The sequence below is a fragment of the Enterobacter genomosp. O genome (assembly GCF_001022965.1).
In the GTDB taxonomy this organism is placed as follows: Bacteria; Pseudomonadota; Gammaproteobacteria; order Enterobacterales; family Enterobacteriaceae; genus Enterobacter; species Enterobacter cloacae_L.
On sequence record NZ_LECZ01000026.1, the window covers coordinates 226,368 to 283,845 of the forward strand.

Sequence of the window (57,478 nt, forward strand, 5' to 3'; positions counted from 1 at the left end):
GCTGAAGCCACGTTGGGCCATCCAGCACGTCTGTGGACTGCAGTTTGTCGGACGGAAATATTTTCTTCGACGGCCTTCCGTCATCGTAGATATACGTGCCGTTACAGGTTGCCACATCGAGATCGTTCTTTTTGGCCATTTCAAGCAGGCGCGGATACATGCCTGGATAAATAACGTCATCGATATCCGGGAAGGCAACGTACTCGCCGGTTGCTTGCGCGAGACCCGTATTACGGGCTGCTGATACGCCCTGATTAGCCTGGTCAATAACCTTGTAGAATGGGAATTCACCGGCGTACTGCGCAATGATGGCGGAGGAGTTGTCGCTTGACCCGTCGTTCACAACGACCAGTTCCAGACTGTCCAGATGTTGAGCTTTGATGCTGTCGAAAAATGCACTGAGGAATTTTTCACCGTTATAGACGGCGACTACAAGGCTCAATAAAGGTTTGTCGGACATGCTTTCTCCGTTGTGTTCAGGGCAGGCCACCCAATATGGTGATACCATTCGTGCTGTATTATATCTGGTGGATACTAAAAACATATGCCTGGCGGGACAAAGATCCTTTCAGGCGGAAAATTAGCGTCACACGGGCGAAATTCTTAACGGGAAATGTATGCATATTGTTCACACTGAAGCAGACGGCGGCAAAGGCGGACAGCCTCTGCGCATTATCAACGAATCGCTAGGGATGATTCAGCGTGGCCATCAGGTAACTATTCTTTGCCCGGAAACGGCGCCGCTGCACGCACTGGCGCGCAATGCGGGGTTGACGGTTGTCACGATGCCGTTGAAGCGTAAAAACCTTAAAAATTTGCAGTTGCTGCGTCGCTGGTTAAAGGATAACCGCCAGTCGATTGACGTCGTTAATAGCCATAACTCCGCCGATACCTGGCTGGTGGCGCTGGCGAATCTGACACTCGCTAACCCCGTTCCGCTGGTCCGCACCCGTCATGCGTCAGGCGTACCGCGCAACAACTGGACGACCCGGTGGCTGTTCCGCACGGCCTGCGCGCATATTGTGACTACGGGAGAGGCGCTACGTCATCAGGTGGCAAACATTGGCGTGCCGATGTCCCAGAGTACATCGGTGCCAAGCGGTGTCGATACGCAGCGTTTTCACCCGGGAGATAAGCACGAAGCCCGCGCGCATTGTGGCTTATCTGAGTCAGATTTCTGGTTGGGCGTGGTGTCGCATTTGCGCCCGAACAAAGGTCACAGCGTACTGCTGCGTGCCCTGGCGAAAATCGACAATCCGCAGATCAAGCTGGCGATTGTCGGCGAAGGCCCGCACAAAGCGATGCTGGAACAGGAAATTACCGCGCTTGGGTTACAGCAGCGGGTGGTGATGGCGGGACATCAAACCGATCCGGAACGCTGGTTCCCGGCGTTTGATATTGCGCTGAGCCCTTCGCACGATATGGAAGGTGTTCCTCAGGGTGTATTGCAATCGTTAGCCACCTGTATTGCAACCATTGCAACGGATGCTGGTGGAACGGGAGACGCGGTGATTAACGGGCAGACGGGATTGTTGATCGCGCAGCGCGACGAAAACGCACTGCACGATGCCATATTAAAACTCTATGACGACTCAGCCCTTCGCGAGACGCTCGCGCAGCAGGGGTATGACTACCTGAGCACGCACTTTACCCGTGAATGTATGCTGAACGCGATGGAGAAGGTCTTTTCCGATGCCGCTCAGCGCAGCAAATCGCGATAAAGCGTTTGTAGCTCTCGCGCCATTCTGTCCAGGGTGAAAGGCTCCGCAGTTGCACGCGCAGCAGCGGAGTAATCGACACCCTGTTCGCGGCCTTTTAGCCACAAAGAGATGGCCTGCTGGTAGCCTTCGCTGTCCAGCGCATCGCGCACCCAGCCGTTTTGACCCTCGGTTATCCACTCCGCCGCACCGCAGCCGTGGCTGGTGAGCAGCGGCAAACCGCAGGCCAGCGCTTCCACGCAGACGTTCGGGAAGGGATCGTAGAGCGTCGGCAGGATAAGCGCATCAGCCGTGCCATACACTTCGCGCACGTTGGCAACGGGGCCCAGGAACTTCACGCGTGAGGAAACCCCTAGCGCTTGTGCCAGTTTTTCGAACTTCCGCGCATGTTTATCGCGCCCGGCAATCAGCAGCCAGACGTCAGGATGCGCCACAATGGCGCGCAGCGCGGTGGCAACACCTTTACGGCTGAAACCTGACCCAACGTACGCCAGCACCGGCGCGGCTGGGGGAATGCCCAGCGCCTCACGCTGCGAAAGGGAGCGCACGTCAGGGCTGAACTGGTCCGTGTCGACGCCGTTATAGATCACCGTCAGCTTGTCATCCGACAGCCCGAAGCGGCGGGCGATATCGTCGCGCACCATCTTCGAATTACAGATCACCTTGCGCAGCTGCGGATGGGTAAACATCTGCGTCTCAGCCTGCAGAATGTAGCGGTGATAGCGGCTCAGAGATTGCGCCCAGCGCGCCAGCGGCGACAGAATACGACCATATTGCTCAAGCCAGGTGGCGTGAACCCCGTCGCCAGCCCGGAAAATGGTGGCTCCCGGTATGCGTTCGTGGCTTTGCACAATATCGAACTGCGCAAAATGCGCGGCGGCTTCGGTCGCAAAACCGGATTCACGAGCGATGCGATTGCGAAACGGCGGATTGACCGTCAGCGTTTTCCAGCCTGCGGCATCTTCCCACTGGCGGGCAATCAGCGTGACGTCAAGCGAGGTATCCTGTGTCAGCACGTTAAGCGCACGTGAGACAAAACGCTCTGCGCCACCGTTGGGGTTGTAGGTCTGTCGAACAATCGCCAGCTTCATGCAGGGGTTTCCGTTTCCAGAAGCATTGTATCAATGGCGCTCAGCACCTGCTGCGGGGTGATGGCTGTGATGCAGTCTGAGACACCGCTGTCTCCGCAGCCCGCTTTGCCGCATGGCTGGCAGGTAAACCCGGCCACAATCACACGGTAATTTACCCCCCACGGCGCCCATTTGATGGCGCCAGTAGGGCCAAATATGGCGACAGTCGGCGTACCGACGGCGCTTGCAAGGTGCATCGGCATGGAGTCCACACCGAAGTACACCCGCGCGTGCTTCATGAGCGCGCCCAGCTCTTTCAGGTTCAACTGGCCGCTTAAATCAAAGACCGGCTGGGTGAGGGCAGCGCGCAGCTCATCCATGTAGGCCTTCTCTTCTTTTGACGGTGCGGCAGAGAGGATAATCGGCAGGCCGCGCGCCGCCAGGTTATCAATGGTCGCTGCCAGCTTTTTGATATCCCAGGCCTTAAACATCCAGCGTGAGGTCGGATGAACCAGAATGTAGGATTTACTCGTGAGCCCAAACCCGGCCAGTTTTTCGGCAACAGAGGCTTCTGCCGCGTCACCAGGTACAAAGAGGGTATGTTTGTCTTCGTCGGACTGCGGATGAATCCCGATCCGGCGCAGGGCGTCCAGATTGACCTCCACCATATGGCGGCTGTTGTCCTGAATCGCTGGGTAGAGCGTGGTGAACGATTTCACCCAGCGACGACGCGCCAGGCCCCCGCGTTTATCCGGCTTAAAGCCGACGGAGACGCGGGGCTTCAGGCGACGCGCCAGACGCGCGCCGTGCCAGTGTTCGGTCAGGTTAATCAGCACGTCATACTGACGGCCTTTCAGGGTATTGAGTAGCGCGCGGTAGAGGCGGAATTGTTCAAACCACCCCTTTTTACGCCAGTTGCGCCCGATGGTATGGACCTGGTCGATATGCGGGTGGCTGGTCAGCATCGCCTGCGTGTCGTCATAGACCAGCGCGTCGACCTCTACGTTCGGCCAGTTCTTCTTGAGCACGGTGAACACCGGCGAAGTAAGCAGAACGTCACCGTGGTGACGCAACTTAACGATCAGCACGCGCTTTGGTGGACGCTCCGCTGAGAAAAAATCAGACATAGGCTCTCTCTGCTGCCAGCAAAGGCTCTAATTGCGCAAATACCGCAGCGGCACTGAGGTCGCTCAGCTGCGATGAGTATTCCGGGCGGCAGATATATTGATTTTTTCCATAGCCGCCGATAAGACCCGGGTCCGTTGGGCCGTAAAGCGTAATATTAGGTCGATCCAGCGCCGCCGTCAGGTGGCTGAGGCCCGTATCCACGGAGACCACTGCTGCAGCGCCGGCCAGCTCCTGGGCTACGCCATCAAGTTTCATGCGCGGCAGAACGTCAACGTAATCAAACCCTGCCGCCAGACGCCTGGCGCGTGCTTCTTCATGTGGTGCGCCCCACGGAAGTTTAATACGTAGCCCCGCATTTCCCAGCAGGCCGATCAGTTCGCGCCAGTGCGCTTCCGGCCAGTGTTTGTCATCGCGGGTCGTCGCGTGAAGAAAAATGAGATAAGGCGCGTCTTTCTGTTGCGAACTGTGCAAAAAATGCTGCGAAATGGTGTAATCACCTTGCGTTTCGGGCTTGGCATAACCAAGACTCTTTGCAAAGAGCTCGCGGGTACGTTCCACAGCGTGCTGTTGCTTCGCGATGTGGTGGCGGCGGTTATAGAACAGGCTCGCCAGCGGTTCGCGGGCGGTTTGCCAGTCCATGCCGTGCTTTACGCCATGCGCCAGACGCGTCACCAGCGCGGCGCTTTTGACCAGCCCCTGCGCGTCGATGATGGCATCGTAGCGTTGCGCCTGCACCGCTTCGCGGAAGACTTTGCGTTCGGCTTTAATCGGGGCAGAGAACCACGCTTTGCGCCAGCGGCGAATCGCCACCGGGATCGCGCGGTCGACCGCTTCATGCCAGGTGGGGATTTGCGCGAAGCCCTCTTCCACTACCCAGTCAAAACGAATGCCGGGAATGGCCCGCATGGCGTCCGTTAGTGACGGCAGCGTATGCAGAACATCGCCCATTGACGAAGTTTTAACGATCAATACCCGCATCCGTTATCCTTCTTCGCTCAACAGCAGTTCGTTAAGCTCTTCAAGAACGCGCTGCGGGGTAATGTCGATCAGGCTCTGGTGATAGCCTTCTGCAGCATCGCCTTTGCGCACTTTGTGGTAACCGGTGATGAGGCGAATGACGCGCGCTTTATGGGAAAGTGGGGGCGTGAAGTCCGGGCTGCTTGGGCCATACAGCGCAACCAGCGGGCGGTCGAGCGCAGCGGCGACGTGCATCAGGCCTGAGTCGTTGGTAACCACGGCTTTACAGGCGGCAATCAGGATAACCGCCTGCTCAAGCTGGGTTTCTCCCGCCAGGTTGCGGCACCATGCCTGCTGTTCGTTACTGAGCGTCGCGAGGATTTCATTGCCTGCCTCGTGGTCTTTTGCCGAACCGAACAGAACTATCTGGTAGCCTTCGTCAATCAGCTGTTTCGCCAGCTCCGCATAGTGATAGTGCGGCCAGCGTTTTGCCGGGCCGAACTCGGCGCCAGGGCAGAAGCCAATCATCGGGCGTTCAGACGATAGTCCAAACGCGTTGCAGGTGTGGGATTTTTCACCCTCGTTAACCTGAAGCTGTGGCCAGAGCAGCGGCTGCGGCAGGTCTTTCGCGCTGCGCATCACGCCTTTGTCATAGGCCAGCGCCACGTAACGCTCCACCATCAGCGGCCAGGCCTCTTTATCCAGCACGCGCGCATCGTTCAGCAGGCCGTAGCGCATTTCACCGCGCCAGCCAGTACGATGCGGGATGCCCGCAAAGAAAGGCACCAGGGCAGATTTAAAGGAGTTTGGCAGGACATACGCGCGGTCATAGCGCTTCTCGCGCAGGCTATGGCCGAGCTTGCGGCGTTCGCCAATTTCCAGCGCCCCGTGGCCAAGCGGCATCGGGATGGCTTCATTCACTTCCGGCATACGCGATAACAGCGGACGGCACCATGCGGGTGCCATCACGTCGATTATCGCCTGGGGATAGCGCGCCTTGAGCGTGCGATAGAGACTTTGCGACATCATCATGTCGCCCACCCATGACGGGCCGATCACCAGAATTCTCATACTTACGCGTCGCGGTTCAGCCAGGCCATATACTCCGTTACGCCTTCGGCAACGGTCTTGAACGGCTTGTCATAACCCGCTGCGCGCAGGTTGGTCAGATCGGCCTGAGTGAACGCCTGGTAGCGGCCTTTCAGCTTGTCAGGGAACGGAATGTACTCGATGCTGCCTTTTTTGTGATACGCCAGCGTAGCATCAGCCACCGCCTGGAAGGATTCTGCGCGGCCGGTACCCAGGTTGAAAATGCCGGAAACACCGTTTTCCCAGAACCACAGATTTACTGCGGCAACGTCGCCCACGTAGACGAAGTCGCGCTTAAAGCCGTCGCTGCCTTCAAACAGTTTTGGGCTTTCGCCATTATTCAGCTGGGTATTCAGGTGGAATGCCACGCTTGCCATGCTGCCTTTGTGACCTTCGCGCGGCCCGTAAACGTTGAAGTAGCGGAAGCCCACGATCTGGGAGTTCGCTTCTGGCAGAACCTGACGCACGTACTCGTCGAACAGGAATTTGGAATAACCGTAGACGTTCAGCGGCTGCTCATATTCGCGAGACTCGATAAAGTCCGAGGTGCGCCCGCCGTAGGTTGCCGCGGAGGAAGCGTACAGGAAGGGGATTTCACGCTCCAGGCAGTAGTGCAGGATCTCTTTAGAGTACTGATAGTTATTGTCCATCATGTACTTGCCGTCCCACTCTGTGGTGGAAGAGCAGGCACCTTCATGGAAGATAGCTTCGATCTCGCCGAACTCCTCGCCTGCCATAATCTGGATAAGGAAATCTTCTTTATCCATGTAGTCAGCGATGTTCAGATCCACCAGGTTGACGAACTTGGTGCCGTCTTTCAGGTTGTCAACCACCAGGATGTCGGTGATGCCTTTGTCATTAAGAGCCTTAACAATATTGCTGCCGATAAAGCCCGCGCCGCCGGTAACGATGATCATAACTGTAACCTTTGAAGTGTTGAGCCCGGGGACAATCCCGGACGCTAATGTCTTTATCATATCATTACAATGCCCGGTCTTCAGCCATTCACCGATATGCAGCAGGGGTACACGTGATTTATGCTGCAAAAACGACAAGAGATAATGTGTCATCTCGTCATGAACTATAGGTTTGGGTAATATGTCCCGAAATTTGCCGAGTCTGGAGAATTGCAATGCGTGGTGATTTTTACAAACAGTTAAACAGCGACCTCGACACCGCACGTGCGGAAGGGTTGTTCAAGGAAGAGCGTATTATCACGTCTGCTCAGCAGGCGGACATCACCGTTGCCGACGGCAGCCACGTGATCAACTTTTGTGCGAACAACTATTTAGGTCTTGCGAATCACCCTGAGCTGATTGCCGCGGCGAAAAACGGCATGGACACCCACGGCTTCGGCATGGCCTCCGTACGCTTTATCTGCGGTACCCAGGACAGCCATAAGCAGCTTGAGCAAAAGCTGGCGAGCTTCCTCGGAATGGAAGACGCGATTCTGTACTCCTCCTGCTTCGACGCTAACGGCGGTCTGTTTGAGACCCTGCTTGGCGCAGAAGATGCGATTATCTCCGACGCCCTGAACCACGCCTCTATCATTGACGGCGTGCGCCTGTGTAAAGCGAAGCGTTTCCGTTACGCCAACAATGACATGGTAGAACTGGAAGCTCGTCTGAAAGAGGCGCGTGAAGCGGGCGCTCGCCACGTGCTGATCGCCACCGACGGCGTGTTCTCAATGGACGGCGTGATCGCCAACCTGAAGGGCGTCTGCGACCTGGCGGATAAATACGACGCGCTGGTGATGGTCGATGACTCTCACGCGGTCGGGTTTGTCGGCGAAAACGGCCGTGGTTCCCACGAATACTGTGACGTGATGGGCCGCGTGGACATCATCACCGGTACGCTGGGCAAAGCGCTCGGCGGCGCGTCCGGCGGCTATACCGCCGCGCGTAAAGAGGTGGTTGAGTGGCTGCGTCAGCGCTCCCGTCCGTACCTGTTCTCCAACTCCCTGGCGCCAGCCATTGTGTCTGCCTCCATCAAAGTGCTGGAGATGGTGGAGTCCGGCGCTGAGCTGCGCGATCGCCTGTGGTCCAACGCGCGCCTGTTCCGCGAAAAAATGAGCGCAGCAGGGTTCACCCTCGCCGGTGCTGACCACGCCATTATTCCGGTGATGCTGGGCGATGCGGTTATCGCGCAGAACTTTGCCCGCGAACTGCAAAAAGAAGGGATTTACGTCACCGGGTTCTTCTTCCCGGTGGTGCCAAAAGGTCAGGCGCGTATCCGCACCCAGATGTCTGCGGCGCATACGCCTGAACAAATTGAACGTGCGGTGGAAGCCTTTACCCGCATCGGCAAACAGCTGGGCGTCATTGCCTGAGGACGTGTGATGAAAGCGTTATCCAAACTGAAAGCGGAAGAAGGGATTTGGATGACCGACGTGCCGGAACCGGAAGTCGGTCATAACGATCTGCTGATCAAAATTCGTAAAACGGCTATCTGCGGTACTGACGTTCACATTTACAACTGGGACCAGTGGTCGCAGAAAACCATTCCGGTACCGATGGTTGTCGGTCACGAGTACGTCGGCGAAGTGGTCGGTATCGGCCAGGAAGTGAAAGGCTTTAAAATTGGCGACCGCGTCTCCGGTGAAGGTCATATCACCTGCGGCCACTGCCGTAACTGCCGCGGCGGGCGTACGCACCTGTGCCGTAATACCATTGGCGTGGGCGTGAACCGTCCGGGTTGCTTCGCGGAATATCTGGTGATCCCGGCGTTTAACGCGTTCAAAATTCCGGACAACATTTCTGACGATCTGGCCTCCATCTTCGACCCGTTCGGCAACGCGGTACACACGGCGCTCTCCTTCGATCTGGTCGGCGAAGATGTGCTGGTCTCCGGTGCAGGTCCCATCGGCATTATGGCCGCAGCGGTGGCGAAGCACGTGGGTGCGCGTAACGTCGTGATCACCGATGTGAATGAGTATCGTCTGTCGCTGGCGCGCAAAATGGGCGTGACCCGCGCGGTGGATGTCTCGAAAGAGAGCCTGACCGACGTGATGGAAGAGCTGGGCATGACCGAAGGTTTTGACGTGGGTCTGGAAATGTCCGGTGCGCCGCCGGCGTTCCGCACGATGCTGGATACCATGAACCACGGTGGCCGCATCGCAATGCTGGGTATTCCGCCGTCGGATATGTCTATCGACTGGAACAAAGTCATCTTCAAGGGGCTGTTCATCAAAGGCATCTATGGCCGTGAGATGTTTGAAACCTGGTATAAGATGGCGGCGTTGATTCAGTCTGGTCTGGATCTGTCACCTATTATCACTCATCGTTTCTCCGTTGATGAGTTCCAGAAAGGCTTTGACGCAATGCGTTCAGGGCAGTCCGGGAAAGTTATTCTGAGCTGGGATTAAATCTGCCAGCTGGCACCGCTTTTACGGGTGCCAGCACTTTCCCTTAGTGGTTTGACTTTCCAGAAGTTACTTGTTAACTTTTGGCGAAATTTTCTCCATCCTGTCTTCTCCGCACGTTCATTCTGGCAGTCAAAATGATTACGTCAGGAAAGATATTGCCAGGCTAATCAGGTCATTATGTCCACACTGTTTTCACAGAAGTTGGTTGACACTCCTTCGCGATTTACCGCTTTCTTTACAGTGGTTGTTTCTCTGCTAATAGTCATTGGCGTTAATATTATTCATGCTAAATATAATGCTGTAATTAATCGTACGCTGGTCTTCGCGCTGATATTGCTGACTTTAAAATGTATAAACAATAAATTAATCAGGAATGTACTGGCGATTATTTTATTAATTCCGGTTGCGGCAGATATTACTTTGCAGTTATATGCATGGAGTAATTTTAATTCAGCGTTTAGTTATGGGTTTGCGCTTAGCGTACTGAATACGACACCGGGTGAAGCAAGTTCAATGCTCGGTTTGTACTGGCGCGATTGCCTGATTTTTATCACCCTGTCTGCGTTGTTCATTTATACCGCCAATACCGGCATGTGGCCTGTCGCGCCGCGTTATCGTCGCTGGCCCGCCATTGCGCTTGCCGTCACGCTGCTGGCTTTTTATGGCCAGGCTTTGCAGCATCAGCTCAGGAAAAGCAGCGTCGAAAGCCTGGCGCAGCGCGTAGTTCAGGCGACACCTGTCAGCACGTCAAAAGTCTTTATGCAGGCCATCGAAGATAATGCCGTGGTGGCCAACATCGGTAACAATATTCCTGATTATAAAATCACACTATCTGATACCGGCATCGAGAACTATGTTCTGATTGTTGGAGAGTCCGAGCGTACGGCAAATATGGGTATCTATGGTTATCAACGAGATACTACTCCGGAGCTGGAGAAGCAAAAATCGCAACTCTTACTGTTCCGCAATGCCGTTACACCTGCACCGGTCACGATTATGGCGGTACCGCTGGCGTTGACTGCGGATACCGTGAATGCCCGCGATCCGCGCAAATATGGCGATAACGTCGTCAATATCGCGAACAAAGCAGGATATGATACTTACTGGTTTAGCCGCCAGGGCAAAGGAGGGGCGCATAATAACGTCATTACCGGAATTGCCCTGAACACGAAACAGCATGAGTGGATTGATGGGGGCTACGACGAAGACCTTCTGCCGCTATTGCAGAACGCGTTAAAAACGCCGGGCAAAAAAATGATCGTTCTGCATTTGTACGGAAGCCACGAACCTTCCTGCCGACGCTTCCCGGCCAGCCAGGCGGTGTTGCACGGTGATAATGAAGCCGATGATTGTTATGACAACTCTGTGCGATATACGGATACGTTGATGGGCAAGATTTTTAACCTGCTGGAAAACTCGCGTTCATCAGTCATGTATTTCTCCGATCATGGCCTGATCCGCGATCCGAAGCGTGCTGTAGCATACTCCCACGGTAACGTTAATCCTCCACGGGAGGCCCTGCAAATCCCAGTGTTTATCTGGTATGGACATCAGGTAGATTCCGATAAAAAGTACACCGGAGACTACAATACCGTCTGGTCTGCGGATGATATTAATACGCTAGCTGAGCTTTGGCTTGGAATCCATCGTCAGGGAGAACCTGTCCAGTCAGTACACTCCTGGCTTGCCGGTTACAATAAAAACGTCACCGTGCTGGACACGACCGGGAAGTCCTATGACTGGCGTAATATTCGTTAACACAGGTGCGATAAACTTGTTTTTTGCAGTGTGCTAGCCTGCTTTGCCTTTTAGTAAATGGAATGATGATGATTAATGTAGAACGAGATAAGGTCCAGTTTGTATTGCTGCAGCTACTCTTCGGACTGTGTGCTATTGCTTTGGGTTGCGTAGTTGTTTCACCTAATTTATCCACCAAAATCTTGGGCCTGGCGGGTGTTACCGCATTCGTTATTTTCTTATTGGATATTAAAAACTTCAGAAAGAACGATGCATTTTGGCTTTGTCTGGTCCTGCTGATTATCGGGATTTGCGATCTGGTCTGGTACCGGATGTATAAGGTTAACAGTGAGGCGATCAACTCGTATCGCGCCTATCTGGAAGTCGGGAAAATCTGCGTTTTCGGGGCATTCTCCATCTTCGTGTTTGTAAACAGAAATCAGCTCAACGTCGGCAGCAATAAGATTCATATGTTGCTGGTCCTCGCACTGCAGGTGATGATTGTTGTCTACGCGGGATATCAACACCTGTTTCTTGAAAACCAAAGGGTTACACTCTCCCTTGCCGGTGGGTCGGATGCGACAGGGGCCGCTTATACCATTGCATTTATCTCGTTCTACACGATTCTGGTGCTCCAGCACAGTTCAAGCAGATGGAAAGAGCTGTTTATACTCGGACACTTTTTTATTACTTTCCTGGTACTGGTGGCGACAGAAACGCGGGCAGCCATTCTCACCTATCCGGTTATTTTCTTCGGCTTGCTGGTGGTGAAGCTGTACAAGGAAAAGCACATCCCGTGGAAGGGGGTTTCTGTTTTCCTGATTGCTTTGCTGGCTGGCGCATTTATGATGAAGGACAATCTGATAAAGCGTTATAATGACTTTAACCATGATATTGTTTCCTATGATAAAGCGAACAGTGTGACTTCGGTTGGTGCCCGTTTAGCGATGTGGAAGACGGGGCTGATTGCGTCTAAAAATAATTATTTATGGCAGTCTACAGACGAGCGTAACATCATAATCCGGGAAGAAATAAAAAAGGATCCAAGCCTGTCAGGCGCGCTGGGCTTCATTCGCGGCCATCTTCATAATGAAATCGTTGAAACGCTTTCTGTAAAAGGTCCTTCAGGCGTTATTCTTTATATTCTTTTTGTAATATCACTTGGTTGGTATGCACTGCGTAAACGAAAAAGTATTATTCTGTTCGCTTTCCTGGTCTCGATTGTTATGTTCGGCGTGGGTGGCGTGATGTTCTATTCAAAAACAACGCCTGTTGCCTGGATGTTAACGTTGATAATGTCGGTTGTTTTCCTGGAACAGAACAAACATCGTACGGTCATTAAGTAATCGTTTTGATTCTCCATCGGGAAAAAGGTATTCTCCCGATGGAGAAATACCTTTTACCATACGAGCCCGCCATGAACGAACTGATTTCAGTAATCATTACCACCTACAACAGAGAGGCGTTGCTGGAACGTGCAATTCGTTCAGTTATTGCTCAGACATATCCTGCGGTAGAATTGGTTATTGTTGATGATTGTTCTAATGAGAAGACCTCTCAACTCATCGAGCGTATACGCGCAGAGTGTGAAGCGCGTTTTGTGCATTTCATCTACGAACGTAATGAAAAGAACAGCGGTTCTAACTTCAGCCGTAACCGGGGCTATGCGCTTTCGCACGGTGTGTTTGTAACGGGGCTTGATGACGACGATTATTTCCTGCCAGAACGTCTGACGAAACTCGCTGAGCGGTATGATGATAAGTATGCTTTCGTGACGGATACCCCCGCCAGGCTGGACAAAACCCACCGCACCTATCCGGATACTGATGATAAAAGGATCATTGAGCTACAGGATATTTTGTGCGAGAACGTGGTGGGCAATCAGGTATTGACCACTAAAGAAAAACTGTTAGGCGTAGGCGGCTTTTCTCCTGAAATTAAACAGCAACAAGATCGCGATGTCTGGATTAAATTAATTCTGAAATATGGCCCAGGTATCAAATACAGCTTCAGTACGGCGATGGTGGATGCTGAACACGGGAGCGATCGGATTACGTCGCAAGTTAAAAAATACAATGCGTATCGTAAGCTCTATTTTAAATATCGTCAGCATATGTCTGAAGTGACTCGCAGCAATAATTTATTCCAGCTTATGTCATTTCGTGGTTTTAAATCAACGCGCATGAATTGCCTTTTACGTGGGCGTAAAAAAGATGCTAAGTTAAAAATGAAACTGTTTCGCCGTACGCTAAAAGAGCTATTCTGAATTGAATAAGGTGAAATGATGAATCTCAATGTAACGAATAAGCTCATCAAGAAAACCCGACGCTGGCACAAAAAAACGGGTTTCTCTCTCTTCCAGCGTGCGGCCAGCCATTTTGAGCGGAAGAAAAAAGAGACGATTTTTAGCGTCATTGATGACCTGAAGGTTCAGCCTGACGATTCGTACGCAACGGAACCGATGCAATCACGCATTATCTGGATCTGCTGGTTCCAGGGGCTGGATAGCGCGCCTGAGTTGGTGAAACGCTGCATTGCCTCCGTACAACGTAACACACCGGATGCTCAGGTCATCATCCTGACGGATGAGAATATCCCAGACTACCTTACTCTCCCTGAACACATCAAAACGAAATACCAGGCGGGGCTTATCAGTAAGGCGCAATACTCAGATATTGTTCGCTGTTCGCTGCTGTATCAATATGGCGGGATCTGGATGGACGCGACGGTGTTCGTGACGAAGCCGGTACCGGAAACATTTTTTGAGAATACCTTTTCATCGCTACGTTTTGATTCGTCTGAAAACGCATTGAGTCAGGGCTACTGGACGGCCTATTTTCTTGCAGCCCAAAAGGGGAGCACGCTGGTGAAGATGGTACGAGATATTCTGTATCGCTACTGGCAGCACTATGACACCCTGATTGAGTACTTCCTGATCGATTACAGCTTCTTATATGCGCGCGAGCGCTATCCGCAGTTTCGTCAGGTCATGGATCAACAACCGGTCACCGGGAATAATCGTTTTTTGATTCGCCAGTTCATCTCTGAAAAACCTGATTTGGCGGCATTGATGACGCTAAATAATGATCCCGTGGGCATTTATAAGCTCTCACACAAAGAGCAATATCGAACTACAGATAACGACCTGCCGACGATATATAGCCAGATCCTCGAGGGTTCTTTCCACCTTTAGTAATAAAAAAGCCACCATGACGGTGGCTTTTTCTCATCACGCTTTCTTACCCCATCCCTGCCACTGCTGCTGGACGTATTTCACCAGCGTACTGTTGCTGATGCTGTCGCCAATCACAGAGAAGAAGCGGGTCGCGTAGACCGGCTCAAGCGGTTGCTTCGGTACGCAGTGCTTCACGCCGCGGAACGGATTACGCGGCGCTGTCGGTGCAGGCTGTGCAGAATTCGGTGTAGAGGTATCCACCTGCGGCTCGTTCAGCAGATCGCTCGGGCGAACCAGAGTGATATCGGAAGGCAAGGTCGGCAGCATTTGCTGCAGGACACGAACGGTAGACGGGTGCGGGTGACCGATGGCTATGGCCGAGCCGTTGCGGCGGGCCAGCTGTACCGCGCGATTAAACTGCACGCGAATATCGGCGTCGTTCTGGGTATCATCCAGGAACACCTTGCGCTTAATGACTTTTACGCCCGTTCCCTGAGCGGCACGCATCGCCTGGCTGTTGCCGATGGTCATGCTGTCGAGGAAATAGAGGTTGTAGCGCTCCAGCGCCTGCATCACCTTCAGCATCCCGTACAGGCTCGATGTCATCGCACTGCCCATATGGTTGTTCAGCCCTACGGCATACGGCACTTTGTTGTATGCGTCGCGGATGATGCGCTCGATCTCATCGCTGCTCATATCCGGGCGGAGGGTATCTTTTTCCAGCGGCTGCTTGCTGAGCGGTGCCATTGGTAGATGGATAAGAACCTGATGGCCAGTATTGTGGGCTTTGGTCGCCATCTCACGCGCGTGGGGGGCATTTGGAAGGACGGCGACCGAGATGGCTGACGGCATCGCCAGCACCTGGTTTTCATAGTGTGGACGATAACCGAAGTCATCAATCACGATTGCGAGCTTACCTGCGTATACCGGAGCAGCCAGCGCCAGCGCGCTGACGACGGAGAGAACTATTCGACGAAACTGAAGCAAAACTTATCTTCCCAACCACGGCTGTGGATTGACCGCCTGACCCTGGCGACGAATTTCGAAATAGAGTGACGGGCGGCCCTGACCGCCACTGCTGCCCACAAGGGCGATGGGTTGGCCCGCGCGCACCTGCGTGCCGACGCTGACCAGCGCGCTCTGGTTGTAGCCATAGAGGCTCATATCGCCTTTACCGTGTTCGACCACTACCACCAGCCCATAACCCTGCAGCCAGTCGGCCAGAATCACGCGGCCATCGGCAATGGCTTTCACTTCGCTACCTTCAGACGCACCGATAACTATCCCTTTCCAACGTAGCTCACCCTGCAGCTGTTCGCCATAGCGATGCAGAATTGAGCCGCGAACGGGCCAGAAAGCCTGACCGCGAGGAGAGCCTAAGCCGCCGGTACGCGACATCAGGGAACGTTCGCTTTCGCTTGGCTTGTAGGTGGTCCCTTTACGGGACGCTTCCTGCTGCTTGTCGCGAACGGCCTGCGCCTCGCGCGCCTCTTTTTCGGCACGCGCTTTCGCCGCGGCTTCCGCACGGGCGATGCTGTTACGCAGTTTGGATTCGTTGGCGCGCATTTCGCCAAGCTGGCTCTGACCTTCCTGAATGGAGGACTCAAGGCCGGAAAGGGTTTTCTTACGCTCGTTGCGCGCCTGCTCAAGTTTCGCCTGCTGGGCCTGCCGATCGTAGAGTAGCGTCTGCTGCTGGCTCTGCTTCTCTTCCAGCTCGGCTTTTTGCGTGGTGACCTCTTCGCGCGTCTGCTTCAGCTGCGCGATCGTTTCCTGACGCGCCTGGTTCAGATAGCCAAAGTAGGCCTGCAGACGCTGGCCGCGCTGGCTCTCTTCACCGCTGAGGATCAGTTGCAGGCCAGTGTGCTCACCCTGGCGGAATGCAGCATCCAGCTGTGCCGCAAGATTGCGCTCTTGTGCATCACGCTGGCGTTCCAGTTTGGCAATCGACGCGTTCATCTCGTCGATCTGTTTATTCAACTGGGCGAGGGTGTTTTGCGTTTCACGTAATTGACGTGCGGCGGCGGAGATGGCCTCTTCCTGCTGCTTAAGCTGGGCGAGCAGGGTGGCGCGCTGCTGCTGCTGCTGGCGAACCGCACGCTCTTTAGCGGCGATATCGGCCTGAATGGATTTGAGCTGATCGCGGTCATCCGCGTGGGCGGATGCGGCGCACAGCAATACGCCAGCGCTGAGTGCGCTGGCGCAAAGCAAAGGTCTGACTGATAACCTAAGCGGCTTCACGACCCATGTGATTGAAAAAATCGCCTTTCCCCTCATGGGGAGCGATTATTCCACGATGAACAGCGGCTTACCAGTCATCTCTTCAGGGATCGGCATACCCATCAGCGACAACATGGTTGGCGCGATGTCAGAAAGCTTGCCGCCTTCCACTGCTTTCAGTGATTTATCACCAACATAAATCAGCGGAACCGGCAGGTTGGTATGGGCCGTGTGCGCCTGGCCGGTCGCCGGGTCGCGCATCTGTTCAGCGTTGCCGTGGTCAGCGGTGATCAGCAGCTGGCCGCCAACGGATTCCACCGCTTTCGCAACCTGCTCAACGCAGTTGTCCAGCGCTTCAACCGCTTTCACCGCCGCTTCCATCACCCCGGTATGACCGACCATGTCGCCATTCGGGTAGTTGCAGATGATGGTGTCGTATTTGCCGCTTTCGATGGCCGCAACCAGTTTTTCAGTCAGCTCGGCAGAGCTCATTTCTGGCTGCAGATCGTAAGTGGCCACTTTCGGCGAATTAATCAGAATGCGGTCTTCGCCTTTGAACGGCTCTTCAACGCCGCCGTTAAAGAAGAAGGTCACGTGCGCATATTTCTCGGTTTCAGAGATGCGCAGCTGTGTCTTATCGTTCTTCGCCATCCACTCACCAAAGGTGTTTGCCAGCGAGGCCGGCGGGTAAGCGCATGGGGCTTTGATATCGGCGGCGTATTCGGTCAGCTGGATGAAGTCCAGTTTCACCACTTTCTTGCGGGCGAAACCGTCGAAGTCGCTGTTGACGAACGCACGGGTGATTTCACGCGCGCGGTCAGCGCGGAAGTTCATGAAGATCAGCGCGTCGCCATCTTCCATCGCGGCATCCGGCTGGCCTTCAGCGCGAATCACGGACGCTTTCACGAATTCGTCGTTTTCATCACGCGCGTAAGCGGCTTCCAGCGCTTCCACGGCGGTCGCGAACTGGAATTCACCTTTTGCCAGGGTCATCAGGTCATAGGCCTGTTCTACGCGATCCCAGCGGTTGTCGCGGTCCATGGCGTAATAACGGCCAATGATGGATGCAACGCGGCCTTTGCCCAGCGCGGCGAATTTGTCTTCGAAGGCTTTCAGGGAGCCTTTTGCGCTGCGCGGTGGCGTATCGCGACCGTCCAGGAAGGCGTGCAGATAGATTTTTTCCGCACCGCGCTCAGCGGCCAGCTCAACCATCGCCATGATGTGATCTTCGTGGCTGTGAACGCCGCCTGCAGAGAGCAGGCCCATGATGTGTACGGCCTTACCAGCGGCAACGGCTTTATCAACCGCGCCAGACAGCGTTGGGTTGGAGAAGAAGGTACGTTCTTTAATTTCAACGTCCAGACGCGTCAGATCCTGATACACGATACGCCCGGCGCCCAGGTTAACGTGACCCACTTCGGAGTTGCCCATCTGGCGGTCCGGCAGGCCCACTTCCAGGCCAGACGCGTCAATCAGCGTATGCGGACGTTTTGCCCACAGCGCATCCATGACCGGGGTTTTGGCGTTGAAAATAGCGTTATCCTGGCTGTCTTCACGGTAGCCATAGCCATCCAGAATCACCAGTACCATAGGTTTTTTAGAAACCGACATTGCGACAACCTCATGCTCAAGAGTCAAAATTTGCGTAATTTTACTACAGCTGAATCGATCAAATAGCCACAGAAGATCAAAGAAAGCGCAGGGGCAAGGGGGTGACCAGACCATTTTGAGGCATTTTTTTAGGTGGCATGCCGCAGAAAATGGATTAGGTTATGGTCGCTGGCTGTATTTGCCAGAACGCACAGGTATACTCCTGTCCTGGTTTTTTTTATCACTTAGTCGGGAGTAGTTACCCTCCATGCAAGAAATTATGCAATTCGTTAGCCGCCATCCGGTACTGAGCATCGCGTGGATTGGCCTGCTGGCTGCTGTGCTGTTCACCACATTTAAGAGCCTGACGTCTAAGATTAAGGTTATCACCCGTGGTGAAGCGACGCGTCTGATTAACAAAGAAGATGCCGTCGTTGTCGATCTGCGTCAGCGTGACGATTTCCGTAAAGGTCACATTGCGGGTGCAATCAACCTGTTGCCAGCTGAAATCAAAGCGAACAACGTCGGTGAGCTTGAGAAACATAAAGCCCAGCCGATTATCGTTGTTGATGCGACCGGCATGCAGGCACAGGAATCTGCCAGCGCGCTTCATAAAGCGGGCTTCGAAAACGTAACGGTGCTGAAAGAAGGTATTTCCGGCTGGAGCGGGGAGAATCTTCCTTTGGTTCGCGGTAAATAAGGAGTTCAGTCATGGCCAATATTGAGATCTATACCAAAGCGACGTGCCCGTTCTGCCATCGCGCGAAAGCGCTGCTGAACAGCAAAGGCGTCACGTTCCAGGAACTGCCGATCGACGGTGACGCGATCAAACGCGAAGAGATGATCAAACGTAGCGGTCGTACGACGGTTCCGCAGATTTTTATTGATGCGCAGCACATTGGCGGCTGTGATGACTTGTATGCGCTCGACGCCCGTGGTGGACTCGATCCGCTGCTGAGCTAAGAGACTTTAGGACAATTAAAAAGGGTTTTTCCATGTCAGAACAAAACAATACCGAAATGACTTTCCAGATCCAGCGCATCTACACCAAAGATGTTTCTTATGAAGCACCAAATGCGCCGCATGTTTTCCAGAAAGACTGGCAGCCAGAGGTTAAACTTGATCTGGATACCGCATCTACCCAGCTGGCAGATGACGTGTATGAAGTCGTACTGCGTGTGACCGTTACCGCGTCTCTGGGCGAAGAAACTGCTTTCCTGTGTGAAGTACAGCAGGGCGGCATCTTCTCTATCGGCGGTATCGAAGGCAACCAGATGGCGCATTGCCTGGGTGCGTACTGCCCGAACATTCTGTTCCCGTACGCGCGTGAATGCATCACCAGCCTGGTTTCTCGCGGTACATTCCCGCAACTGAACCTTGCGCCAGTTAACTTTGATGCGCTGTTCATGAACTATCTGCAGCAGCAGGCTGGCGAAGGTGCTGAACAACATCAGGATGCCTGATGAGCACTGTTAATGCGTCAATGACTGTGATCGGTGCCGGCTCATACGGCACCGCTCTTGCCATCACGCTGGCAAGAAATGGTCACGAAGTGGTTCTCTGGGGCCACGATCCAAAACATATCGCCACGCTGCAGCGCGACCGTTGCAACGTCGCGTTTCTCCCGGACGTTCCGTTCCCCGACTCCCTGCACCTTGAAAGCGACCTTGCGACCGCGCTGGCGGCCAGCCGCAACATTCTGATTGTGGTCCCGAGCCATGTATTTGGCGAAGTGCTGCGTCAGATTAAGCCGCTGATGCGCCCGGATGCGCGCATTGTCTGGGCGACAAAAGGGCTGGAAGCCGAAACTGGACGCCTGCTGCAGGACGTTGCCCGCGAAGCGCTGGGTGATGAGATCCCGCTGGCGGTCATCTCCGGCCCGACCTTTGCCAAAGAGCTGGCCGCTGGCCTGCCAACGGCGATTTCGCTGGCATCAACCGATCAGACCTTCTCCGACGATCTGCAACAGCTGCTGCACTGCGGCAAGAGCTTCCGCGTCTACAGCAACCCCGATTTTATCGGCGTACAGCTGGGCGGTGCGGTGAAGAACGTGATTGCGATTGGTGCCGGGATGTCCGACGGCATTGGCTTCGGTGCCAACGCGCGTACGGCGCTGATCACCCGAGGGCTGACCGAGATGTCCCGCCTTGGCGAAGCGCTGGGCGCCGATCCGGCCACCTTTATGGGGATGGCGGGCCTGGGCGATCTGGTGCTGACCTGTACCGACAACCAGTCTCGTAACCGCCGTTTTGGCATGATGCTCGGACAGGGCAGCGATGTAAAAGGCGCGCAGGAGAAGATTGGTCAGGTGGTTGAAGGCTACCGCAATACCAAAGAAGTTCGCGAGTTGGCGCACCGGTTTGGTGTCGAAATGCCAATAACCGAGGAAATTTATCAGGTATTGTATTGCGGAAAAAATGCGCGCGAGGCAGCATTGACCTTATTAGGTCGTGCGCGCAAGGACGAGCGCAGCAGTAACTAGTCGGAACCGTTATCACCTGAATGACCCAGCCAGCGCAGAACTGGCTGGTCATTATACTATCGTCTGGAGTTAGCAATGCCGTGTGAAGAACTGGATATCGTCTGGAATAATATTAAAGCCGAAGCCCGGGCCCTGGCGGACTGCGAGCCTATGCTGGCCAGTTTCTACCACGCAACGTTACTCAAGCATGAAAACCTGGGCAGCGCGCTCAGCTACATGCTTGCCAACAAGCTGGCTTCCTCGATCATGCCGGCTATCGCCATTCGCGAAGTGGTCGAAGAGGCCTACGCCGCAGACCCGGAAATGATCGCCTCTGCCGCCTGTGATATTCAGGCCGTGCGCACGCGTGACCCGGCAGTCGATAAATATTCTACGCCGTTGCTGTACCTGAAAGGCTTCCACGCCCTACAGGCTTACCGCATCGGCCACTGGTTATGGAATGAAGGCCGCCGCGCGCTGGCTATTTTCCTGCAAAACCAGGTCTCCGTGACCTTCCAGGTCGATATTCACCCGGCCGCGAAAATTGGCCGCGGGATCATGCTCGACCACGCCACCGGAATTGTTGTCGGTGAAACGGCGGTCATTGAAGATGACGTCTCCATTTTGCAGTCGGTGACCCTGGGTGGTACCGGTAAAACCAGCGGCGATCGCCATCCGAAAATTCGTGAAGGGGTGATGATAGGCGCGGGTGCCAAAATCCTCGGCAATATCGAAGTCGGGCGTGGGGCGAAGATTGGCGCGGGTTCGGTTGTGCTCCAGCCTGTGCCGCCGCACACCACTGCCGCTGGCGTGCCGGCGCGCATCGTCGGCAAACCTGACAGCGATAAGCCGTCCATGGACATGGATCAGCACTTCAACGGCATCCACCATACCTTTGAGTATGGTGACGGCATCTGAGATTTTGCCCGGTGGCGCTGCGCTTACCGGGCCTACCTTAATATGGCGCCCGGATACCCCAGCTGGCGCCAGGCTTCATACACCACCACCGACACCGCGTTCGACAGGTTCATGCTGCGGCTGTCCGGCATCATCGGAATGCGGATTTTCTGCTCAGCGGGCAGGGCATCGAGAATAGTGGCGGGCAGGCCGCGCGTCTCTGGGCCAAACATCAGATAGTCACCTTCCTGATAGCTCACGGCGCTGTGCGCTGGCGTACCTTTGGTGGTCAGGGCGAACATGCGCTGCGGCTTTTCGGTTTCCAGAAACGCGGCGTAATCATGATGGCGAACCACGGCGGTAAATTCGTGATAATCCAGACCCGCGCGGCGCAGGCGCTTGTCGTCCCACGTAAAGCCCATCGGCTCAATGATATGCAGGCGAAAACCGGTGTTCGCGCACAGGCGGATGATATTGCCGGTATTCGGCGGAATTTCTGGTTCGAATAAAACGATGTTAAGCATGCTGCCCCCTTAATTGCGGGGGCAGAATAGCAGAAAAGAGAGGGACTACGCGACGCCGGGTTCCTGCGAGCGGCTGTACAGCATTTTGTAGACGGTTGCCGCAGCGGCCACCAGGGCGGGTACGCTGAGAATCATTAAAATACTGTCTGCCTGCCACTGCATGGAAAGAAGCTGGGCGCTGGTCATGGTTCCCGCCACGCCGCCAAAGCGGCCGATCCCCTGCATCCAGGCGATGCCCGTCGCACGGCACTCGGTAGGGTAAAAGGTGGCGGCCAGGGTTTGCATGCCCGATTGCGCGCCGTTCATCGCGATCCCCATCAGGAAGATCAGCCCGCCAAACAGGGCGATATGGTTATGCTCCATGCCGAGCAGCAGGATCAGCCCCATCGTCAGGACAAACCCGCCCGCGACCACCTTGTGCGCTTCCCAGCGGTCCATCATCCAGCCTGCGAGCAGAATGCCTGCGGTACCGCCGAAGGTGAACAGCGAAGTCAGCCATGCGGATTCCGCCAGGGCATAGCCCATCCCCTGCATCAGCGTCGGCATCCAGCTCAGCAGAACGTAGTAAATAACCAGCCCCATAAAATAGGTCACCCACAGCATCAGGGTGCCGGGCAGCCAGGGCATGGAAAACAGCTGCGACACGCTCCCCTTTTTAGACGCGGTTTTCTCCTCCGCCAGGAAAAAGCCCGAGACGCTCTCCAGCGTGCTGCGGGAGAACCGGCTGGCGATACGGCGGATCTGCATAACGTCTTTCCCGCGCTGCACCAGAAACTTCACCGACTCCGGTAAAAGCAGCGCCAGCAGCAGGGTTAAAATCAGCGGAGCAATTGCGCCGGTCAACAGCACGCTTCGCCAGCCGTGGTGGGGGATAAGCCATGAAGAGATCGCGCCGCCGCCTGCGGCACCCAGGGGGAAGCCGCAGTACATGGTATTAATCGCCATGGCGCGGCAGCGCTGGGGGGCAAACTCGGAGATAAGCGTAATGGCGTTCGGCATGGCGGCACCCAGCCCCAGGCCGGTCAGGAAGCGCCATAGCGTCAGGGTATTCAGACTTTGCGCCCAGGCCGTCCCCAGGCTCGCGAGGCCGAAGAACAGGCAGGAGAAGACCAGCACGCGCTTGCGTCCCACCCGGTCTGATACCGGACCTGCGATCAGCGCGCCCAGCGACAGCCCCAGCAGCGCCGCGCTTAGTACCGGGCCCAGATCCTGTTTATGGATCCCCCATTCTGCCGACAGCGTAGGCGCAATGTAGCCCATCGCCGCGGTATCGAAACCATCGATTGCCAGAACCAGAAAGCCCAGCACAATAAGAAGCCAGTGAAATCCTGAAAAGCGACTTTCATCGATCACCTGCTGAATATCCACCTTACCTGAATACGTCATACGCTCCCCTCTGATGTGATGTTGTTTTTGTGTTCTTGTATTTGCTTGTCTATACAATTGCGGACGGCAGGTGGATGTCAAATTTTCTTATCCAATATGTTATCTGGATGTTATTTTTGACGTAAAAAAAGCGCCCGAGGGGGAATCGGGCGCGTGAAAAAGAGGTGTTAAGGGGAAAGATTCAGGCCGCGTTACCCTGAGCAAGCGGAGCCAGCGCTGCCGGTAGCTGGCGTAATTCCTGCACCAGAGAGTCTTTGCTGATTTCACCGATTGTTTTCGCGCCGGTCAGCGTCATCGCGACCTTCATCTCTTTCTCGATCAGGTTAAGCAGGTTCGCCACGCCGGCCTGGCCGCTGGTGGCCAGAGCATACAAATACGCACGCCCCAGCAGCACGGTGTCAGCACCGAGCGCAATCATGCGCACCACGTCCAGCCCGTTGCGGATGCCGCTGTCGGCCAGGATCGCGATATCGCCTTTCACCGCATCGGCTATCGCCGGCAGGGCGCGTGCGGAAGAGAGCACCCCGTCAAGCTGGCGTCCGCCGTGGTTAGAAACCACAATCCCGTCTGCCCCAAAGCGTACCGCGTCGCGGGCATCTTCCGGATCGAGGATCCCTTTGATCACCATCGGGCCGTCCCAGAATTCGCGGATCCACTCCAGGTCTTTCCAGGAGATGGACGGATCGAAGTTGTTCGCCAGCCAGCCGATGTAATCTTCAAGCCCGGTCGGTTTTCCCAGGTAAGCCGAGATATTCCCGAGATCGTGAGGGCGACCGTTCAGGCCGACATTCCAGGCCCACTGCGGGTGAGTCACTGCCTGCCAGTAACGACGGATCGCAGCATTCGGGCCGCTCATGCCGGAGTGGGCATCGCGATAGCGCGCGCCGGGGGTTGGCATATCGACGGTAAAGACCAGCGTGGAGCAGCCCGCCGCTTTGGCGCGCTCCAGCGCGTTACGCATAAAGCCGCGATCGCGCAGGACGTACAGCTGGAACCACATTGGGCGCTTGATGGTCGGGGCGACCTCTTCGATCGGGCAGACGGATACGGTTGAGAGGGTAAACGGAATGCCTTTGGCATCCGCCGCCGCGGCCGCCTGGACTTCGCCCCGGCGGGCGTACATGCCGCACAGGCCCACGGGCGCAAGGGCCACGGGCATGGAGAGCGTCTCGTTAAACAGTTTTGTCTCAAGGCTCAGGTCAGACATATTCTTCAGCACGCGCTGGCGCAGGGCCACCTCTGACAGGTCTTCCACATTGCGGCGCAGGGTGTATTCGGCATACGCCCCGCCGTCGATATAGTGGAACAGGAACGGCGGCAAAATGCGCTGCGCCGCGGCGCGATAGTCACTGGCTGCTGAAATGATCATGCTTTGTTCTCCCTGGAAATATCACTGTCGCCAGGCAGACGGGTAATACGCGCCTGTCGGGCCTGGTCTTCATCGAATCGTTTAATCGTGGTGTGCACAAAGCCCAGATGCGCCATCATCGCTTTGCGCGCGGCCTCGGCATCACCGGCCAGAATGGCGTTGAGCACCGCCTCGTGTTGTTCTGTGAGCTGGGCAAACACCGGCGGAACCAGATACATCCGCTGGCGGCTCTGCTTTACGGAGGATTGCAGCAGGTCGAAGAACCCGCGCATGGTCTGGAGCAGGACCACGTTATGCGACGCCTCGGCAATCGCCAGGTGAAAGCGCACGTCCGCCTGGGAGGCGATATCCGGGTCGCTGCTTTGCGTGGCCTCAAAGCAGGCGATGAGTTTCTCTTTGTCGGCCTCGGTTGCCCGCATGGCCGCGTGCCAGGCGGTACTGGTTTCGATGGCGTGACGCGCTTCAAGGATGTCGAAGCTGTAGTCCGGATCGTTCTCCATCAGCGTTTTCAGCGGCTGAACGATGTTTTGTTCGGACCAGTCGTCATGCTGCCAGCGCACAAAGGTGCCGCCGCCGCGACGGCTCACCAGTACCCCTTCGCTGACCAGCGTGGCCAGCGCTTCACGCAGTGAGTTGCGTGATACGCCAAGCTGGGCGGCGAGCTGGCGTTCGGCGGGCAACTTCATGCCCGCTTCCAGCTGTTGTTCTTCAATCAGCGCCCGCACGCGAGAGGCAATCTCGTCGGACAGGCGTCTGGGCATCACTATCATGGGATCATCCAGGTTAAGACATAGGCCTGCAGGGTGGTGATCACCCCCACCATGCAGGTGAATATCAGGCTGTGTTTCACGGTAAAGCGGAACAGATCCGACTCTTTACCGACCAATCCCACCGCCGCACAGGCAATGGCGATGGATTGTGGAGAGATCATTTTCCCGGTCACGCCGCCGGTGGTATTTGCGGCCACCAGCAGGACGTCCGACACGCCAATCTGCTGGGCTGCTGTTGCCTGCAGCGCGGCAAACAGGGCGTTAGACGAGGTATCTGACCCGGTCAGGAACACCCCCAGCCAGCCGAGGAACGGCGAGAAGAAGGTGAAGGCGTGGCTGGTGTGGGCCAGCGCCAGTGCCAGCGTCGATGACAGGCCGGAGTAGTTCGAGATAAACGCGAACGCCAGCACCATGCCGATGGAGTAAATCGGCAGCAGCAGCTCTTTAATGGTCGCCGCAAAGGTCTGCACCGCGGCCGCAGGCTTCATGCGCAGCCACACCACGGAAAGGAGTGCGGCGAACAGGATGGCGGTACCGGTGGCAGAGAACCAGTCGAATTTATAGACCGCGGCATACGGCGTGGCGGCGTGCACCACCGGCGGCATACGGGCGACCATTTTGTCGAGGAACGGCACAGAGATATTAATCACCATGTCGTACAGCGCGCCGCCCGGGGCGAACAGGGCTTTAAACGGCGGAATGCTCCACAGCGTCACGGTGGCGGTCAGGAACAGGAACGGCGACCAGGCGCGGATGACCTGGCCTGCGGTATAGCCTGTACGCGCCAGAGTTTGATCGACCTGTGAGGCGCCCATATCGGCGAAGCGGAAAATACGTACCGGCTGCCAGCGCTTCAGGAACAGCGTCAGGCAGACCAGAGAGACCAGCGAAGAGATGATGTCCGGGAGCTCCGGGCCGAGGAAGTTTGAGCTGAGGTACTGGGCAATAGCGAACGAACCGCCCGCCACCATCACCGCGGGCCAGGTCTCCTTCACGCCGCGCCAGCCGTCCATAATCGCCATGATCCAGAACAGGACGATAATGGTCAGGAACGGCAGCTGCCGGCCAACCATCTGACCAATCTCAAAGCTGTCCAGCCCGGTCACCTGGCCCGCGACCAGAATCGGAATACCCATTGCGCCAAACGCCACCGGCGCGGTGTTCACAATCAGGCACAGTCCCGCGGCATACAGCGGGTTAAAGCCCAGGCCAACCAGCAGCGCGGCGGTGATCGCCACCGGTGCGCCAAAACCTGCCGCCCCCTCCAGGAACGCCCCGAAGGAGAAGCCGACAATCAGCATCTGCAGGCGCTGGTCCGGCGTGATGGAGAGGATTGACGAGCGAATGATGTCGAACTGCCCGGTTTTCACCGAGATTTTATAGACAAATACCGCTGCGATGATGATCCACGCAATCGGCCACAGGCCGTAGAAGAAACCGTAGACGACGGAGGCCAGCGCGCGATCGACCGGCATTTTATAGAAGAGCAGCGCCACCATCAGGGCGATGGCAACGGTATACGTCGCGGCGAGGTAGCCCTTCAGCTTGAGCTTAATCAGCGCAAAGAAGAAGAACAGGATCGGAAGCGATGCGATCAGGCTCGACAGCCAGATATTGCCGGCCGGGTCGTAGTTTTGTTGCCAGAGGCTCATGCAGGTCTCCTGGGGACCATACAGCCTGCGCTGCGGGCGAGTCTCCGCTCATCTCTGCGTCACAGTCTGTGTAAAGGTGGTCCTGCCAATGTTGTATTGTAGGGTTAATGACAATAAATGGTTAACTAAATGTTGAATCTCAGCAATGGTTTTGTGATGTAAACGATGGTTTTGTGAATTACGGGCATTTTTTCCGCCTATTGGTAGGACCAATGTCAGAAAAAAAGATGTTCGCGGTGCGATTTTTTAACATTCAGGCTTTAAGAGTTTTACTTATGCTGACAAAAGTTTACCGGGAACTGGCGCCTTTAAGACTATTTCTAAAACGTTTAGGAAACATCTTTCCGAAAGTCCTATTCTGCTGAAAAGCGAAATCTCTGTTTTGTGATGAGAGCGAACTGCACCCCGGCATCATCCTGGTATTTAGATAGGTTAACGATATGTTTTCTTGGAAACGTTTACGCAACGGAACACTGCTGGTTATAGCGGTGCTTCTGCCGTTTTTTAACGCCAGAGCAGCGCTGGTGCTGAGTGGAACACGGGTTATATTTCCGGCAAGCGAAAACCAGGTGTCAATAAAAGTCGATAATCCGACGGACAATGATTATTTAATGCAGAGCTGGGTGGAAGATGACGCAGGTAAACCACAGCAAGATATTCTGGTTGAGCCGCCTGTCGCACAAATAAAAGCTAATCATAAAGTTGAGTTAAGATTTAGCCTGGTCGACCCGACATTAAAAAATAATAAAAGTGAGCAACTCTTCTGGCTCAATGTGAAAGAGATCCCTCGTGTTGATGCCAACTCTTCGAGTTCTGAACTGTTATTGGCGATGCAAACGAAGATAAAAGTATTTTATCGCCCTGCAGGTATTGAACCTGAATCTGGCGACGCATGGAAAAAATTAACGTGGCGGCGTGAGGGTAAAAACATTGAGGTAAATAATCCGACTCCTTATTTTATCACTATTGATCGCGCGATGATTGATGGCCATACAAAGATTGACGTCGATATGATTTCTCCCTTTTCAACAAAAGCTGTGCAGCTACAAGGTATGGCAAAAGTTAATTCTATCTCCTGGAACGCTATCAGCGATTTTGGTGACGTAACAGAGATGACTTCATCACAAATTCGATGAGTTCTTTATAAAAAAGTGGATATATAATGAAAAAATTGACTTCTTTGGCAATGGCGTTTGCTCTCACTGGTGTTGCCGGTTCTGCTTTTGCAGGCACGTCGACAGACAACGCCAATGCGACAGCTCTGCACGCTTCAACCACTGTTCATTTTAACGGGTTAGTTGAAGAACCGACGTGTTCTTTTAAAGGTAAATCGATGAAGGTGGTGCTGCCTGTGGTGAGTACCGCAGCTTTTGCAAACCTGACAGAGGGACAGCCAGCATTAAATACGCAAAAGAAAGATTTTTCTCTCCATATTTCATGTGCGGATAACTTTCAATCCGACAGAATGCATATGAAAATTACGGGACAAGAAGAGAATAATATTCTTAAAAATACCCACGGTACTGCGAAAGGAATGGGGTTGCAGATCTTTAGCGGTGATGGGAATACTGTGTTACCTATCGGCCAGGAGTTAAATAGCGATACAGCTGGCCTCACTAACGCCTTCCTGAACAAGGATAATACACTTCAACTTAGCACGAAATACGTTCGTGCATCGGGCGATGTTACTGGTGGTAAACTCGCTACCGATGCTGTATTTGAAATATATTATAAATAAACAGATGGACCCTGCCACGTAAGCGGCAGGGTTATTTGCTGCTCTTCTGTACCTAGTTGATATTTAAGCTGAACAGCATCACATGAAGAAAAATGCTATTTTTTCTCTTGTTTTCTTTGTTTTTTCAACCGCCCACTCAGAAGAAAAATATGACCTCTCTTTCTTCGAGGATGTTGGCGGTGTAAGCATAAAGGATGCTGCTGAGTTTGATAAAGGAAATGACGTGTTACCAGGTGAATATTCCCTGACCGTCTATCTGAATGATAAAGAACTACCGGAGCAACAGATTACGTATAAAAAAATCAGTGCTGATAAAATCAGTGCAGTTTTTTCCTGCAACACCCTCAAGCAGTGGGGCGTGGTAATTGAACACTGCTATGACGATCCCAGACCGTTAGAGGATTATATTCCTGAAACCAGTATGCAACTGGATCAGGGTGAAAATACGCTTTCTATTACGATCCCACAGAAATTTCTGAGTATTACCTCAGAAAATGATATCGCTCCTCCTGAAAAATGGCAGGATGGTATCAATTCAGCGTTTACAACCTATAACCTTAATTACGACGATACGCGTGGCACGACGCGTGCTAAATCTCTCTACGGAAATTTCACTAACGGTATCAATCTGGCCGGATTTCAGTTCAGAAACAACGGGTTTATGACAAAATCCGACGACTCTGGAATGCGCTACGTCAGCAGCACAAGTTATATCAGTCATGATGTGGATGCATTGCGAAGTACTGCCGTTGCCGGTGATTTCTTTACCTCGGGCGATCTGTTTCCCTCCCAAAACCTTCGTGGTGTGAAGCTCGCCACAAGCACGGATATGCTCTCGAACGCTCAGCGAACCTATGCTCCGGTGATTTCGGGCGTGGCAAAATCGAATGCAACAATCATTATTAAGCAAAACGACCTGGTTATCGCGACGCGGAAGGTCACGCCAGGTCCCTTCGCGTTAAAAGATATTCCTGCCTCGTCAAATGCGGGTGACCTGGATATTTCAGTTATTGAGGCAAACGGTGAAAATCGACACTTCGTCCAGCCTTACAATACCGTTAACGTTCTGGTACCTGAAAACGTCTTTCGCTACAGCGTCTACCTTGGACGTAACCGAGCGTTATCCTCTTCGCCACAATTACTTGAAGCTAATGGCCTGTACGGTGTTTCGAACGCGATAACCCTCATCAACGGTTTTCAGTATGCCAACCACTACCTGAATATTGCTGCTGGCACGGGAGCAAATATCCGGTGGCTGGGTGGGGTTTACGCCACTATAAATAAAAGCCAAAGTGAATTTATTCAGAAAAAACAAGGTTATGTCATTAAATCTGGCCTGACGCATAGCATTGGCGTGACAGACAGCTATCTCTATTTTACCGCGGAAAATAAATTATCCCGAGATTATTCAGACTTCGAAGATGCGGTAAGGGCTTCGCCTAAAAGTGATTATAAATCGCGATATGCCTTACAGCTCAGCCAGCAGTTAGGCGCTGTAAGCCTGACGTTAAACTACACGCAGCAGTATGGATTTATGCGTGAAACGAGCAGGGAGATGGGCGGCAGCATGGTCTTTAGTCTCCGGGATATGCAATTTATTGCCAATATTACTCATCGCTATGGCGACAGTTCTGAAAACAGTGTCTCGTTCAATGCCTCAATACCGCTGGGTAAAGAGGACAAATATTACGTCAACTATAGCCAGTCGCATGGGCCAGCAACAGATAGCCGCCTTTCGCTCTCGGGGAGTTTACTGGATGACGACAGCCTGAATTTCGACTCTGGCGTATCGTCAACGGCGGGGCAGCAGCAGTATGACTCCTCGCTGAACTGGAGCGCCAGCAAAGGAAACCTCAGTGCGGGCTGGAGCCAGGGGGGAGACAGCAAAGAGCTGAGCATCGGATTGAATGGCTCAGTGGTTGCTCATCATCATGGCATTACCTTTGGCCAGCCCCTTGGTTTGAGTAACATCTTAGTCCACACCGATCGTATTTCAGGGCTGCATATCACTGACGTTAATGACGTCACGACGGATTATTTCGGCAACGCGATTGTGAATAACGTTTCACCGTATCGCTATAACGAAACATCACTCTCTTCCGAGGGGATAAACCAACAGATCGAGATCGACAGTAACATCTATCAAACCGCTCCACGTGCGGGTGCCATTGTGGAAGTCGATACCAAAGCCAGGCGGGTACAGATTCAATATGCGCATATTTACAGTTCGAAGGGGGATCCTGAGCCGTTTGGCTCGCAAATTTATGATGCTGATAATCAACGTGTCGGGATTGTTTCAGCCGGGGGATTAATCGCGCTGGATATTCTGCAACATCGCTGGCCCTATCATGCCAGCGACTCGTCTACTGATGCCGTCTGTACTATTGATCTCAATGGAGTTAACAAGAAAAAGCACATATGGGAATTACAATGCCGATAAAAAACGGCGCTTTGCTGGCGCTCGTTGTCTCATTCTCCACCTCTGCCACGACCCTGATGCAAAATATGCCAGCAATAACATTGCAAAACATGGCGGGACAAGAGGATGGAACCCTGTTAAAAACAGTCCCCCTCTCTGCCCAGGCTGCCAGGGCGCTAAATGAAACACAGCTTTCCATTGCCACCGATGCCGGGATGTGGGACTCCTCACGGAGTATTTTTAAAACAACGGTACCGGGAATTGGTTTCAGCCTTTGCGATAATGATAATAATCGCTGTATTTCGAGTCTGTCAGACTGGATCCCAGGAGAAAGTCTCTCTCTTCGTCTCTATAAAATTGGCAATCTGCATGGGGGACGGTACGCGATACCGTCACTGAGCATCTACGGTAAGACACATCCGCTGTTGCGCATAAACCCGCCCGCATTGATTGTTAATACCACGCTTTGCGGGGTGACAACTCAGCGAATCAAAGTCACTTTCCCGTCGTTCACGCTAAACAAGAACGGAGAAAATTTACCCAGTGTCGGCTTTAAAATCCCCGTTATTTGCCTGAATCCCGATGATTACGGAAAAGTTGATCTACAGTTCACCTACCATGGCGATCTTATCGATAGCAATACGCTACCGACTCAACTTGGCAATATTGGCATTCAGATTGAAGATGACCACAATATGCCGGTGGTGTTTAATACCGTGCTCAGCCAGGCTTCCCCGTCCTTTTCCTATCGCGCGCGTTTAATTACCGTCCCTGGAGAGACCGCGCATTACGGAAGGTTTTCCGCTGACGCAACGGTTCTCATTACGCTCAGGTAGAACAAAAATCAATCAGTTAAATCGTATGTCATCCTGGATGGCATACGTGTTAGTGCTGGTTCTGGATTCTGCTATCTCATCATTACATTAGAGCTAGCTTGTAATTTATGTTCTAAATACAGGATAAAAATCTAATTATATTCGAAAGACCTTTTTATCTTGCTGTAAGCTGCGGCCAGTGGTGTTATTTGAGCCCGACGAAAATGATAATTCTGGGAGCTATCATGTGGTTAAGTAGTAGTAAATATGGCTTGCTTATCACCATCTTCAGCAGCGTTGTGGCAACGTGCCTGATGGCGTGGGCCGTTTATTCCTCCAGCGATTTCTTTTTTTGGTGCAGTGCATTTGTACAGATGAGCGGTGGTTACGTCATTTCATGGTCGAAGAAAAGAGACGATCGGGAAGACAGCATTGTTAGCTGCGCAATTATTACCGGGGCAATAATGCTTACGGCAGTCGTGGCTAACTATGTATTCTTCGATATAAAACCGTCTCCTGGAGCATGTCTGGCCTGGATAATGCTACTGGCTGGATTTTTCATCCTGATGAAAACTAAAGTAGAAGATTTTAATTGATGCAAACCGTACATTTAACCTGTTATTTTATTGTTACCATTATGACGCGTTCTTTAGGGGTGGCATTGCTCGCCGGCTCTCAGCGATTGAACAGAAAAATGGCCTTTTCTATTTATGTAGCCACTTTGTTGTTGTCTTATTATACGTTATCAAGCTATGTCGCTTACCTGGACTTTGCGCTTATCTGCATCACCATAGCGGGTGCCTGCTTGTGTATGAATATGATCTGGGTTGCTCTGAATGGCAATCTTAAATTGTCTCGTTTAAGGTTGCTTGGCACGGGATTAGTTCTTACCGGAGGGCTATTGCTTATCGTTCTATAAAAATTCTGCTCTGCGTATTTCATAAAAGATAAATGGATGAATAAATCTACTCTCATTAAGAAATTGTAAAATGCAATCGGTAAATGTTACCTCATGGCGTCAAGAAGTGAGGGTATTTCTTGTTGTTTAGATTTCATATAGCTACCGATCGTTTTCTCTCTTAGGGGATCTGATAAAGTTCGACTCCACTTTTTTTCAGTGATTGCGACTGTGCTTTATTACATATCTGACAACATGTTATTTAATCCCGCCGACCATACGATCGAATGCGGTGATAATGATGAATTTATTAAGCTCAGTATACCTGCAAGTCAGTTGCTGGAACTGCTTATCCTGTCGGAAGGTGAGTTAGTTACCCGCGATTATTTGCTGACGGAGGTATGGGATAAAAATGGGCTAAGAGGGTCCAACAACAATCTCAACCAATACATGAGCATGCTTCGACGAACGCTTGCCAATCATGGGTGTGAAAATTTGTTTATCACTATCCCAAAAATTGGTTTTCGTCTTAACACTGATATCAAGATTGAAACGCGTAGTGGTCCAGGCGACCGGGCAATTGACCCAGTAAACCGACCGATGCGTAAACAGAACGGTAAAGATCTTAAGATTCTGGTTATCGCTTTTCTATGTATCCTCGTCCCCTTAGCCGTTTTCATCGCCCTTAAGCAGTCTACGTCTCACTACGATATTGTCAGCAGCGATCTGGTTGAAGTTGCGCCGGGTTGTAATGCGCTTTATTTACACAAATTTAGCGAGAATGAGAAAATTCGCGCGAAAATTCAAATTAATGAGATGCTTAATGACCTGAAACTTAAGTGTGATGCAGGAAATACTCTTCTGTTTGATAATGTCGATCCCATTCCGGATGAAAATGACTATGGCCGGACTTTCTTTTCCTATTGCCATAACGTGAGCGGAAAAGCGTTAGCAAATTGTACTGACTTTTTTTATTCGGACTGGAAAAGACATCATGAATAGAAAAAAATATGCCATCCTCTTTCTGAGCGCCCTTTTTCTTACGGGGGTTGTATTTTCGTTCTTTGAAACTAAAAGTGATGATAAGTACGAAGATTTTCGATGCAATGGGCCAACGCGCTATTTCCTTGAGAATGAAGAGATCGTGGTTAATCAGGATCTAAGGGTATCGGGACACGATACCGCTTATCTGACGCTGGAAGGGTATGTTTCAACGAATGAGGGGCGAAAAAAGCTGCATCGCATTATCTACATGAATAATGGAAAAAAAGCCTACAAACACTCGTGGCTTTTTAACATTACCAATATTCATAAATCGGTAAACGATACGTTAAGCGATCGGGAATTTGAGCCATTGTTGATGGAGTTAACAGGAGACAGTTCCCTGATTTCTCTTGATATCAATCACCTGTCTGAGAATCTTTATCTCATCGGTACGCCCCTCAGCTATATTTTTACCTGCAACGGCTACTAGCACGTTTTTTCTGATGAAAGCCACAATACCACCGGGATGAATTCATCCCTGCGGTGTGTGGCAAACCTGGTTATCAGTCAATCAATCGCCTTTCCTGCCGGATGGCACACCCCTCGCCAAACGCCCATTATCTTTATCAATAAATAGCGCCGTTATTTGTCGCCTTTTGCACGTGTAACGCCGCTGAGAAAACCCACACCACTCGCACTCTTGCAGCAGTCTGAGGGATGAGTGCATTCTTTTCATACTCCTGGAGGCTTTTCATCTGAGACAGTTTGCCCATTCTCTCTGCGTCGTTCCCCAGTAATCACTTCCCGATGGCTTACAACGGCTAAGTTGTTACGACAACTTCTTCTCTTGCAGCCCTTTACGTCACCAGATGCGCTCATTTTGATAATAAATGTCCAAAAGCAGTGCTATTTAGCAATCTCTCAGGAGATGAAAATTAGCATTTAATGCTTGATTCAATCGTGTGGAATCTAAAAAGTGATATAAATATCTATATGTTTGAATCATGCAGCATAAGATACCGCTTTGATGACAATGTATGGTTATATATATGCATCAGAGGTTGGCAGAGCAGCCAACCAGATTTTTCTAAAAGAGATGAATACGATGCGTTATTTCCTGGCCCTGATGATTTTTGCTTTCGCTACCACCTGTTCAGCAGCATCACAAACATCTGTCTCTTTTCAGGGGATGATTACCGAGGCGGTATGTCACATCTCTACGTCACACGGTAATATCAGCTCAAGCTGCACTAAACAGAATGCACACCATACGGCTTCTTATCATGTTTCGTCTGTAGATAACCAGACGTTCGCCCTGCCAGGAAATGTGGGTCATATGCAGTTGAAGTGGCTGAACGCCGCGCGTACTAAAGGATTACTCGTTGCTTTTTACCGCTAATGGCTGGCCGGGTAAGCGTCATGAGCAGACGTTAGAATCTCCCGCTACTTATAAGCAGTATCCATATGATGTACCAGATCGAAATCAATACTGTAAAAACTTCAAATATAATCCTTAACATTATTTATTCCCTCCAGTAATTCATCAAACGTGATGCTTTTATCAGCATTCATCTCTTCGTATTTAATAACCATTCTCAGTGCGTTAACTACGTCAGGATCCAGTGAACCGGCTGCCGCTTTTATTTGCATCTGGCTGAGTGCATCTGCCGTTGAACAGGGTGAACGGCCGTTACAGTTAACTCGCAGAGAGACATAGTCACAGGCGACAGAAATGATTCTGGCACTGAGATCTAACTGTGTGCCGTATAAACCCTCGGGCAATCCCTTGCCGTCAGGCTGTTCATGAGGGCTGCTTGCAATCATTCCAGTTCTGAACATACCCGGAATCGAGGAAAGGATTTCGCGAGTCGTCATAGGGTACGCTTTCAAATATGCCATGGCGTCAGCAGGCAAAGCGCACGACTTCGTAAGAGGCCCGGCGGGAAGAGCAAGCCTTCCAATCCCATGAAGCAAGCCAGCCAGACATAATTCCGTAATTCCCGACTGCGAGAAGCCGTACATTCGGGCGAGCTTTACACAATATTTAGCCACCAGGGGTGAGTAGGGCACGCTATGCCGACAATGCAGATCCACTATTCTGGCGATGAAACTTGCGAGCTGGTTCAGGTCATCCTCAGTCAACGTTCGGGATGAAAAGGGGGACATTGCCCGAACATCATTTAATAAGTTGGGTGAGGCGAGCTTTTCCCAGATGTCAGGACAGTATTCGAGTTCACGCAGAGAGAGGATGTCATCCAGTGAATAGCGGGAGCCGATAGAATCGCACAGGGTTTCAATGGCAGATCCAGGATACTGACCTGGATGATGTTCATTCAGGGTGAGGAGATCAAAGTTATCCACCAGATCGAGTAAACGACAATGAATATGCGGCTCATTTTTTTCAAATATAAGAGGCATACTGTCGGATATTATCGAAATCTGGCTAAAAGTTTTTTGGCAATCGGATAAAGCCCAGCTTCTTTTTGAGCCTAATTCGTAAAGTAATGCTGCAACATAGACCCTTTGTTGTACAGACTCACTGGCTCCTTGCTGACGTAGCAGAGTCATCGCGATAAAAGCGCGTCGTAACCCTCGGTTTCCACTTTCTGGTGTTAACAGGTCAAGCGCTCTGGAAAAGCCAGTTAAAAAATCAGTTAATGCAATATTCACCATTAAGTTCCAGTTCAGAAGCACATTCTTCAGCTTTCGGCTGCAGCTCTAGCCGCTGGCTCAGGAAACAATAATTGCGGTATGTAAGCAATTTAATTCATAAATGACTATATATATAGGTTTTTATTCTGGCGCTTTATGTTTTGTAGTTTTATATTTTGCCTTCTGAATCGCTCCTGACATCTCATTGCAGTGGATGACAGAGTTCAGCTCGCGACATTTAACCTGTATACTTCTTGCAGGTACGGCATGGTGATCAGGGCAAAATGAAATATCTCATTGACAGGTTAGTTGTATTTAATACCGACGACGGCACCCTGCATTTGCCCTCCAGCGATGACGTGATCAGACTGGCTTTACCTGCCGCACGATTGCTGGAGACGTTTTTGTCGTCCGAAGGAAGAGAGCTGACGCGTGAATATCTTCTGGAAACTGTCTGGGATAAGCATGGTTTGCATGCTTCTGGAAATAACTTAAATCAATACGTCAGTATTCTTCGCCGTAACCTTTCTCTGCTCGGCTGTCATGAACTCATTATTACTTTGCCGAAGCTGGGATTCAGGCTGAATGCGGCCATCAGCATTGAAATTCTGGAAACGGATTCTGTTTCTCCTGAACCGTCACCCTCCATTGTTACGTCTTCTGGCCATTTCCAGCGCCTTTTTTTTATTGGTAGTATTATTATTACTTTGCTTACCGGCGTGGCCATTGGTTTGTTTTATTATAATGATGCCAATAACGGTGAGACGGTGCTTCATGAGCAACACAGTGGATGTGATATTTATTATCTAAAAGACATTTCTGATGATGAGAAAAAAGAAGCGTTAATAAAAATCATGAGCATCATGAAAGATAATGGAATTCAATGCAAAAAAAATGATGTGGTCATCTATAACAGTGAATCGAGTCTGTCTGACAACGTTGATTCAAGAGAGGTCTTGTCGTGGTGCCATGCCGGGAAAGACCACGTTGTTATTTCATGTGATAATTTCTACCGCTATAGATGGGATAAAACGCAATGAAGAGACTATGGCTGAGTGCGGGAATATTGGCAGCGATTGTATTGATCTCTCTTACGCTTTTCCTGAAAGGCAATGAAACGGTGTCTCCTCTGAAATGCAAGGCATTTAGCAGAGCAACTATTGATGTACAAAATGGCCCTTTAGTCTTTTCTACTGTTGAAAACTTGCAGCTCTACAATGAAAGAAAAGAGGGTATGATCCATTACAATGGTTATGTGAAATCACCTGACGCAAATACGTACCTCGAACGTACAATATATCTTTCCAGTGGTGTTAAGATCGACAAAGATACGTTCAGTTATAAAATTACCAGGATCGTCGCAGCCCCGCTTGATACGACCTCAGATGATACGTTTGACCAAATGTGGCTAGAAAATACCAGTGACAATAAAACTATCACGCTGAATATCAAGAACATAAGAGACGGTATATTTACCGTAAGTAGTCCTTACTCTCTGCAGTATACCTGCGTCAAATATTAGTCTGACTCACGATATGCATTAATGGGCTTAATACAACCTCTGCCAGCGGCAGAGGTTGTAAGAGTTTTAGAACGCGGTCTTACAAAAGCCCGTCATCTCTTTCAGGCCCATTTCGCGGCCAAGTTCGGTCATCGGGTGCACGACCACCAGACCACGGACGCTTTTCTTCAGCTTGCCCATATCGGCCTGCTCTTTTTTGGTGATCGCACGGCGGTGCGGCATGTCCATCAGCTTCTGCGCTTCTTTGCTCAGCTTCTGACCTTTGACTTCGCGCAGGCGCTCGATCTCTGTCTCCAGCGTGGCGGCCTCTTTTTCCAGCTCGGCATACTTCTCGGCGGACTCGACCAGCGACAGACCCGCCATCTGGTGGCGGATCAGATCCAGGCGGTCGCTCAGGCGTTTAATTTCGTTCTTTTCGACTTCTTTCATGACAAATAACTCTGAAAACGGGGAATTTACAGGGAAGGATACACCAATGTGAGCAGGCTTACTTCTGAAACGCTTTTTTTAAGCTGATTCGTGAAATCAGCTCAGTCAGGGAGAGAACCATAGTGGAACGGACAACCTGTTGATAACGCAGCTTTTGCATCGCATAGAGCTCAGGATCGCTGTTATCAAAATGGGGAGCAGGGGGCAGCGCGGTGACGCAGTGCAGCTCGCCGAAGGGCCCCAGTATCTCATCGTCGGTAAAGGTGTACTCGTTACCGTCATGATTGAGCTCTTCGCGCAGCGCCATTAACAGCTCCGCATCTTCATACTCTTGCCGGTTCAGCACGCCAAGACCATAAATCAGCTTCAGACGCACGGAGAGATCGCCCAGCGGTCCGTCTCCGTCCAGTAACGGTTCTACAGCATATTTTACCGCGTAGTCGTCTTTGCGAAACACCTGAAGCACCAGGATATTCACCGCCTCGGTTAACAGCTCGACGGCGGCAATCAGGAAACTTCGTACGGTTTTGCCAGCATTCAGACGCTCAAGCACACGATTTTCAAAGGCCTGGGTTTGTTCCATTATTGCCTGCATATCTGACAATCTGTTATCTGGGCGCAGGCTAACCTGCGCCGCATTCTGCATCATTTGGTTGCGTTGTATGCGTTAACCGCCTCCACAACCACGTCGCTGTTGGCGTCCAGACCGGAAATCTGCGCCAGCGCAGCCTGCGCGCCTTTGTCATCAATCAGCTGAGCCAGCTCAATCGCCTGCGGGTCCTGCTCGCTGCGGTAGTGCATCGCGGCGGCAATCCCTTTCACCAGGTTGGCGTGCGGCAGACCGTATTCCAGCGTGCCGAGCAGCGGCTTAATCAGACGGTCGCCGGCGCTCAGTTTACGCAGCGGCTGGCGGCCTACGCGCTCAACGTCATCTTTCAGATACGGGTTTTCAAAGCGACCGAGGATTTTCTGGATGTATGCTGCGTGTTTCTCAGCATCAAAACCGTAGCGTTTGATCAGCACCGCGCCGCTCTCTTCCATTGCCCCTTTTACCACCGCGCGGATCTTCTCATCGAGGATCGCGTCACGAATGGTCTGATGACCGGCCAATTTTCCGAGGTACGCGGTTATAGCATGCCCGGTGTTCAGCGTGAAGAGTTTGCGTTCGACAAATGCCATCAGGTTATCGGTTAATTCCATGCCCGGAATGGTCGGCAGTGCGCCCTTAAACTGGGTTTTATCAACGATCCACTCGCTGAAGGTTTCGACGGTGACTTCCAGCGGGTCGTTGGTGGCGGATTCTGACGGCGGAACGATGCGGTCAACGGCGGAATCCACAAAACCCACGTGCGCTTCAACCCAGGCTTTATCTTCGTCTGCTACGGCGTTGAGCACGTGGCCTTTCAGCTGCGTGGTGCCGCGCACCATGTTTTCACAGGCGATGATGTTCAGTGGGGTTTCGATGCCCTGCGCTTTACGTTTTGCCAGGCCTTTCGCGACAGCAGGGGCGATGCGCTCCAGCACGACCGGGCCCACGGCGGTGGTCACCAGGTCGACGCTGGCGATCAGGTCGATAACGTCTTCGCCGATGCTGCTTACCGCATTGACGCCAGACACCGTCTCAACCTGCTCGTTTTCGCCCACCACGTGTACCTGATAGCTATGACGGGCATTCAGGGCATCCAGGACGACCTGATTCACATCGGCGAATGTCAGCGTAATGCCCGCGTCTGCCAGCAGTTTACCGATAAAACCACGACCGATATTACCTGCGCCAAAATGTAATGCTTTCATAGTGTTAACCTTCATCAATGTTTTTACCCGAGAGGGCTGGGGTGAGGAACGTTTCCCCTCACCCTAGCCCTCTCCCCGGAGGGGAGAGGGAAGAGAACTTATTTGTTCAGCAGAGCCAGCACTTCTTCCACGCTGGTGGTATTGGCCAGACGCTCAATGACAGACTCATCATCCAGCGCGTTGGTCAGGCTGGTAATCACCTGAATGTGCTCGTTGTTGCGAGCGGCGATACCAATCACCAGACGGGCGATGTCGTCTTCTTCTTCACCGAAGCGTACGCCCTGTGGGTACTGACAGAATACGACGCCGGTTTTCAGGACGCGATCTTTCGCTTCAACCGTACCGTGCGGCACCGCGATGGATTCGCCCAGGTAGGTTGGGGTCAGCTTTTCACGCTCCAGCATGGCGTCGACGTATTCAGGCTGAACGTAGCCGCCTTTCACCAGCTGCTCGCCGGCAAAGCGAATCGCGTCTTCTTTGGTCGCCGCAGTGCGGCCGAGGAAGATGTTCTCCGCACTCAGTTTGAAGAGGTGGGCGTTGCTCTCGTCAAAGCTGTCCTGCAGGCTGGAGCGCACTTTCACTTCGTTGTCTTCATGACGCTGCGCCGCAACCAGACGTTCGGTCAGGCTGGTGTACAGGCCGCTGTCGAGGAAGTTGGTCAGCGAGATGTGCTGCGCCTGAGGCACCTGACGCATGGCGCGTTCGGTCAGATCGCGGTGCGTGATGACAAGGTCAACATCCGGCGGCAGGCTGTTAATGGCGCTGTTGGTCACGGAAATGTTAGTCAGGCCCGCATCCTGCACTTTCTTACGCAGCACGCCTGCACCCATTGCGCTGGAACCCATACCGGCATCACAGGCAACGATGATTTTACGCACGTGGCTCAGGTCGTTGGAGACATCGCCCGCCGTCAGTGGGGTCGCGCCTTTGGATTCGGCTTTCATGTCGTGCATACGACGGGTCGCCGCTTCAATATCATCGTCTTCTTTCACTTTGCTGGTTTTCAGCAGGATAGAAGAGACCACGAAGGAGACGGCCATGGCCGCACAGATGGCCGCGATGTTCGCGAAGTAAGCGCCTTTTGGCGTCATCGCCAGTACCGCCAGGATAGAGCCCGGAGAAGCAGGAGAAACCAGACCGCCGCCCAGCACGCTCAGGGTGAACACGCCGGTCATACCGCCGAGGATAACGGCCAGGATCAGACGCGGGTTCATCAGCACGTACGGGAAGTAAATTTCGTGGATACCGCCCAGGAAGTGGATGATAGCCGCACCGCCAGCAGACTGCTTCGCGCTACCGCGGCCAAAGAACATGTACGCCAGCAGAACGCCCATACCCGGACCCGGGTTCGCTTCAATCAGGAAGAAGATGGACTTGCCGAGATCGTGAGACTGCTGAATACCCAGCGGCGAGAAGATGCCGTGGTTGATGGCGTTGTTGAGGAACAGGATTTTCGCCGGTTCAACGAAGATAGACGCCAGCGGCAGCATGTCGTGCGCCACCATAAAGTTAACGCCAGCCGCCAGAATTTTGGACAGCACTTCAACCGCAGGGCCAATGCCGAGGAACGCCAGAATCGCGAGGATCATCCCGATGATGCCCGCAGAGAAGTTGTTCACCAGCATTTCGAAGCCGGATTTGATCTTACCGTCAACCCAGACGTCGAATTTCTTAATCGCCCAGCCGCCCAGCGGACCGGCAATCATTGCGCCGAGGAACATCGGCATATCCGCACCGACGATAACCCCCATTGTTGTGATGGCACCCACTACGCCACCACGGTCACCGCCCACCAGACGACCACCGGTGTAACCGATGAGCAGCGGCAGGAGATAGGTAATCATTGGGCCAACAAGTTTCGCCAGCGTTTCGTTAGGCAACCACCCTGTCGGAATGAATAATGCGGTGATGATACCCCACGCGATAAACGCGCCGATATTTGGCATCACCATGTTGCTGAGGAAACGACCAAAGCTTTGAACTTTGATCTTGAAATCGGATGACATAAAACACCCCTTCTTCTGTTTTGCTTAGGCTTGCGGCCCGAGGTTTATCGTTAATGTGCGGCGGCAGAGGTAGCCGGGCCCTGTTCTGATGCTGTGAAATCTGGCACTGAATCGTTCAACTGTCCAGATAGCGAAAATTTGTGTGATGCACATCACGTAAAGATAGGGGGTGAGGCATTCAATGAGGTGATCTGAATCACAAAAATGGTGAGCAAAAAAAAGACGATGGTGAAAAATGACGCAAAAAACACCTCTTTCTGTGAGTGGTATCACATTTTGCTTTCGTGTGTTTGTTTCTGGATTGTGACTGATTTCACAAAATATTTTTATGCAGATTTGTCTGGCTGCGATCGGCATCAGGATGGCAAAGCGCGACACGTAAAGCTAAAAAACCACTTTTGATGTGTGGTATGGCGAAAAGCTAAAAGGTGGATTACGCTCATATTGTAAGGTTAAGTCTATTATTATTCAGGATATATTTTGACACGCTTATAAACTTGCATGGAGATATTATAAAAACCCATACTCCCCGGCTCTGGAAATAATAAGCACCTTCCTGTGTTTATAAAAATTAATTAGGTTGCGTACCGTTTTATTAATTTAATGAGTTGACGTTGTTTAAGTGAGGAGAATATGTTTCTCAACTATTTCGCGCTGGGCGTATTGATTTTTGTATTTCTGGTTCTTTTTTACGGAATCATCGCCATTCATGACATCCCTTACAATATGGCCAAAAAGCGTAACCACCCGCATGCCGATGCGATTCATACGGCCGGGTGGATTAGCCTGTTTACGCTCCATGCCATCTGGCCGTTCCTGTGGATTTGGGCCACGCTGTACCGTGAAGACCGTGGCTGGGGCATGCAAAACCACATCACAAAGCCTGACGAGCTCCCGGGCATGGATGCGCTCGCCAAACGCGTGGCGGAACTCGAACAAAAGCTGGCGGCAGCACAGCCTGCTGCAGATAAGAACACGCTGGAGCGCTAATCATGGATCTGTTGATTATTTTGACCTATGTGGCATTTGCCTGGGTGATTTTTAAAATATTCCGTATTCCGGTAAACCAGTGGACGCTTGCTACCGCGACTTTAGGCGGCGTGTTTATTGTTGCCGGACTTATTCTGCTCATGAACTATAACCACCCGTATACCTTTACGGCGCAAAAAGCGGTTATTTCTATTCCGATTACGCCGCAGGTGACTGGCGTGGTCAGTGAAGTGACCGATAAAAATAACCAGCTCATTAAAAAAGGCGAAGTGTTATTTAAATTGGATCCAGGCCGCTACCAGGCGCGCGTTGACAGACTCCAGGCCGACCTGGTGACCGCGACGCACAACATCGATAATCTGAAAGCGCAGCTGGTCGAGGCCGTCGCCAATACGACGCGCGTCTCCGCGGAGCGCGATCGCCTGTATAAAGATTATCAGCGCTACCTGAAAGGCAGCCAGGCGAAGGTAAACCCGTTCTCTGAAAGCGATATCGACAACGCGCGGCAGAATTACCTGGCACAGGATGCGCTGGTGAAAGGCTCCGTTGCTGAACAGGTGCAGATTCAAAGCCAGTTAGACAGCATGGTGAACGGCGAACAGTCGCAGATTGCCTCCCTGCGCGCCCAGCTTGCCGAAGCTAAATACAACCTGGATCAGACCGTGGTGCGTGCGCCCAGCAATGGCTATATCACCCAGGTGCTGATTCGTCCGGGGACCTATGCCGCCGCGCTGCCCCTGCGTCCGGTGATGGTCTTTATTCCTGAACAGAAGCGTCAGATCGTGGCCCAGTTCCGTCAGAACTCGCTGCTGCGTTTGAAGCCGGGCGATGAAGCGGAAGTGGTGTTTAACGCATTGCCGGGCCAGGTGTTCACCGGGAAGCTCACCGCTATTCTGCCGGTGGTGCCGGGGGGAACCTATCAGGCGCAGGGCGCGCTGCAGTCGCTGACGGTAATTCCCGGAACGGATGGCGTGCTGGGCACCATTGAACTGGATCCAAATGCGGAAGTCGATGCGCTGCCAGACGGTATCTATGCCCAGGTCGCGGTCTATTCGGATCATTTCGCCCACGTGTCGGTCATGCGTAAAGTGTTGCTGCGTATGACCAGCTGGATGCACTACCTCTATCTCGATCACTAATCCCTCCAGGGCAGGAATGCGACACGCATACCTGCCCTTTTTTCATCGCTTGATCCATACTGACTTTTTTGCGGCATCAAGGATCAGGCAATGAAACTCATCGGTAGCTACACCAGTCCCTTCGTGCGAAAGATCTCGATTCTCCTGCTGGAGAAAGGGATTGAATTTGAATTCATCAATGAACAGCCTTATAACGCCGAAAACGGCGTCGCGCAGTACAACCCGCTGGGGAAAGTCCCGGCGCTGGTGACGGACGAGGGCGAGTACTGGTTCGATTCCCCGATTATTGCGGAGTATATCGAGCTGCTGGGCGTTGCCCCGGCAATGCTTCCGGCTGACCCCAAAGCGGCGCTGGCGGTGAAGCAAATTGAAGCCCTGGCCGATGGCATTATGGATGCGGCCCTCACCTCGGTGCGCGAACAGGCAAGGCCCGCCGCCCAGCAGTCAGAAAACGAACTGCTGCGCCAGCGGGAAAAAATCAGCCGCAGCCTGGACCGGTGCGAACAGCTTATCCGGGACGGAAAGATCCAAACCGACGACCTGAACCTGGCGACCATCGCCATCGCCTGCGCCATTGGCTATCTCAACTTCCGCCGCGTTTCCCCGGGCTGGTGCGTCGACCGTCCGCTGCTGGTGAAGCTTGCAGAGACGCTCTTTAGCCGCGAGAGCTTTGCCCGTACCGAACCGCCAAAGGCTTGATGCGGGTTATAACACTTCGCCGCGGGAGGCGGTACAATCGCTCCACATGTTAACTCCCTCTCCCGTCGGGAGGGGGGAAGATATTTACTCGCCAGGCGCTTTCATGACTACTCATCATTCGCTGTACAGCCAGATCCCCGCGACCGACCGTCTCCTTCGCGAGCCCCGCATTCATGCTGCCGTTGAGCGTTTCGGTCATACCGCGACGGTTGAGATGCTACGTCTGCTTCAGGACGAAGCCCGCAGCGCGATTCAGTCAGAAAACGCCTTGCCCGACTGGTGCGCAGCGTGGGAGCAGGAAGTTGAACACCGGCTGGGTGAGAAAGCGCAAAGCGCGTTACGCCCGGTGATTAACCTGACGGGAACCGTCCTGCATACTAACCTGGGCCGCGCGCAGCAGGCGGAAGAGGCTATCGCGGCGGTCGGGCAGGCCATGCGCTCGCCTGTGACGCTGGAGTACGATCTGGACGGCGCCGGGCGCGGGCACCGCGATCGCGCGCTGGCGGAGCTGCTGTGCCAGCTGACCGGCGCGGAAGATGCCTGCATTGTAAATAACAATGCTGCGGCAGTGCTGCTGATGCTGGCGGCTACCGCCAGCGGCAAAGAGGTGGTGGTTTCACGCGGCGAGCTGGTGGAGATTGGCGGGGCGTTTCGCATTCCGGACGTGATGCGCCAGGCGGGCTGCACGCTGCATGAAGTGGGCACCACTAACCGTACGCATGCGAAAGATTATCGCGCGGCGGTGAATGAAAATACCGCCCTGCTGATGAAGGTCCACACCAGCAATTACCATATTGAAGGCTTCACCAAAACGGTTGAAGAGGCCGAGCTGGCGGCGATTGGGCGCGAGCTGAATATACCGGTGATTGCCGATCTCGGCAGCGGCTCGCTGGTCGATTTGAGCCTTTACGGGCTGCCAAAAGAGCCAATGCCGCAAGAGATGATTGCGGCGGGCGTCAGCCTGGTGAGCTTCTCCGGCGACAAACTGCTGGGCGGGCCGCAGGCCGGGATTATCGTAGGTAAGCGCGAGCTGATTGCGAAGCTGCAGCAGCATCCGCTCAAGCGCGCCCTACGTGCCGATAAAATGACCCTTGCCGCGCTGGACGCGACGCTGCGGCTCTATCTGCATCCGGAGAAGCTGGCTGAGAGCCTGCCCACGCTGCGCCTGTTAACCCGTGATGCCGCCTCGATTCGCGCCCAGGCCGAGTTACTGCTGCCGCGCGTAGCCCCGCATTACCCCGATTTTGACGTGCGCATTGAACCTTGCCAGTCGCAGATTGGCAGCGGTTCGCTGCCGGTGGACAGGCTGCCGAGCGAGGCGCTTACGTTCACTCCGCGCGACGGGCGCGGCAGCCGCCTTGACGCCCTGTCGTCGCGCTGGCGTGGTCTGCCGACACCGGTTATCGGACGGATTTACGACGGCCGAATGTGGCTGGATCTGCGCTGCCTTGAAGATGAAGAGCGATTTCTGGAGATGTTGTTGAAATGATTATTGCCACCGCCGGTCACGTCGACCACGGAAAAACCACGTTGCTGCAGGCGATTACCGGCGTAAACGCCGACCGCCTGCCGGAAGAGAAAAAGCGCGGTATGACCATCGATCTGGGCTATGCCTACTGGCCCCAGCCCGATGGCCGCGTTCTGGGTTTTATTGATGTACCGGGGCATGAGAAGTTTCTGTCCAACATGCTGGCGGGTGTCGGCGGCATCGATCATGCCCTGCTGGTGGTGGCCTGTGATGATGGCGTCATGGCGCAAACCCGCGAGCATCTTGCGATCCTGCAGCTGACCGGCAACCCGCAGCTGACCGTGGCGCTGACCAAAGCCGATCGCGTGGACGACGCGCGCGTAAGCGAGGTGCGCGAAACGGTACAGGCAACCTTGCGGGAATATGGCTTTGCCGATGCTGCGCTTTTTGTCACTGTGGCGACAGAAGGGCGAGGTATCGACGAACTTCGCCACCACTTACAGCAGCTTTCGTCACGTGACCACGCCAGCCATCATCGTTTCCGTCTGGCCATTGACCGGGCCTTTACCGTGAAAGGTTCGGGTCTGGTGGTCACCGGTACGGCGCTCAGCGGCGAAGTGAAGGTCGGCGATAGCTTATGGCTGACGGGCGTTAACAAACCGATGCGCGTGCGCGGCCTGCATGCGCAAAACCAGCCCGCGGAGCAGGCCCACGCCGGGCAGCGGATCGCCCTTAACATTGCCGGCGATGCGGAAAAAGAGCAGCTAAGTCGCGGCGACTGGCTGCTGGCCGATGCGCCACCCGAACCGTCTGAACGCGTCATTGTCTCCCTGCAGACGCACGCGTCGCTGGCCCAATGGCAGCCGCTGCATATCCACCACGCGGCCAGCCATATCACCGGACGCGTGTCGCTGCTGGAAAACGACCTTGCCGAACTGGTATTCGATTCACCGCTCTGGCTGGCAGACAACGATCGTCTGGTACTGCGTGATATTTCAGCGCGCGAAACGCTGGCCGGGGCGCGGGTGGTGGTGCTTAACCCACCGCGGCGCGGCAAGCGTAAACCTGAATATCTGCAGTGGCTGGCAGCGCTGGCGCAGGCCAGCGATGATAACGCCGCGCTGCGGGTGCATCTTGAGCGCGGTGCGGTGAGTCTTAAGGATTTTGCATGGGCACGCCAGCTGAGCGGGGAAGGCTTACGCCAGCTGACCCAGCAGCCGGGCTTTATTCAGGCCGGCAACAGCCTGCTCAATGCCCCGGTTGCGGCAAACTGGCAGCGTAAAATACTGAACACGCTCGCAACCTATCATGAACAGCATCAGGATGAGCCTGGCCCGGGTCGTGAACGTCTGCGACGCATGGCGCTGCCGATGGAAGACGATGCGCTGGTGCTGCTGCTGATTGAAAACATGCGCGAAAGCGGGGCGATCAAAAGCCACCACGGCTGGCTGCATCTGCCGGATCACAAGGCCGGGTTCACCGCAGAGCAAGAGGCAGTATGGCAAAAAGTGGCCCCGCTGTTTGGCGATGAGCCGTGGTGGGTTCGCGATCTGGCTCGCGAAACGAGCACTGACGAGCAGGTGATGCGTCAGGTTCTGCGCCATGCGGCGCAGCAGGGGCTGATAGTCGCGATCGTGAAAGATCGTTATTACCGTAACGATCGGATTGTTGCGTTTGCGAACCTGATCCGCGGGCTGGATCAGGAGCGGGGCTCTACCTGCGCCGCCGATTTCCGCGACCGGCTGAACGTGGGCCGCAAGCTGGCAATTCAGATCCTGGAGTATTTTAACCGCATCGGCTTTACCCGCCGTCGCGGTAACGATCATGTCCTGCGAGATTCGCTGTTATTTCCTGAAACTCCGTGACCCCCGTCGTAAACACCGTTACCGGTTGGCGAGAAAATCGCCAGCCGGAACTACCCTTGTTGTACACCAACAGCAAGGAGACGGTCATGACAAACAATCCTCCCTCATCGCGTATCCAGCCCGGCGAGTATGGTTTTCCCCTCAAGCTGAAGCCCCGTTATGACAACTTTATTGGCGGCGACTGGGTCGCGCCCGTCGACGGCGAATACTATTCCAACCTGACCCCCGTTACCGGCCAGCCGCTGTGTGAGATAGCCAGCTCCGGCAAGCGTGATATCGACCTCGCGCTGGATGCGGCGCACAAAGCGAAAGATAAATGGGCCCATACCTCCGTTCAGGACCGCGCGGCCATTTTGTTCAAAATTGCCGACCGGATGGAGCAAAATCTGGAGCTGCTGGCGACGGCAGAAACCTGGGATAACGGCAAGCCGATCCGGGAAACCATGGCGGCAGACGTGCCGCTGGCTATTGACCATTTCCGCTATTTTGCCTCCTGCATTCGCGCTCAGGAGGGCGGAATAAGTGAGGTAGACAACGACACCGTGGCGTATCACTTCCATGAACCGCTGGGCGTCGTCGGGCAAATTATTCCGTGGAACTTCCCGCTGCTGATGGCGAGCTGGAAAATGGCGCCGGCGCTGGCGGCTGGAAACTGTATTGTGTTGAAGCCGGCCCGTCTGACCCCGCTCTCGGTTCTCCTGCTGATGGAAATCGTCGGCGATCTTCTGCCGCCGGGCGTGATTAATGTGGTGAACGGCGCGGGCGGTGAGATAGGTGAATATCTGGCGACCTCGAAACGGATTGCTAAAGTGGCGTTTACCGGCTCGACGGAAGTGGGTCAGCAGATCATGCAGTACGCCACGCAGAACATCATTCCGGTGACGCTGGAGCTGGGCGGTAAATCTCCGAATATCTTCTTCGCGGACGTGATGGAGGAAGAGGATGCCTTCTTCGATAAAGCCCTGGAAGGGTTTGCGCTGTTTGCGTTTAACCAGGGCGAAGTCTGTACCTGCCCAAGCCGCGCGCTGGTGCAGGAGTCCATCTATGAGCGCTTTATGGAGCGGGCCATTCGCCGCGTCGAATCTATCCGCAGCGGTAACCCGCTCGATAACGTCACGCAGATGGGGGCGCAGGTCTCGCACGGACAGCTGGAAACTATCCTCAACTATATTGATATCGGCAAGAAAGAGGGCGCGGATATTCTGACCGGCGGTCGCCGTAAAGTGCTGGGAGGGGATCTGCAGGAAGGGTACTACCTTGAGCCGACGATCCTGTTCGGTCAGAACAATATGCGCGTTTTCCAGGAGGAAATTTTCGGACCGGTACTGGCCGTGACCACCTTCAAAACGATGGAGGAGGCGCTGGAAATTGCCAACGACACGCCGTATGGCCTGGGAGCGGGCGTCTGGAGCCGCAACGGTAATCTGGCCTATAAAATGGGAAGAGGCATACAGGCCGGACGCGTATGGACCAACTGCTACCACGCCTATCCGGCGCACGCGGCATTTGGGGGGTATAAGCAATCGGGCATCGGGCGTGAAACCCACAAGATGATGCTGGAGCATTACCAGCAGACGAAATGTCTGCTGGTCAGCTACTCTGATAAACCGCTGGGGCTGTTCTAATCGCCCAGCTCAGGCCGTCCATGGGCGGCCTGAGCAATTTGCTGGCGCAGGCAGTTCAATACGCCATCCAGGACGTATTGCACGCGCCAGGGCTGATATTCCCGTTTGCGGAAGATGGCGGTCAGATCGAGCCACCACTCCTCCTGATGCGGGAAGCAGGGGACCAGCATGCCTTTTGTTAATTCTTTTTTCAGACTCTCTTTGGGCGCAAACACAATTCCAAGATTATTTCTTGCCAGCTCAAGGGCCGTCTGCGTATTGTCGCAAATATAATTCCCCGTCACCCGGTAATCATGCACGTTATCACTGCCGTGCACGCGGAAGCGCCAGATGTTTGCCTCGTCGACCAGCATGGAATCAATGAGAATACAGGAGTGATTAATTAAATCTTCAGGTCCTGCTAAGGGATGTTTATTTAAATACTCAACGGTTGCGAATGCCGTGACGGAATATTTTGTCAACACGCTGGCGACCAGGCTTTCGTCTTTCGGCTGCGCATAGGTAATTAAAATATCGCAGTCATCCGGAAAGGAAACACCTTCTGAAAATTCATTACGGTCCAGGTTGTAGGTTTTCAGGGAGATGCGGATGTCACCGATGTCCTCAATCTGATGGATCACGTGTCGGGCAAGATAGGTCACGATCCCTGTTGGGGCGTAGATCGTGACTTTACCGCGCTTTTCATGCTTATAATCCGCAATGAAATTAACAAGTTGACTGTTCTTATCCAGCGTGGCATTCACGTAAGGGAGTAACGCTTCGCCAAACTGGGTAAGGGCCAGTTGCCGGGTGGTACGCTCGAAAACCTTGAGCCCAACCCGCGTTTCAAAATCAGACAGATATTTACTGACGTTGGCCTGCGCCATCCCCAGCAGGGCGGCGGCATCACCAATGCTGTGGGTTGCAGCGATGACGGAAATAATTTTTAATTCGCGTGGCTTTAGCTGTAATTTACTCATCATGCGTACCCATCTATATGATTTTATATATAATATTATATAAACCGCAGCGTTGCATTGGCAAATTTGTAACCATTATTATTCGCCTCGCTTGTTTGGCATTTAAATGGATTACATGTAATGACTATTAAATACAATTTACTCATCGCTGCCACGTTATTTGCAACATCCTCTGCAATGGCCGGTGACTTTTCACTTGGAGCGGGGGCTGTATTTAATGAGTCTCCTTACAAAGGATATAATGAAAATACCAGTGCAGTACCGTTAATTAGCTACGAAGGCGACAGATTCTATGTTCGCCAGACCACGGGCGGATGGATCCTGTGGAAAGACGCAAAAAATGAATTCAGCCTGACCGCGTCGTGGATGCCGCTGCATTTTGATCCTGATGATAACGACGACCAGCAGATGAAGCAGCTGGACGAGCGCAAAGCGTCTGCCTTCCTCGGCGGCGCCTACTACCGCCACGAAAGCTGGGGCTCTCTGAAAGTGGCCGTTTCTGGCGATGCGATGGATGAAAGCGGCGGCGTGATGGGCGAAGTATCGTACTTCCGCCCAATCAGGATGGAACGCCTGACCCTGACGCCATCGTTCGGCATTTTCTACAGCGACGAAAGCTATAACGACTACTACTACGGCGTATCCAGCAGCGAGTCTCGCCGCTCGGGTATGGATGAATACACCGCCGGTGACAGCTGGACGCCTTACGTTGGCCTGGCCGCTAAATATCAGTTAACCCAGAAGCTGTATCTCAACGCCAGCGCGGTTTATACCGTATTACCTGACGACGTGAAGAACAGCCCGATGATCGACCGAGACGACAGCTTCGCGCTGATGACCGGCCTGACCTGGCGCTTCTGATGCAGTAAAGCCGGGTGGCGGCTTCGCCTTGCCCGGCCTACGATAACCCCTGCATTTTTTCTGCAATACAGCATATCCCCCTTTTCTTTTCTCGATGCATCTTCCCGTTCCGGCAACCTGCGGCTGCACTGTTGTTCCCGATGCGCTAATGTGATTCGACCCGATAGCGATGGTGTGTATCATGTGTATAATCATGGAAGGATTAGGATGTGAAAAGTGCAGATGTCATTACTGTTCTGATCAGACATGGCTGGAAATGTGTCAGAACGAAAGGAAGCCATCATCAGTTTCGCCACCCCCTGAGGAAAGGGCTGGTGACTGTCCCACATCCTAAAAAGGATATTAAACCGGGCACTCTCGCGCAGATTTGGCGTCAGGCAGGCATTCAACACTGATATCAGGAGTAGTTATGTTTTATCCGGCTTACATTCATTCTGACTCCGACGGTAGCGCCAGCGGCTTTTTCCCTGACGTTCCAGGCTGTTTTTTTGCAGGTGATTCCCTGGATGACGCTTTTCGGGACGCACGTGATGCACTCACCGCACACTTCGAAGCGCTGTTTGAAATGGATGAAGCATTGCCTCTTCCGGATAATGTGGAAGTGCACCTGGAAAGTCACCCTGACGACTTCACTGGCGGGCAATGGCTGTTGGTAGATATAAATATGAAACAGTTCGACGGTAGGGCCGAACGTATCAATATCACGATGCCTCGACGTTTGCTGGTAAAGATTGATTCCTTTGTCAGCGAGCATCCTCAGTTTGGCAATCGAAGTGCATTTCTGGCAGAGGCAGCACGTCGCGTGCTGCCTTAGCGTTCTCCCTCTCCCGTGGGAGAGGGCTGGGGTGAGGGCAACAGGCCGCAGATAATCAGCCTTCATCCACCCAGATCCGCATTTCTCCTTCTCCCCGGTTGGCCCAACTAAACCAGGGAATAAAGGTCAGCGTCTGGGGCTGACGTTGTACCGGCGAGCGGTCGTACTGCCACAGCGCATCCGTGTCCTTCACCTGACACCCCATCCCCTCTGCCTGAATCAGCATCTTGTGTGCGAATATCCCTTTTCCTTCAAAGACCCGAAACTCGCTGTCAGCGGGCAGGGAAAGGTTATGTAAGTTCGCACCGTTATCGGCCTCTTCCAGGCAGTAGACCAGCGGGCCGCGCTGCAGGGCGACTTTGCCCGCCTGTTGGCGGACCTGTGGGTTTCCATACACGCGGCGAACCGGCATCGGTAGCGTCAGCGTGACGACATCCCCTTCCTGCCAGGTACGGGTGAGATAGATATATCCCCGGGAAATTTCACCCGCAACGGCATCACCGTTCAGCGACACGCCAGGGGCCGCACACCAGTCCGGCAGCCGCAGGGCCAGCGTATGCGTGACGGGAACAGGCGAGGTAATTTCGATCTTTACCTCTTCCTGCCACGGATAATTGCCGCTAATTCGCAGCGCCAGGGTTTCGTCGCCAACCGGAATGGTGACATCGTTGCCCACGTAGAGATTTATAAAAAGCGCGTCCGGGCGAACGGTGTAAACGTAATGCCCCAGCGACGTCAGCACGCGCGCGATATTCGGCGGGCAGCAGGCGCAGCCAAACCAGCGCTGGCGGACGGGTTTCACGTGATCGTAGATATGGTTGAACGCCAGGGTTTTCGGATGTACCTCCAGCGGGTTCACGTAGAAGAAGTGTTTTCCGTCCAGCGCCATACCGCCAAGCACCGTGTTGTATAGCGCGCGCTCCATCACGTCGGCGTAGTGGCCGTCGGCCTCCATTTCCAGCATCCGGCGGGCAAACATCATCAGACCGATGGAGGCGCAGCTTTCGGCATAGACCGTATCGTTGGGCAAATCATAATCGCTGCTAAAGGCTTCGCCGCTGCTTTGCGACCCGATCCCGCCGGTAATATACAGCTGGCGCTGCGCCATGTTTTTCCACAGCCGCAGGCAGTCCTGTCGTTTACCCTCGTCATGGCTCAGGCGAGCCAGATGCGCCATGCCCGCCATCAGGTAGACAAAACGCACCGCGTGACCGATGGCCGTTTGCTGTTCGGCAAGCGGCTGATGCGCCTGGCTGTAGGCTTTGTCTTTGACCATCCATGCCGGGCCATAGGTGTTCCAGTATGACGTTCTGCCGCGCTTCTCGTATTCGATATCGTAGAAGTGAGGCTGCACGCCGCGTTGTTCAACGAAATATTTCACCAGCGTGAGATAGCGTGGCTCCTGCGTGACGTCGTAAAGCCGCATCAGCGCCAGCTCGATTTCCGGGTGGCCTGGATAGCCGTGAAGCTGGTTCTCAGCGGGGCCAAACACGCTGTCGATATGGTCCGCCAGCCTGCACACCACCTCCAGCAGACGGCGTTTTCCGGTTCCCTGAAAATACGCCACGCCGGCCTCAATCATATGTCCGGCGCAGTACAGCTCGTGGCATTCGGCCAGATTTGTCCAGCGCTCATTGGGGGCTTTTACCGTAAAGTACGTGTTGAGATAGCCATCTTCACACTGCGCTGCGGCAATCAGTTCGATGACCTCGTCGGCGGTTTTTTCCAGTTCAGCATCTGGTTTCTGGCACAGCGACCACGCCACGGCTTCCAGCCATTTCGCCACGTCGCTGTCCTGAAACACCATACCGTAGAACTCGCCCTGCTCCTGGCCCGCCGCAATGCGGAAGTTGGTGATGGCGTGGCTGGGTTCGGCTTCAGCTACGCGATCGTTAAGCGCGTCCCACTGGTAGGGGATCACCACCTCACGCACCAGCCGTTGATACTGGCCGAGAAACGGGTCGTTAATTTTCAGATGGTGCAGGTCGGCTTCCATTATGGACATAGCGTTCTCCTCAGGACGGTACGTGACGCTGGCGCAGGTCTGTGGCAATGCGCGACATCATGGGGTTAGTGAGTCTGCACCAGCGGATGGAAACCGCCAGCAGCAGGTGGAAAAGGGCGGGCAGCAGTGTCTCCATGGCGGTGATGCCCTGCAGTGAAGCAGGCGTCTGGTTTCCCGCACCTGGCTGGTAGGCCACCGCGATAAATACCAGGCTGACGATACCGGCGCTGGATGCCCACGCGAGCTTGATGAAAAACAGGTTAAAAGCGAAGTTCATGCCCGACGAGCGCACGCCGGTTTTCCACTCGCCGTAGTCGTCGGCAAACGCCATCAGCGAGAAGTGCAGCGGCAGGGTAAACCCGAGAATGACGCCGTTGCTTAAAATGACGATCAGCCACAGCGTCTGGTGGGCCGGGCCACCGGGCAGAAACCACATTCCCAGCGCGAGCGCGGCGAGGATCAGGTTGGTGTAATAGTAGAGTTTGACGGTATCAATGCGGCGAGAAAGGGGGTTTACGATTACCGCGCCCAGAATGGCCGCAAAGGTCACCATGGTGAAAAACAGCGAGGTATAGGCGGTGCTGCCCTGCAGCACGTAGGTGATGAAGTACATGTATCCGCCGCCGCGAATGTTAAACACGTTGATCAGCAGGAACGACATCACCAGCATCAGCAGCAGCTGATCGTTTTTACGCAGGCCGGCCAGATGCTCGCGCAGGGTAAATTTCCCCATCAGCGCCAGCGGAACGCGCTCGCGTACCCAGAAAAAGCAGCAGAGGAACATCACCACGGCGATGGCGCACAGTACGCCTACACCCAGCTGATAGCCCCGCGCGGCGTTGCCCTGGCCCAGCGTTGCGACCAGCCACGGCAGGCCCACGGAGACCAAAAAGCCTGCCACACCGCACAGCACAAAGCGCCATGACTGGCAGGAGATCACCTCGCTGTGGCGGGTCGTCATGGTGTTAATCAGCGCGCAGTAGGGCACGTTGATGGCGGTATAGCCGACGGACAACAGCAGATAGGTTCCGAACGCCCAGGCGATTTTCACGCCCATGCTGGCTTCCGGTACGGTGAAGGTCAGCACGCCGATGACGCCGATGGGAAGCGCCACCCACAGCTGCCAGGGGCGAAAACGTCCCCAGCGGCTTTGCGTGCGGTCGGCAATTACGCCCATCACCGGATCGGAAATGGCATCAAACACGCGCAGGGCGATAAACAGCGTACCCACGAGCGCCGGGGTCAGGCCAAAAATATCGGTATAGAAAAAGGTCAGAAAATTCATGATCAGGCAGGTAATCACCGTCCCGCCCGCATCGCCCAGGCCGTAGCCAATTTTTTCGCGAACGGACAAGCGGCTATCTGTTGCCTCTTGCGTCAGGTCTGATTCTGTAATCGGTGTGGAAGTCATCGGGTAACTCCTCGGTAAGCGAATTTATTATCGTTGTTGTGCAAGGTACGTATTTATTCTGCACCGAACGGAGAGGCCAACAAGGGAAGGGAAAAGTATAAAAAGGTGACGATTCCGACCTGATGATAAAAATGTGATTCCGATCGAACAGCTATTCGAATATTGATTAATAATCAATGTGTAAGTCGAATATTAACGGCAATAAAAGCGGAATGGTGAATATCTATGCTTGAATTATCCATAGCGCTTCCGATTAAGGTTCAAAATGGCGGGCTGTTTATTTCCCGGGGTGTGGGCCGTCATCCTGCGCGGAAGTTAACATCGTGGGAGATTATTTTTGTCGAAAAAGGGACATTAACGATCCAGGAAGAACAGCATGTCTTTGAGGTGAATACGGGAGAACGTTTGCTTCTCTGGCCGGGCCGCCGGCATGTGGGCGTGGAGGATTTCCCGGCGGACCTGCGCTTTTACTGGCTCCATTTTGAGATTGAAGCACAACATGTCTCCTTGCCAAATGCCGCCCCTCTGGCAATTGAACAACACTGTCGCGTAAGGGATGCGCAATATGTCATTGCGCTATTTCGGCAATTCCTCAGCGAGCAGGAGAAATTACAGCGAAGCGTGGGGCTGGAGATGATTTTATTATTGATCCTACAGCAGGTGTCGATCTCTGCGGGATATGAAGACAACGCCGATGAGGCCGGGGCGGCGATGGCGTGGAAGGCGAAGCAGCTTATTCGCACGCAGTTTCATTTACCCCTTTCGACGTCGCAGCTGGCAAAAGCGTTGCACTGCAATGCCGATTACCTCGGGCGCGTGTTTCGCCGGACTTTCCACTTAACCCTGACGGAGGCAATACATCGCCAGCGCGTCAGGGCCGCAGAAAAGCTGTTGCTGGATGGCTCTGCCTCGCTCACCGAAGTGGCAACCCGCTGCGGTTTTAATGATGTGGGCTATTTCCGGCAGATATTTTCAAAGCACACGGGCTTAACTCCCGCCGTCTGGAAACGGCGGTACTGTAAAGAGCATATTAATTCCGGTTGATCACTGGCCGTAATACGCATTTGCCCCGTGCTTGCGCAGATAATGTTTGTCGAGCAGTTCCTGCTGCATAACCGGAAGCTGTGGCGCGAGCTGGCGCGAGAACAGGCCCATGTACGCGCACTCTTCCAGCACGACGGCATTGTGTACCGCATCGGCGGCATCTTTACCCCAGGCGAACGGGCCGTGAGAGTGAACCAGAACTGCCGGGATTTGCATCGGACTGAGATCGCGCTCCTC

General features: G+C 53.5%; 55 protein-coding genes (2 of these 55 only partly in view). 32 read left to right on the forward strand and 23 right to left on the reverse strand.

What is annotated here, in order from left to right:
- Positions 1–460, reverse strand: the 5' portion of a protein-coding gene (locus ABR39_RS14910) for a glycosyltransferase (protein ID WP_047347568.1). The gene continues 524 nt to the left of window position 1, outside the view; only the first 460 of its 984 coding nucleotides appear in the window; it begins with the start codon at positions 458–460; the stop codon falls past the left edge of the window.
- A 157-nt stretch (positions 461–617) separates the two neighbouring features.
- Between ABR39_RS14910 and ABR39_RS14915 the strand changes: the two genes are divergently transcribed.
- Positions 618–1,721, forward strand: a complete 1,104-nt coding sequence (locus tag ABR39_RS14915) for a glycosyltransferase family 4 protein (protein ID WP_047347569.1) — start codon at positions 618–620, stop codon at positions 1,719–1,721.
- On the opposite strand, the gene ABR39_RS14920 is transcribed toward ABR39_RS14915, so the two are convergent.
- The 5 genes from ABR39_RS14920 to rfaD are packed head-to-tail and all read right to left on the reverse strand — an operon-like array spanning position 1,700 to position 6,879.
- Complete coding sequence (locus ABR39_RS14920) at positions 1,700–2,809, reverse strand: glycosyltransferase family 4 protein (protein ID WP_047347570.1); 1,110 nt, start codon at positions 2,807–2,809, stop codon at positions 1,700–1,702. The two genes, ABR39_RS14915 and ABR39_RS14920, sit on opposite strands and share 22 nt — an antisense overlap.
- Positions 2,806–3,915, reverse strand: a complete 1,110-nt coding sequence (gene rfaQ, locus ABR39_RS14925; RefSeq protein WP_047347571.1) for a putative lipopolysaccharide heptosyltransferase III — start codon at positions 3,913–3,915, stop codon at positions 2,806–2,808. The genes ABR39_RS14920 and rfaQ overlap by 4 nt, the downstream gene beginning before the upstream one ends.
- Positions 3,908–4,894, reverse strand: coding sequence for a lipopolysaccharide heptosyltransferase RfaC (gene rfaC / locus ABR39_RS14930; RefSeq protein ID WP_047347572.1), 987 nt, complete (start codon positions 4,892–4,894; stop codon positions 3,908–3,910). The genes rfaQ and rfaC overlap by 8 nt, the downstream gene beginning before the upstream one ends.
- A 3-nt stretch (positions 4,895–4,897) precedes the next feature.
- The gene (gene rfaF / locus ABR39_RS14935) at positions 4,898–5,944 is read right to left on the reverse strand and encodes an ADP-heptose--LPS heptosyltransferase RfaF (protein ID WP_047347573.1); all 1,047 of its coding nucleotides are present in this window, start codon (positions 5,942–5,944) and stop codon (positions 4,898–4,900) included.
- 2 nt (positions 5,945–5,946) lie between these two features.
- The gene (rfaD, locus tag ABR39_RS14940) at positions 5,947–6,879 is read right to left on the reverse strand and encodes an ADP-glyceromanno-heptose 6-epimerase (protein ID WP_008502707.1); all 933 of its coding nucleotides are present in this window, start codon (positions 6,877–6,879) and stop codon (positions 5,947–5,949) included.
- Positions 6,880–7,094: 215 nt separating this feature from the next.
- Here rfaD and kbl point away from each other — a divergent pair, with 215 nt between their 5' ends.
- The 6 genes from kbl (at position 7,095) to ABR39_RS14970 (ending at position 14,256) form a co-directional block, all read left to right on the forward strand.
- Complete coding sequence (gene kbl, locus ABR39_RS14945) at positions 7,095–8,291, forward strand: glycine C-acetyltransferase (protein ID WP_047347574.1); 1,197 nt, start codon at positions 7,095–7,097, stop codon at positions 8,289–8,291.
- A 9-nt stretch (positions 8,292–8,300) separates the two neighbouring features.
- Positions 8,301–9,326, forward strand: a complete 1,026-nt coding sequence (gene tdh / locus ABR39_RS14950; protein ID WP_047347575.1) for an L-threonine 3-dehydrogenase — start codon at positions 8,301–8,303, stop codon at positions 9,324–9,326.
- Positions 9,327–9,503: 177 nt separating this feature from the next.
- On the forward strand, positions 9,504–11,084 hold the full coding sequence (locus ABR39_RS14955; RefSeq protein ID WP_047347576.1) for a phosphoethanolamine transferase: 1,581 nt from the start codon (positions 9,504–9,506) through the stop codon (positions 11,082–11,084).
- 62 nt (positions 11,085–11,146) lie between these two features.
- Complete coding sequence (locus ABR39_RS14960) at positions 11,147–12,409, forward strand: O-antigen ligase family protein (protein WP_346417697.1); 1,263 nt, start codon at positions 11,147–11,149, stop codon at positions 12,407–12,409.
- A 71-nt stretch (positions 12,410–12,480) separates the two neighbouring features.
- Complete coding sequence (locus ABR39_RS14965; RefSeq protein WP_047348169.1) at positions 12,481–13,329, forward strand: glycosyltransferase; 849 nt, start codon at positions 12,481–12,483, stop codon at positions 13,327–13,329.
- A gap of 15 nt (positions 13,330–13,344) precedes the next feature.
- Complete coding sequence (locus ABR39_RS14970) at positions 13,345–14,256, forward strand: capsular polysaccharide synthesis protein (RefSeq protein WP_240477078.1); 912 nt, start codon at positions 13,345–13,347, stop codon at positions 14,254–14,256.
- Positions 14,257–14,292: 36 nt separating this feature from the next.
- On the opposite strand, the gene ABR39_RS14975 is transcribed toward ABR39_RS14970, so the two are convergent.
- Genes ABR39_RS14975 through gpmM form a run of 3 tightly spaced genes read right to left on the reverse strand, consistent with a single transcriptional unit; the run spans position 14,293 to position 18,066 of the window.
- Positions 14,293–15,225: a divergent polysaccharide deacetylase family protein gene (locus ABR39_RS14975; RefSeq protein ID WP_047347579.1), complete on the reverse strand. Its 933-nt coding sequence runs from the start codon at positions 15,223–15,225 to the stop codon at positions 14,293–14,295.
- A 3-nt stretch (positions 15,226–15,228) separates the two neighbouring features.
- Positions 15,229–16,488, reverse strand: coding sequence for a murein hydrolase activator EnvC (envC, locus tag ABR39_RS14980; protein ID WP_240477085.1), 1,260 nt, complete (start codon positions 16,486–16,488; stop codon positions 15,229–15,231).
- Positions 16,489–16,521: 33 nt separating this feature from the next.
- Entirely contained in the window at positions 16,522–18,066 is a 1,545-nt protein-coding gene (gene gpmM, locus ABR39_RS14985; protein WP_047347581.1) for a 2,3-bisphosphoglycerate-independent phosphoglycerate mutase, read from the reverse strand.
- Positions 18,067–18,313: 247 nt separating this feature from the next.
- On the opposite strand from gpmM, the gene ABR39_RS14990 reads away from it, so the two are divergent.
- The 5 genes from ABR39_RS14990 to cysE all read left to right on the forward strand — a co-directional run bounded on the left by ABR39_RS14990 (position 18,314) and on the right by cysE (position 21,424).
- A complete protein-coding gene (locus ABR39_RS14990) occupies positions 18,314–18,745 on the forward strand; it encodes a rhodanese-like domain-containing protein (protein ID WP_023309913.1) in 432 nt (143 codons plus the stop codon).
- 11 nt (positions 18,746–18,756) lie between these two features.
- The gene (gene grxC / locus ABR39_RS14995) at positions 18,757–19,008 is read left to right on the forward strand and encodes a glutaredoxin 3 (RefSeq protein ID WP_023309914.1); all 252 of its coding nucleotides are present in this window, start codon (positions 18,757–18,759) and stop codon (positions 19,006–19,008) included.
- A 32-nt stretch (positions 19,009–19,040) separates the two neighbouring features.
- On the forward strand, positions 19,041–19,508 hold the full coding sequence (gene secB / locus ABR39_RS15000) for a protein-export chaperone SecB (RefSeq protein ID WP_047347582.1): 468 nt from the start codon (positions 19,041–19,043) through the stop codon (positions 19,506–19,508).
- Complete coding sequence (gene gpsA, locus ABR39_RS15005) at positions 19,508–20,527, forward strand: NAD(P)H-dependent glycerol-3-phosphate dehydrogenase (protein ID WP_047347583.1); 1,020 nt, start codon at positions 19,508–19,510, stop codon at positions 20,525–20,527. Before secB ends, gpsA begins: the two co-directional genes overlap by 1 nt.
- A 75-nt stretch (positions 20,528–20,602) precedes the next feature.
- Positions 20,603–21,424: a serine O-acetyltransferase gene (gene cysE, locus ABR39_RS15010; protein ID WP_008502718.1), complete on the forward strand. Its 822-nt coding sequence runs from the start codon at positions 20,603–20,605 to the stop codon at positions 21,422–21,424.
- 32 nt (positions 21,425–21,456) lie between these two features.
- Here cysE and trmL read toward each other — a convergent pair whose 3' ends face one another.
- The 5 genes from trmL to lldP all read right to left on the reverse strand — a co-directional run bounded on the left by trmL (position 21,457) and on the right by lldP (position 27,104).
- The gene (gene trmL / locus ABR39_RS15015; RefSeq protein ID WP_047347584.1) at positions 21,457–21,927 is read right to left on the reverse strand and encodes a tRNA (uridine(34)/cytosine(34)/5-carboxymethylaminomethyluridine(34)-2'-O)-methyltransferase TrmL; all 471 of its coding nucleotides are present in this window, start codon (positions 21,925–21,927) and stop codon (positions 21,457–21,459) included.
- A gap of 45 nt (positions 21,928–21,972) precedes the next feature.
- Complete coding sequence (locus ABR39_RS15020) at positions 21,973–23,313, reverse strand: MFS transporter (RefSeq protein ID WP_047347585.1); 1,341 nt, start codon at positions 23,311–23,313, stop codon at positions 21,973–21,975.
- 181 nt (positions 23,314–23,494) lie between these two features.
- Complete coding sequence (lldD, locus tag ABR39_RS15025) at positions 23,495–24,682, reverse strand: FMN-dependent L-lactate dehydrogenase LldD (RefSeq protein ID WP_047347586.1); 1,188 nt, start codon at positions 24,680–24,682, stop codon at positions 23,495–23,497.
- Positions 24,679–25,452, reverse strand: coding sequence for a transcriptional regulator LldR (gene lldR, locus ABR39_RS15030; RefSeq protein ID WP_032654503.1), 774 nt, complete (start codon positions 25,450–25,452; stop codon positions 24,679–24,681). Before lldR ends, lldD begins: the two co-directional genes overlap by 4 nt.
- The gene (lldP, locus tag ABR39_RS15035) at positions 25,449–27,104 is read right to left on the reverse strand and encodes an L-lactate permease (RefSeq protein ID WP_047347587.1); all 1,656 of its coding nucleotides are present in this window, start codon (positions 27,102–27,104) and stop codon (positions 25,449–25,451) included. The genes lldR and lldP overlap by 4 nt, the downstream gene beginning before the upstream one ends.
- A gap of 440 nt (positions 27,105–27,544) precedes the next feature.
- Between lldP and ABR39_RS15040 the strand changes: the two genes are divergently transcribed.
- From ABR39_RS15040 to ABR39_RS25890, 8 genes are all read left to right on the forward strand, one after another.
- Positions 27,545–28,240 (forward strand): fimbrial biogenesis chaperone, encoded by a 696-nt coding sequence (locus ABR39_RS15040; RefSeq protein WP_047347588.1) that lies wholly within the window; start codon positions 27,545–27,547, stop codon positions 28,238–28,240.
- A gap of 26 nt (positions 28,241–28,266) precedes the next feature.
- Entirely contained in the window at positions 28,267–28,842 is a 576-nt protein-coding gene (locus ABR39_RS15045) for a fimbrial protein (RefSeq protein ID WP_047347589.1), read from the forward strand.
- A gap of 82 nt (positions 28,843–28,924) precedes the next feature.
- Positions 28,925–31,282: a fimbria/pilus outer membrane usher protein gene (locus ABR39_RS15050; RefSeq protein WP_047347590.1), complete on the forward strand. Its 2,358-nt coding sequence runs from the start codon at positions 28,925–28,927 to the stop codon at positions 31,280–31,282.
- Entirely contained in the window at positions 31,261–32,097 is an 837-nt protein-coding gene (locus ABR39_RS15055; protein ID WP_082132652.1) for a fimbrial protein, read from the forward strand. Before ABR39_RS15050 ends, ABR39_RS15055 begins: the two co-directional genes overlap by 22 nt.
- 224 nt (positions 32,098–32,321) lie before the next feature.
- Complete coding sequence (locus ABR39_RS15060) at positions 32,322–32,672, forward strand: hypothetical protein (protein WP_047347592.1); 351 nt, start codon at positions 32,322–32,324, stop codon at positions 32,670–32,672.
- Positions 32,673–33,229: 557 nt separating this feature from the next.
- Positions 33,230–33,976: a winged helix-turn-helix domain-containing protein gene (locus ABR39_RS24345; protein ID WP_052952198.1), complete on the forward strand. Its 747-nt coding sequence runs from the start codon at positions 33,230–33,232 to the stop codon at positions 33,974–33,976.
- Positions 33,969–34,448: a FidL-like protein gene (locus tag ABR39_RS15070; protein WP_047347593.1), complete on the forward strand. Its 480-nt coding sequence runs from the start codon at positions 33,969–33,971 to the stop codon at positions 34,446–34,448. Before ABR39_RS24345 ends, ABR39_RS15070 begins: the two co-directional genes overlap by 8 nt.
- Before the next feature lie 537 nt (positions 34,449–34,985).
- Positions 34,986–35,357, forward strand: coding sequence for a hypothetical protein (locus ABR39_RS25890; protein ID WP_131701709.1), 372 nt, complete (start codon positions 34,986–34,988; stop codon positions 35,355–35,357).
- Between the two features lie 101 nt (positions 35,358–35,458).
- Here the strand turns inward: ABR39_RS25890 and ABR39_RS15075 are convergent, their stop codons facing one another.
- The gene (locus ABR39_RS15075; protein ID WP_052952199.1) at positions 35,459–36,631 is read right to left on the reverse strand and encodes an HD-GYP domain-containing protein; all 1,173 of its coding nucleotides are present in this window, start codon (positions 36,629–36,631) and stop codon (positions 35,459–35,461) included.
- A gap of 263 nt (positions 36,632–36,894) precedes the next feature.
- Here ABR39_RS15075 and ABR39_RS15080 point away from each other — a divergent pair, with 263 nt between their 5' ends.
- Together ABR39_RS15080 and ABR39_RS15085 are read left to right on the forward strand one after the other, a co-directional pair.
- Positions 36,895–37,650: a winged helix-turn-helix domain-containing protein gene (locus tag ABR39_RS15080; protein ID WP_047347594.1), complete on the forward strand. Its 756-nt coding sequence runs from the start codon at positions 36,895–36,897 to the stop codon at positions 37,648–37,650.
- The gene (locus ABR39_RS15085; protein WP_047347595.1) at positions 37,647–38,132 is read left to right on the forward strand and encodes a FidL-like protein; all 486 of its coding nucleotides are present in this window, start codon (positions 37,647–37,649) and stop codon (positions 38,130–38,132) included. The genes ABR39_RS15080 and ABR39_RS15085 overlap by 4 nt, the downstream gene beginning before the upstream one ends.
- A gap of 66 nt (positions 38,133–38,198) precedes the next feature.
- Here ABR39_RS15085 and ABR39_RS15090 read toward each other — a convergent pair whose 3' ends face one another.
- The 4 genes from ABR39_RS15090 to ABR39_RS15105 all read right to left on the reverse strand — a co-directional run bounded on the left by ABR39_RS15090 (position 38,199) and on the right by ABR39_RS15105 (position 42,361).
- Complete coding sequence (locus ABR39_RS15090) at positions 38,199–38,561, reverse strand: YibL family ribosome-associated protein (RefSeq protein ID WP_029742228.1); 363 nt, start codon at positions 38,559–38,561, stop codon at positions 38,199–38,201.
- Between the two features lie 58 nt (positions 38,562–38,619).
- Positions 38,620–39,210: a mannitol operon repressor MtlR gene (mtlR, locus tag ABR39_RS15095; protein WP_047347596.1), complete on the reverse strand. Its 591-nt coding sequence runs from the start codon at positions 39,208–39,210 to the stop codon at positions 38,620–38,622.
- Positions 39,207–40,370, reverse strand: coding sequence for a mannitol-1-phosphate 5-dehydrogenase (mtlD, locus tag ABR39_RS15100; RefSeq protein ID WP_047347597.1), 1,164 nt, complete (start codon positions 40,368–40,370; stop codon positions 39,207–39,209). Before mtlD ends, mtlR begins: the two co-directional genes overlap by 4 nt.
- Before the next feature lie 83 nt (positions 40,371–40,453).
- Positions 40,454–42,361: a PTS mannitol transporter subunit IICBA gene (locus ABR39_RS15105; protein WP_047347598.1), complete on the reverse strand. Its 1,908-nt coding sequence runs from the start codon at positions 42,359–42,361 to the stop codon at positions 40,454–40,456.
- 633 nt (positions 42,362–42,994) lie between these two features.
- Between ABR39_RS15105 and ABR39_RS15110 the strand changes: the two genes are divergently transcribed.
- From ABR39_RS15110 to aldB, 6 genes are all read left to right on the forward strand, one after another.
- A complete protein-coding gene (locus ABR39_RS15110) occupies positions 42,995–43,351 on the forward strand; it encodes a DUF3302 domain-containing protein (RefSeq protein ID WP_047347599.1) in 357 nt (118 codons plus the stop codon).
- 2 nt (positions 43,352–43,353) lie between these two features.
- Complete coding sequence (locus tag ABR39_RS15115) at positions 43,354–44,490, forward strand: HlyD family secretion protein (RefSeq protein WP_047347600.1); 1,137 nt, start codon at positions 43,354–43,356, stop codon at positions 44,488–44,490.
- A 90-nt stretch (positions 44,491–44,580) separates the two neighbouring features.
- Positions 44,581–45,189, forward strand: coding sequence for a glutathione S-transferase (locus ABR39_RS15120; protein WP_047347601.1), 609 nt, complete (start codon positions 44,581–44,583; stop codon positions 45,187–45,189).
- Positions 45,190–45,292: 103 nt separating this feature from the next.
- Positions 45,293–46,678 (forward strand): L-seryl-tRNA(Sec) selenium transferase, encoded by a 1,386-nt coding sequence (gene selA / locus ABR39_RS15125; protein ID WP_047347602.1) that lies wholly within the window; start codon positions 45,293–45,295, stop codon positions 46,676–46,678.
- A complete protein-coding gene (gene selB, locus ABR39_RS15130) occupies positions 46,675–48,522 on the forward strand; it encodes a selenocysteine-specific translation elongation factor (RefSeq protein ID WP_047347603.1) in 1,848 nt (615 codons plus the stop codon). Before selA ends, selB begins: the two co-directional genes overlap by 4 nt.
- 86 nt (positions 48,523–48,608) lie before the next feature.
- Positions 48,609–50,147 carry an aldehyde dehydrogenase AldB gene (gene aldB / locus ABR39_RS15135; RefSeq protein WP_047347604.1) on the forward strand — a complete coding sequence of 513 codons (1,539 nt, stop codon included), beginning with the start codon at positions 48,609–48,611 and terminating at the stop codon, positions 50,145–50,147.
- Here the strand turns inward: aldB and ABR39_RS15140 are convergent.
- On the reverse strand, positions 50,144–51,109 hold the full coding sequence (locus ABR39_RS15140; protein ID WP_065365749.1) for a LysR family transcriptional regulator: 966 nt from the start codon (positions 51,107–51,109) through the stop codon (positions 50,144–50,146). The two genes, aldB and ABR39_RS15140, sit on opposite strands and share 4 nt — an antisense overlap.
- Before the next feature lie 117 nt (positions 51,110–51,226).
- Between ABR39_RS15140 and ABR39_RS15145 the strand changes: the two genes are divergently transcribed.
- The 3 genes from ABR39_RS15145 to ABR39_RS15150 all read left to right on the forward strand — a co-directional run bounded on the left by ABR39_RS15145 (position 51,227) and on the right by ABR39_RS15150 (position 52,781).
- Entirely contained in the window at positions 51,227–51,967 is a 741-nt protein-coding gene (locus ABR39_RS15145; RefSeq protein WP_047347606.1) for a MipA/OmpV family protein, read from the forward strand.
- A gap of 209 nt (positions 51,968–52,176) precedes the next feature.
- A complete protein-coding gene (locus tag ABR39_RS24905; RefSeq protein ID WP_072059248.1) occupies positions 52,177–52,362 on the forward strand; it encodes a type II toxin-antitoxin system HicA family toxin in 186 nt (61 codons plus the stop codon).
- 14 nt (positions 52,363–52,376) lie between these two features.
- A complete protein-coding gene (locus ABR39_RS15150; RefSeq protein ID WP_047347607.1) occupies positions 52,377–52,781 on the forward strand; it encodes a type II toxin-antitoxin system HicB family antitoxin in 405 nt (134 codons plus the stop codon).
- A gap of 55 nt (positions 52,782–52,836) precedes the next feature.
- Here the strand turns inward: ABR39_RS15150 and ABR39_RS15155 are convergent, their stop codons facing one another.
- Entirely contained in the window at positions 52,837–54,786 is a 1,950-nt protein-coding gene (locus tag ABR39_RS15155; RefSeq protein WP_047347608.1) for a glycoside hydrolase family 127 protein, read from the reverse strand.
- Between the two features lie 10 nt (positions 54,787–54,796).
- Positions 54,797–56,197 (reverse strand): MFS transporter, encoded by a 1,401-nt coding sequence (locus tag ABR39_RS15160; RefSeq protein ID WP_047347609.1) that lies wholly within the window; start codon positions 56,195–56,197, stop codon positions 54,797–54,799.
- A 225-nt stretch (positions 56,198–56,422) separates the two neighbouring features.
- Here ABR39_RS15160 and ABR39_RS15165 point away from each other — a divergent pair, with 225 nt between their 5' ends.
- A complete protein-coding gene (locus ABR39_RS15165) occupies positions 56,423–57,241 on the forward strand; it encodes a helix-turn-helix domain-containing protein (RefSeq protein WP_047347610.1) in 819 nt (272 codons plus the stop codon).
- On the opposite strand, the gene araD is transcribed toward ABR39_RS15165, so the two are convergent.
- Positions 57,242–57,478 carry the 3' portion of an L-ribulose-5-phosphate 4-epimerase gene (gene araD, locus ABR39_RS15170; RefSeq protein WP_047347611.1) on the reverse strand. The gene runs 459 nt beyond the window's last position, so only the last 237 of its 696 coding nucleotides appear in the window; the start codon falls outside the window, past its right edge — the gene reads right to left on this strand; it ends in the stop codon at positions 57,242–57,244. It lies immediately after the preceding gene.

Bases quoted from the DNA above. Each gene is read 5' to 3' on its own strand.
- ABR39_RS14915 (WP_047347569.1), top strand. From the start codon at position 618: ATGCATATTGTTCACACTGAAGCAGACGGCGGCAAAGGCGGACAGCCT.
- ABR39_RS14920 (WP_047347570.1), bottom strand. From the start codon at position 2,809: ATGAAGCTGGCGATTGTTCGACAGACCTACAACCCCAACGGTGGCGCA.
- rfaQ (WP_047347571.1), bottom strand. From the start codon at position 3,915: ATGTCTGATTTTTTCTCAGCGGAGCGTCCACCAAAGCGCGTGCTGATC.
- rfaC (WP_047347572.1), bottom strand. From the start codon at position 4,894: ATGCGGGTATTGATCGTTAAAACTTCGTCAATGGGCGATGTTCTGCAT.
- rfaF (WP_047347573.1), bottom strand. From the start codon at position 5,944: ATGAGAATTCTGGTGATCGGCCCGTCATGGGTGGGCGACATGATGATG.
- rfaD (WP_008502707.1), bottom strand. From the start codon at position 6,879: ATGATCATCGTTACCGGCGGCGCGGGCTTTATCGGCAGCAATATTGTT.
- kbl (WP_047347574.1), top strand. From the start codon at position 7,095: ATGCGTGGTGATTTTTACAAACAGTTAAACAGCGACCTCGACACCGCA.
- tdh (WP_047347575.1), top strand. From the start codon at position 8,301: ATGAAAGCGTTATCCAAACTGAAAGCGGAAGAAGGGATTTGGATGACC.
- ABR39_RS14955 (WP_047347576.1), top strand. From the start codon at position 9,504: ATGTCCACACTGTTTTCACAGAAGTTGGTTGACACTCCTTCGCGATTT.
- ABR39_RS14960 (WP_346417697.1), top strand. From the start codon at position 11,147: ATGATGATGATTAATGTAGAACGAGATAAGGTCCAGTTTGTATTGCTG.
- ABR39_RS14965 (WP_047348169.1), top strand. From the start codon at position 12,481: ATGAACGAACTGATTTCAGTAATCATTACCACCTACAACAGAGAGGCG.
- ABR39_RS14970 (WP_240477078.1), top strand. From the start codon at position 13,345: ATGATGAATCTCAATGTAACGAATAAGCTCATCAAGAAAACCCGACGC.
- gpmM (WP_047347581.1), bottom strand. From the start codon at position 18,066: ATGTCGGTTTCTAAAAAACCTATGGTACTGGTGATTCTGGATGGCTAT.
- ABR39_RS14990 (WP_023309913.1), top strand. From the start codon at position 18,314: ATGCAAGAAATTATGCAATTCGTTAGCCGCCATCCGGTACTGAGCATC.
- grxC (WP_023309914.1), top strand. From the start codon at position 18,757: ATGGCCAATATTGAGATCTATACCAAAGCGACGTGCCCGTTCTGCCAT.
- secB (WP_047347582.1), top strand. From the start codon at position 19,041: ATGTCAGAACAAAACAATACCGAAATGACTTTCCAGATCCAGCGCATC.
- gpsA (WP_047347583.1), top strand. From the start codon at position 19,508: ATGAGCACTGTTAATGCGTCAATGACTGTGATCGGTGCCGGCTCATAC.
- cysE (WP_008502718.1), top strand. From the start codon at position 20,603: ATGCCGTGTGAAGAACTGGATATCGTCTGGAATAATATTAAAGCCGAA.
- trmL (WP_047347584.1), bottom strand. From the start codon at position 21,927: ATGCTTAACATCGTTTTATTCGAACCAGAAATTCCGCCGAATACCGGC.
- ABR39_RS15020 (WP_047347585.1), bottom strand. From the start codon at position 23,313: ATGACGTATTCAGGTAAGGTGGATATTCAGCAGGTGATCGATGAAAGT.
- lldD (WP_047347586.1), bottom strand. From the start codon at position 24,682: ATGATCATTTCAGCAGCCAGTGACTATCGCGCCGCGGCGCAGCGCATT.
- lldR (WP_032654503.1), bottom strand. From the start codon at position 25,452: ATGATAGTGATGCCCAGACGCCTGTCCGACGAGATTGCCTCTCGCGTG.
- lldP (WP_047347587.1), bottom strand. From the start codon at position 27,104: ATGAGCCTCTGGCAACAAAACTACGACCCGGCCGGCAATATCTGGCTG.
- ABR39_RS15040 (WP_047347588.1), top strand. From the start codon at position 27,545: ATGTTTTCTTGGAAACGTTTACGCAACGGAACACTGCTGGTTATAGCG.
- ABR39_RS15045 (WP_047347589.1), top strand. From the start codon at position 28,267: ATGAAAAAATTGACTTCTTTGGCAATGGCGTTTGCTCTCACTGGTGTT.
- ABR39_RS15050 (WP_047347590.1), top strand. From the start codon at position 28,925: ATGAAGAAAAATGCTATTTTTTCTCTTGTTTTCTTTGTTTTTTCAACC.
- ABR39_RS15055 (WP_082132652.1), top strand. From the start codon at position 31,261: ATGGGAATTACAATGCCGATAAAAAACGGCGCTTTGCTGGCGCTCGTT.
- ABR39_RS15060 (WP_047347592.1), top strand. From the start codon at position 32,322: ATGTGGTTAAGTAGTAGTAAATATGGCTTGCTTATCACCATCTTCAGC.
- ABR39_RS24345 (WP_052952198.1), top strand. From the start codon at position 33,230: ATGTTATTTAATCCCGCCGACCATACGATCGAATGCGGTGATAATGAT.
- ABR39_RS15070 (WP_047347593.1), top strand. From the start codon at position 33,969: ATGAATAGAAAAAAATATGCCATCCTCTTTCTGAGCGCCCTTTTTCTT.
- ABR39_RS25890 (WP_131701709.1), top strand. From the start codon at position 34,986: ATGACAATGTATGGTTATATATATGCATCAGAGGTTGGCAGAGCAGCC.
- ABR39_RS15075 (WP_052952199.1), bottom strand. From the start codon at position 36,631: ATGGTGAATATTGCATTAACTGATTTTTTAACTGGCTTTTCCAGAGCG.
- ABR39_RS15080 (WP_047347594.1), top strand. From the start codon at position 36,895: ATGAAATATCTCATTGACAGGTTAGTTGTATTTAATACCGACGACGGC.
- ABR39_RS15085 (WP_047347595.1), top strand. From the start codon at position 37,647: ATGAAGAGACTATGGCTGAGTGCGGGAATATTGGCAGCGATTGTATTG.
- ABR39_RS15090 (WP_029742228.1), bottom strand. From the start codon at position 38,561: ATGAAAGAAGTCGAAAAGAACGAAATTAAACGCCTGAGCGACCGCCTG.
- mtlR (WP_047347596.1), bottom strand. From the start codon at position 39,210: ATGATGCAGAATGCGGCGCAGGTTAGCCTGCGCCCAGATAACAGATTG.
- mtlD (WP_047347597.1), bottom strand. From the start codon at position 40,370: ATGAAGGTTAACACTATGAAAGCATTACATTTTGGCGCAGGTAATATC.
- ABR39_RS15105 (WP_047347598.1), bottom strand. From the start codon at position 42,361: ATGTCATCCGATTTCAAGATCAAAGTTCAAAGCTTTGGTCGTTTCCTC.
- ABR39_RS15110 (WP_047347599.1), top strand. From the start codon at position 42,995: ATGTTTCTCAACTATTTCGCGCTGGGCGTATTGATTTTTGTATTTCTG.
- ABR39_RS15115 (WP_047347600.1), top strand. From the start codon at position 43,354: ATGGATCTGTTGATTATTTTGACCTATGTGGCATTTGCCTGGGTGATT.
- ABR39_RS15120 (WP_047347601.1), top strand. From the start codon at position 44,581: ATGAAACTCATCGGTAGCTACACCAGTCCCTTCGTGCGAAAGATCTCG.
- selA (WP_047347602.1), top strand. From the start codon at position 45,293: ATGACTACTCATCATTCGCTGTACAGCCAGATCCCCGCGACCGACCGT.
- selB (WP_047347603.1), top strand. From the start codon at position 46,675: ATGATTATTGCCACCGCCGGTCACGTCGACCACGGAAAAACCACGTTG.
- aldB (WP_047347604.1), top strand. From the start codon at position 48,609: ATGACAAACAATCCTCCCTCATCGCGTATCCAGCCCGGCGAGTATGGT.
- ABR39_RS15140 (WP_065365749.1), bottom strand. From the start codon at position 51,109: ATGATGAGTAAATTACAGCTAAAGCCACGCGAATTAAAAATTATTTCC.
- ABR39_RS15145 (WP_047347606.1), top strand. From the start codon at position 51,227: ATGACTATTAAATACAATTTACTCATCGCTGCCACGTTATTTGCAACA.
- ABR39_RS15150 (WP_047347607.1), top strand. From the start codon at position 52,377: ATGTTTTATCCGGCTTACATTCATTCTGACTCCGACGGTAGCGCCAGC.
- ABR39_RS15155 (WP_047347608.1), bottom strand. From the start codon at position 54,786: ATGTCCATAATGGAAGCCGACCTGCACCATCTGAAAATTAACGACCCG.
- ABR39_RS15160 (WP_047347609.1), bottom strand. From the start codon at position 56,197: ATGACTTCCACACCGATTACAGAATCAGACCTGACGCAAGAGGCAACA.
- ABR39_RS15165 (WP_047347610.1), top strand. From the start codon at position 56,423: ATGCTTGAATTATCCATAGCGCTTCCGATTAAGGTTCAAAATGGCGGG.